Genomic DNA, 57,501 nt, shown 5'->3' on the forward strand with positions numbered 1-57,501 from the left:
TGCTGGCTGTTCAGGATGCGCGGCGAGGTGAAGTGTTTGCCGCGCTTTATGCGGCTGATGGCAGTTTGCGGGCCACGCCCACCGCCATCGCACCTGACCAGCTTGAAAGTTTTTGCCAGAGCGTGCAGGGGCAGTCCATCTACGTGACCGGCACGGGTGGTTTTCTGGCACAGGCTGCCATGCCCAATGCGGTGCTCAATCTTGTTAACGCGCAGGGTCATATCGAGCTGCGGGTCATGGGGCAGATGGCAACCGGCAGAACAGCGGTCGAGGCTGTGCGTCCGCTTTATCTTCGGGGCGCAGATGCCAAGCCGCAACAGGCCATTTCCGGCATTGTCGTTGATGGATCCTTGACCAATAACCACGAGTGAATCAGTTTTGGCCAATCGCGGCACGGTTTTGCTGGACTTGCCCTAATTTCCGACAGAATAAGAGTTAGGGCCGCTATCGCTGGATAGGGCGTTGCATGTGGTCTTCTGAACACCCGTGACGCTTCAACTCTTTGTTCGGGCGCGAAACTGGTGGGGAATGAGGGACGCATATGTATTGGTGGTTTTGGCCCTGGAACAAGACTCTGGCCTTCTGGGAAACGATGCTAGGGCAGGAACCTGCCTATGTGGTCACCCCTCTGGCGGACGAAGAAGACCTGGAAAAGGTCGCTGCCATCCACGGTGATTCCTTCGCTCATGCCTGGGACGAAAACGAGTTTACCTCGCTGATCTCACAAAATGGCTGCTTCGGATTTGTTGCGCGTCGCCCGGGCAGCGTCCGGCCCGAGGGGCTTGTGCTGGCGCGGCTTACGGTTGACGAGGCAGAAATACTGACCATTGCAGTGGACAGGCACAGCCGCAGCCGTGGCATCGGACGCCTGCTCATGGACCATGTGTTGCAGCATCTGCATTCCGAGCGGGCACTGGCCCTGTTTCTGGAAGTGGACGAAACGAATGTGCCCGCAGTCGCGCTCTATCGAAAACTGCGTTTCAGCGAAGTTGGTCGCCGCCCGGCCTATTACCCCGGGCCGGACGGACAGCGCACCAGTGCCCTGATCATGAAACGCACGTTGCGGGATTAGTGCCCGCCATGGCCGGACTGCGCGTCTTTTTCGTTACGGTGACCCTGACGGGAATGACAATGGTGCTGGCGCCATTGCAATTGCTGGCCATGCGGTTCGGGTGGCCTGTTGCACGGTATCTGCCATGGCTTTGGCACCGGGTTGCGGCGCGTGTCAGTGGCATCAGGGTTTCCGTCAGCGGCACTCCCTTCAGCAGCAAGTCCTTGCTGATAGCTGCCAACCATCAGTCATGGGCAGATATTGTGGCGCTGGGCAGCGTTCTGCCCCTCAGCTTCATCGCAAAATCCGAGGTTGGCTCATGGCCGGTGTTTTCAACACTGGCGAAGTTGCAGCGCACGGTCTTCGTCAGCCGACAGGAGCGGCGGAAGGTCGGGCAGCAGGCGGACACAATTGCTGAAAGGCTGAATGCGGGCGATGTGATGGTACTGTTTGCGGAAGGAACAACATCAGATGGCAACAGGGTTTTGCCGTTCAAAACCGCTTTGTTCGGCGCAGCGCAGGCTTCTCTGCGCAAATCAGACCAGTCGCGGCTGATTGTGCAGCCGGTGGCGATTGCCTACACGCATGGCCACGGCATTCCGCTGGGTTTTCACGGGCGGCCGCTGGCGGCATGGCCGGGTGATGTGGAACTGATGCCGCATCTTCTGGCGTTTCTGCGCTGTGGCGCGGTGGATGTGCGAATCAGTTTTGGAGAGCCGGTGGAATTTGATCTGGATTCTGACCGCAAGGCTGTGGCGCGGATATGCGAGGCCCGTGTTGCGGCAATGCTGGAACACAGCCTTTACCGGGAAAGCATTTCCCGTTGAAACAGAATCGCTTCAACGCCAGCACAATCCGGCCAGCCATAAAGCTGGGGCGCATCATGTGATCGAATGATCGTCTGAAGCGCACAGGTTCAATATTTTGATAATTAAATCAACCAACAGTCATCATGTCTTTGCGCGGTGGGTGTTTAATGCGCTAGAGGTGCGCACGGGTACTGGTACAAGCCGCAAAAACCGTTCATGCTCTGATGAACTGTTGATAAATCACCGTCGCAATCGACGGCCGGATTTTTGGCAATGCCGGGTGATTTTACTGACAGGCGAGATGCTTTAGAATGAAGACACCGGTCACAGGACCGGCGTTCTGGAAGGATAGATGAGCGAAAGATCCAACGCAGGCAGACCCGGTGGCAATAGCCGTAAGGTTTTCATCAAGACCTACGGCTGTCAGATGAACGTCTATGACAGCCAGCGGATGGGCGATGCCTTGGCAAAGGATGGCTATGAGCCAACCGAGGCCATCGAAAATGCTGATCTTGTGCTGATCAACACCTGTCATATCCGGGAAAAAGCGGCCGAAAAAATCTATTCCGAACTGGGGCGCATTCGTGTGCTCAAAGCCGAGCGCGCTGCGCGCGGCGAATCCATGCAGGTCGGCATTACCGGATGCGTCGCCCAGGCCGAGGGTGCTGAAATCATTCAGCGTGCGCCGGTGGTTGATCTTGTGGTCGGACCACAGACCTATCATCGCCTGCCCGAGGCTTTGTCCCGGGTTGCCCTGGGCGAAAAGGTGGTGGACACCGAATATGCGGTCGAGGACAAGTTCACCCATCTGCCAAAGCAGGAAGCGCGCCAGATCGCGCGGCGTGGCGTAACCGCATTTTTGACGGTGCAGGAAGGATGCGACAAATTCTGCACCTTCTGCGTGGTGCCCTACACACGCGGCGCGGAAGTTTCGCGCCCGCGCGCCGATATTGTGCTGGAAGCGCGGCGACTGGCAGATGCCGGAGTGCGGGAGCTGACATTGCTCGGCCAGAATGTGAACGCCTGGCTTGGTGAAGACGCAGGTGGTGCGGAAACCGGGCTGGCGGGTCTGCTGTATGAGCTGGCAGAAATTCCAGGCATTGCGCGGCTGCGCTACACCACGTCGCATCCGCGCGATATGGATGAGGCGTTGATTGAAGCGCATCGGGACCTGCCATCGCTCATGCCCTATCTGCATCTGCCGGTGCAATCTGGTTCAGATCGAATTCTCAAGGCCATGAATCGGCGGCATCGCGCTGCAGACTACCTGTTTCTTCTGGACAAAATCCGCGATGCGCGGCCGGATATGGCACTTTCCGGCGACTTTATCGTTGGGTTTCCGGGTGAAACAGACGCGGACTTTGAAGCCACGATGCAACTGGTCAGGCAGGTCGGCTATGCGCAGGCCTATTCCTTCAAATATTCGCCGCGCCCCGGCACACCGGGTGCCACGATGGAAGACCATGTGCGGGAAGAGGTGAAGACGGAACGTCTGGAACGGCTGCAAAAACTGCTGCGTGAGCAGCAGGAGGCATTTCAGAAAAGCTTTGTCGGCAAAGTGACCGATGTGCTGATCGAAAAGCCGGGCCGCCATGCTGGACAAGCCGTCGGTCGCTCACCATTTCTGTTGCCGGTGGTTGTTCCTGTTGATGCCGGCCAGATAGGCGACATTGTTTCAGTCACCATCAGCCAGTCTTTGGCAAATTCGCTGATGGCGGAAGGCGCAGAAGCGCAGCCGGTTGCTTCACAGGACAGGTCGGACCCACTGACCCGTCCGGAAATAAGGAGTTTCGCATGAGAGCAGAACGCGGCATGTCTCCAGGTTCCGGTGCATCGGACATGGCGCATATTGTGCTGACCTTTGATGACAATCGACTTGCGGCGGCTCTGTTTGGAAAATTTGATGAGCATCTGGCTCTGATCGAACAAAAGCTCTCGGTTGACGCCAGGGCGCGCGGAAATCTGGTGGAATTGCGTGGCGATGCGCTGGCGTGCGAACAGGCGCGCCGCACACTGGATATGCTGTATGCGCGGCTGCAGGGCGGCGCAGAAATTCAGACATCTGACGTGGAAGGGGCCATACGCATGGCCATTGCGCAGGACGACCAGCTTGTTCTGCCGACGCTTGAGAAAAAGGGTCGGCTGGCACTGGCGCAAATTTCCACACGCAAGCGCACAATTCATGCACGGACCCCCACGCAGGACGCCTATATGCGGGCGATGGATCGCTCGGAACTTGTGTTTGGCGTTGGTCCGGCAGGTACCGGCAAGACCTATCTTGCGGTGGCGCATGCCGCGCAGCTTCTGGAGCGCGGACAGGTGGAACGCATCATCCTGTCACGGCCTGCCGTTGAAGCGGGCGAAAGACTGGGATTTCTTCCAGGCGACATGAAAGAAAAAGTCGATCCCTACCTGCGCCCGCTCTATGACGCGCTTTATGACATGATGCCGGCCGAAAAGGTCGAGCGTGCTCTGGCCGCGGGAGCGATTGAAATTGCACCACTGGCTTTCATGCGCGGACGCACATTGACCAATGCGGCGGTGATTCTGGATGAGGCGCAGAACACCACGACCATGCAGATGAAAATGTTTCTGACCCGCCTGGGCGAAAATGCAAGAATGGTGGTGACGGGTGATCCGTCACAGATCGACCTTCCGCCGGGACAAAAATCCGGCCTTGTCGAGGCACTGCGCATTCTGGAAGGTGTTTCCGGCATTGTCAGTGTGCGGTTCAATGCCAAGGATGTTGTTCGTCACCGCATGGTGCAGGCAATTGTCGAGGCGTATGAGGCCGACGCGACACTTCAACGGCCAGTGACGCCTTCCTGATGGAAAGTGAAGAATTTTCGCCGCCGGGCTTCCCGCACTGTCATCTTGTGCTCACGGTGGAAGATGTGGCCTGGCATGAGGTTCTGGGCGGAAACGGTGCTCAACTGGTTGCAGAGGCTGTGGCTGCCGCGGCCCGAGGCGCTGGTCTGGACGCCAGCACCGAGACCGAGCTTGGGGTGACGCTGAGCTCTGATGCTGCGGTGCGTGAGTTGAATGCAGAGTGGCGGGGCAAGGACAAGGCAACCAATATTCTGTCTTTTCCAATGGTGCAGCTTGAGCCGGGCGATAGCCCCGGGCCGATGCTCGGAGACTTGATCCTGGCGCTGGAAACCGTGAAAATGGAAGCCCTGATGGAGCAAAAGGCCGTCAAGGATCATTTCCGGCACCTTGTGGTTCATGGCCTTTTGCATCTGTTGGGTTATGATCATGAAGAGGCCGAAGCTGCCGAGATAATGGAAGCATTGGAAATATCTGTGCTTTCCACTCTTGCAATTGCCAACCCTTACGATGATTCTGATGCAGTTGCCGGCGCGGAGCCGGCAGAGAAAAATGTTTAACGGGCGACGAGAGAGATGATGAACAAGAACGCGAACGGCAGCTATTCTGCCGGCAGCGGGCATGAGGCAGCGGGAGAGCTGACCTTTGCCGAAGGCGAATCTACAACCGACGACCGAAGTTCGCGCCCCGACGAGCGCAAATCGTCGGACCCGGGTTTTTTCGAGCAAGTCTGGTCGATGCTGAAACCCAAAGTGCCCGTGATGCTTCGTGAGAAGATCATGGAGGCGCTGGCCAATGCTGAAGAGAGCACAGGTTTTACTGCCGAAGAACAGGTCATGTTGACCAATCTTCTAAGCTTCCAGCGCATTCGCGTGGAAGACGCCATGGTGCCCCGCTCTGAAATTCAGGCGATCGAAATTTCCGCTGCGCTGGGCGAGCTGTTGAAACGCTTCCGTGACACTGGCCATTCCCGCTTGCCGGTTTATGGCGACGGGCTGGATGATCTGCGGGGTATGGTCCATATCCGCGATGTGATCGAACATATTACGGAATGCGCGATGGGCCCTGAGGGGGCTATGGCGATCAGCCCCGCGATTGCCACGGTGGACTTGACACGCCCGATCAGCGATCTGGGTCTTGTGCGCAAAGTTCTGTTTGTGCCGCCGTCCATGCCGGCATCAGAATTGATGACGCGCATGAAAAGCAGCCATATCCAGATTGCTCTGGTTATTGACGAATATGGCGGTACCGACGGTCTGGTATCATTGGAAGACCTTCTGGAAATGGTCGTCGGCAATATTGAAGACGAGCATGACGATACAGAAGATCTGATCGTCTCTCAAAGCGACGGCAGCTTCATGATTGATGCCAAAGCTGATCTGGAAGAGGTGCGCGACAAAATCGGCACAGATTTTGACGTCAGCCCCTACACGGATGAGGCGGACACGATTGGCGGTTTGATCGTGCTGGAGTTCGGCGATATTCCGCCGGAGGGCACAATTATCGATGCGGTTTTTGGCTATCGGTTAAGGGTTGTCGAAGCAGATAGCCGCCGGGTGCGCCGCGTGCATTTGTCCAAACTGGCACGAGAAGAGCAGCCGCCAATCTCGGTGTCCGCGTGAACGAATCAGGCTGTCTGCATTGGTGACAATCAACAGCGGTCAATTGCCGGTGTGGTTCATCGGGCTTGGGCGATGGCAGGCCATTATGGCTGCGTGGCTTGCCGGAATTGTCGCCAGTCTGGGCCTTGCACCTTACGATTTTTTGCCAGCCGGGTTTGTGGCATTCCCAATGCTCGTCTGGTTGCTGGATGGCGTTTGGGCGCGCAACGGCTCAACTGAACGTGCGGTTTTTCCCCCATTCTGTCTTTTGCGATCTGCCTTCGTCATGGGCTGGGCTTTCGGCTTCGGCTATTTTGTCGGTGGGCTGTGGTGGCTGGGCGCCGCGCTGCTGGTGGATGGAGATGCATTTCTGTGGGCACTGCCCTTCGCGGTGCTCGGTTTGCCCGCTGTTCTGGCTGTTTATCATGGATTGGCAGCAGCGCTGGCCCTGTGCTTCTGGTCCACCCACCTGGTGCGCATCATTGCGCTGGCCCTTGCCTTCACGCTGGCCGAATATGCGCGGGCGCGGTTGCTGACCGGCTTCTCATGGAATGAGATTGGCCTGCTTCTCACTCCCAATCTTCTGCTTCAGCAATCAGCGGCGTGGCTTGGTTTGCACGGCCTGACACTATGGGCAGTCGTAATGTTCAGTTGCCCTGTGCTCATGTTTGGCAAAGGAGAAAGTAAAACCGGCGCATTTGCTTTCAGCCATCGTGCAGCAGGTGTTCTGCTTGTCACGGTGCTTTTAGCCGGTCATGCCGGATATGGGGCTTATCGGCTGGCACAGAACCCGACAGTGCTGGATGATGATGTTGATGTAAGGGTGGTGCAGCCCAATATCGACCAGTCCCAGAAATGGGATCCGCAGGAAGCTTCGCGAATCTTTGGCCTGCTGCTTGAAATGACCGGGCAGCGCGAGCCGGGCAGGGCCGATACACAGATTATCGTCTGGCCGGAATCATCCTTCCCCTTTCTGATCGAGGAAAACTCGGGCGGAATATCCGCGCTGTCTGAACGTCTGTTGCCGGGCGAAACAGTGCTGGCGGGTGCGGCCAGGGTGGTTGATGATTCGCAGAGCGGTGAGCCGGCCTATTTCAATTCCATTTTGGCTGTTGGCCAGAATGGTCTGGTTGATGGTCCGTTCGACAAGGTTCACCTCGTCCCGTTTGGCGAGTATCTGCCTTTCCAATCAGTGTTGGAAAGTCTTGGTCTGGTGCAACTGGTACAGATGCCGGGTGGCTTCACCGCGGCATCCGAACGGTCAAGAGGGCAGGTGGCAGATCTGCCGGAATTTTTGCCGTTGATTTGCTACGAGGTGATTTTTCAGGACGAGATTCAACGAACAGGCAGCGAAAAATTCATACTAAATGTTACGAATGATGCTTGGTACGGCAATACACCCGGGCCGTATCAACATGCACGCCAAGCAACAGTAACGGCAGTTACACTTGGACTTCCCCTTGTAAGAGCTGCAAATTCAGGAATTTCACTGGTGAATGACGCTGTTGGTAGGAAACTAATCGGTTTAAATCTGGAAAAAAGAGGCGTCATAACCTCAAAATTGCCGCTTCCCGTAGCAAAAACGCCGTTTGTTTTGTTTGGCAACCTTATTGTTATAGTGCAGTTTGTGGCGCTATTACTCATTTTGTTGGTGGCAAACTACAAAATATTGCGTTTTCACCATTGACGGTTGCGCCCGACTGCGCGATAGAAAGTCCTATAAATGATGTTTAATATTGTGGGATGGATATCGTGTCTAGAAAATTATCAGAAGCAGAAGTTTCAGTTACGTCAGAATTTGAAATCAGGGAGTCGGGTGGCGAGCCGCGGGTTAATAAAAAGAAGCCGGACGAAGCCGACGTTATTGTAGGTCGCCAAATTCAAGCAATTCGTATGCGGGCCCGTGTCAGCCGTGAGTGGCTGGGGGACCGCCTTGGAATTACATTTCAGCAGATTCAGAAATATGAAAACGCCACCAACCGCATTACGGTCGGGCGTCTTTGCGATATTGCCCGTGTGCTGGATGTGCCGTTGATGCGCTTTTTCGAAGGGGTTCCTTCGGTCAGCCCGTCCCGTGGCGGCTTCAGTGAAGGCGAAGGCAAGAGCTGGATTGGCGGAGAAACTCTCTCGGCCGAAGAAAACCGGCTCTTGGAGCGGTTCCGTGATATTGCGGATCCGAACGTGCGCAGAATGGTGTTTGAACTGGCCGATACGCTGGCTGCATCAGAGCGCAAGCCTCGTCGTGGCTTTCGCCAGTAAGTCCCGCTGAATGAGCAATCAACGCCGGCGTGCAAGTTTCTTCTTGACGCCGGTCTTGACCCTCGCCTAACCCGTGGCACGTTCTGCGCTTTATTTTTGAAGCATGGCGCGTGTCACGATCGGTAAAATGCCGATCTGGCCAGATCTTTTTCAGAACGGCTGGTTTGTTCGCAAGCTGGCAGTCATCTGTTTCCGGCGACAGGGTTCGGCGAATATGCAACGCAACGAGTATTACTTCACATCTGAAAGCGTATCCGAAGGACATCCGGACAAGATCTGTGATCGGATTTCTGACGAGGTCGTAGACCTTTTCTATCGTGAAGTCCGCAAGAACGGCATGGACCCTGCGCAATTGCGCGTTGCATGCGAAACGCTGGCCACCACAAACCGCGTTGTTATTGCAGGTGAGGTGCGTTGTCCGCTGGACGAACGGCAAATTCGCAGCAAGGTCCGGTCTGCGGCACGAAAGGCAATCCGCGCAATCGGTTATGAGCAGGAAGGTTTTCACTGGAAGAAGGTGAAGATTGACGTGCTGCTTCATGCGCAGTCGGCCGACATTGCCCAGGGTGTGGATGCTGGCAACAAGGATAGCGAAGGCGCGGGCGACCAGGGCATCATGTTTGGTTACGCCTGCCGTGAAACGGCGGATCTGATGCCAGCTCCGATCTATTATTCGCACAAGATTCTTGAACGGTTGACGCAAGCGCGCAAGGCGGGCGAAGGCGAGGCAGGCAAGCTGGGGCCGGATGCCAAGACGCAGGTCACGGTTCGCTACAAAAATGGCAAACCGTCAGAGATCACGTCGATTGTTCTTTCAACTCAGCATTATGACGAAGATCTGACATCGGAAGATGTTCGGCGAATTGTCGAGCCCTTTGTTCGCGAAGCAACTGCGGAATTGCCCATCGCGGCGGATTGCGTCTGGCACGTAAATCCTACGGGCAAATTCGTCATAGGCGGTCCGGATGGTGATGCGGGTCTGACCGGGCGCAAGATCATCGTTGACACATATGGCGGGGCTGCGCCGCATGGTGGCGGGGCTTTCTCTGGCAAGGACCCGACCAAGGTGGACCGCTCGGCGGCTTATGTTGCGCGTTATCTGGCCAAAAATGTTGTTGCTGCCAAATTGGCAGATCGCTGCACAATCCAGCTTTCCTACGCTATTGGTGTTGCTGATCCGGTATCGCTTTATGTGGATTTGCATGGAACCGGCAAAGTTGATGAAACGGCGGTTGAGACGGCAATCCGCGAGGTGATCAAGCTGACACCGCGCGGCATCCGCGAGCATCTGCAATTGGCCCGGCCGATCTATGCCAAGACCTCGGCCTATGGCCATTTCGGCAGAAAGCCCGGAAAGGACGGTTCGTTCTCCTGGGAAAAGACGGATCTGGTGCCGAAGCTCAAGGCCGCATTGGGTCAGTAATTGCCATGTCTACGCATCCTGTTCGTTCCCGCGAGGCATTTTTTGGCCGGCACAAGGGCAAAACTCTCAGCCCCAATCAACAGGCGCTGATTTCGGAGAGATTGCCGGAAGTTGCGGTGGATCTTTCGCAGAAGGCCCCGGGCGAGCTGACATGTCTTTTTGATGCACAGGTGCGGGATGTTCGCCTTGAGATCGGCTTTGGCGGGGGCGAGCATCTGCATCTGGAGGCAGGGCGCAATCCGTCAACCGGGTTCATCGGCGTGGAACCCTTTGTCAACAGCATGGCCAAAATGCTGGTGGCGCTGGAGGAAGACCCGCGTCCAAATTTGCGGCTCTATGCAGATGATGCAACATTTCTGCTGGACTGGCTGCCAGATGCGAGTCTGGCGGGCATTGACCTGTTCTATCCGGATCCGTGGCCCAAGAAACGGCATTTCAAGCGGCGCTTTGTCAATGTCCGCAATCTCGACAGATTTGCCCGGGTGCTGAAGCCGGGCGGGCATTTTCGCTTTGCCTCGGACATCGACACCTATGTCGACTGGACACTGGATCATATTGCAGACCATGCGGCGTTTGATGCACCTGCAGGAACGCCGGAGGCCTGGGCGCAGCCTTATGACGGCTGGCCGGGAACACGTTACGAAGCCAAGGCTCTGCGCGAAGGGCGCGAGCCTGTCTATCTGTCATTCGTGCGCAGGCCTTGAAACTTGCATGCATTGAGGGTATATCAAGGCGGAAATTCTCTGCGATGTGTTCGTGAGAGTGGGTCCCCCCGGTCCCGCTCTTTTTTGTTACTGGACCTCGCATGAACGGGCGTTAAGCCCACCGAACGTCAAACGCGGTCAGCCGGAGCAAACGTGAACGAAACATTGCGCATTGTTGTTGAAGAAGGTCTTGAGGGGCGCATTGCCGCAATCGTTGAGCCTGTTATCGAACAATTGGGATACCGCCTCGTAAGGGTGCGGCTTTCCGGCGCAAATGGTGCCACGCTGCAAGTCATGGCCGAGCGACCGGATGGCACAATGACGGTGGCCGATTGCGAAATTGTCAGCCGTGGTATTTCGCCGGTTCTGGACGTGGAAGACATTTTGTCTGACGCCTATCATCTGGAATTGTCTTCTCCTGGTATTGACCGGCCTTTGGTTCGCAAGCAGGACTTTGAAACATGGGCCGGCCACTTGATGAAGCTGGAAACCAGCCGGTTGCTGGATGGTCGCAAGCGCTTCCGCGGAAAAATTACGCAGGTTGATGCGGAGTCTTTTACCCTGGAGCGGGATCAACCCGCTTACGGCGAAGAGGTTCGTGTTGAAATTCCTTTTGATGCTGTGGGCGACGCTCGGCTGATTCTGACTGATGAATTGATTGAGGCGTCCTTACGGGCGGATAAGCTGGCCCGCAAAGGTCGCGGCCCGGTGGATGACGATTTGGATGGCGAAGCTGAGGAAGGTTCGCCGCTTCAGCATTGAGCAACAGCGCCAATCTGGCGCTGGAGCGATTTCGCTGAAACGGTGATGTTTCAGCGGCAGGACAATGCGATAAACCAAAGAGTTAGAGCGGTTCAGGTGGTTTAATGATCACGCGAAACGTTCTGAATGGAAATTTGAGCGCGCGGACGGCATAAGCCGCAGCCATGCGAACAGGAGATGACGTCAATGGCAGTCAGTGCGAACAGGCTGGAGCTTCTGCAGATTGCAGATGCCGTCGCGCGGGAAAAGTCGATCGATCGTGAGATCGTTATCGAAGCTATGGCGGACGCTATTCAAAAGGCCGCCCGCGCCCGCTATGGCCAGGAAACCAATATTCGCGTCGATATCAATTCCAGAACCGGTGAAATGAAGCTGCAACGGCTTCTGGAAGTGGTTGAGGAAGTTGAGGATCCTGCCACGCAGATCTATCTGGACCTGGCGCGTGACAAGAATCCGGATGCGATTCCGGGTGACTTCATCGCAGAACAGTTGCCGCCGATGGAATTTGGCCGGATTGCCGCGCAATCTGCCAAGCAGGTGATTGTTCAGAAGGTGCGTGAGGCCGAGCGCGACAAGCAGTATGATGAGTACAAGGATCGCGTTGGTGAGATCATCAACGGGGTGGTCAAGCGGGTTGAATATGGCAATGTCATTGTCGACCTTGGCAAGGGCGAGGCGATCATTCGCCGCGATGAGCAGATCCCCCGTGAATTGTTTGCCTATGGCGACCGGGTCCGTGCCTTTGTTTATGACGTCCGCCGTGAACAGCGCGGCCCTCAGATTTTTCTGTCGCGCACGCATCCGCAGTTCATGGCAAAGCTTTTCACCATGGAAGTGCCGGAAATTTATGATGGCATTATCGAAATCAAGGCGGTTGCTCGTGATCCGGGTTCCCGTGCCAAGATTGCCGTGATTTCCCGTGATTCGTCGATTGACCCTGTCGGCGCCTGCGTTGGTATGCGCGGCTCACGCGTTCAGGCGGTTGTCGGCGAGCTTCAGGGCGAAAAGATCGACATCATCCCATGGTCGCCGGATGCTGCCTCTTTCCTGGTCAACGCCTTGCAGCCGGCTGAAGTGGCCAAGGTTGTTCTGGATGAGGATGCCGAGCGAATCGAAGTCGTTGTGCCGGATGACCAGCTTTCGCTGGCCATCGGCCGCCGCGGACAGAATGTTCGTCTGGCATCGCAATTGACCGGCTGGGACATCGACATTCTGACCGAGCAGGAAGAATCAGAGCGTCGGCAGAAAGAATTTGTCGAACGTTCTGGCCTGTTCATGGAAACCCTGAACGTTGATGAGGTTGTCGGGCAGCTTCTGGCTTCTGAAGGCTTTTCCTCGGTTGAGGAAGTGGCGTATGTTGATTCATCGGAAGTCAGCGCCATTGAAGGCTTTGACGACGACACCGCAGCGGAAATCCAGACCCGTGCGCGGGAGTACCTGGAGCAGCGGGAAGCGGAGCTTGATTCGCGCCGCAAGGAACTGGGCGTTTCAGACGAGTTGCGTGAAATTGAAGGTCTGACAAGCCCGATGCTGGTTGCACTGGGTGAAGACGGCATCAAAACCATGGAAGACTTTGCAGGTTGCGCTGCGGATGATCTGATTGGCTGGACAGAGCGCAAGGACGGTGAAACCAAGAAATTCACCGGCACCCTGTCGGCCTTTGAGCTGAGCCGGGTCGATGCTGAGGCAATGATCATGTATGCGCGGGTCAAGGCGGGCTGGATTGAAGCCCCGACCGAGCCGGTATTGGACGATGAAGAGGGAGCAGGCGAAGTGGCCTGATCGCAGCTTCGCAAGAGAAGGTGCATGACGTTGGATGAGGATCAGGAATTCGAGGAGGCGGTGGTGAACGGACGCATGTGCATCCTTTCACGGCAGAGCCTGCCCGCTGAAAGCCTGATCCGGTTTGTGGCAGGGCCGGACGGGGCAGTTGTGCCGGACTTGAAACGGCATCTGCCCGGGCGCGGTGTCCATGTGGAAGCGCGGCATTCTGCCGTGGCGGAGGCGGCCCGCAAGGGGCTGTTTCGCCGCGGATTGAAGCGGGATGTGAAGACGGGCCCGGAGCTTGCTGATCTGGTGGATATGCTGCTGGCGCGGTCTTGCCTTGGTGCAATGGGGCTTTGCCGCAAGGCAGGACAACTGGTAACAGGTGCCGCCAAGGTAGATGCCACCGTGCGGGGCGGCCATGCGGCGGGTTTGTTGCACGCAGTGGATGGTGCAGCAGATGGTGTGCGAAAACTGGAAAGTGCGGTTCGTGCGGCAGAAATGACGGGCCGGGCTGCAAGAGTGCCGAGTTTCCGATTATTCACATCGGAAGAAATGGATTTGGCACTTGGTGGCATGAATGTGATACATGCAGCCATTCTATCCGGTAATGCGGGAACGGCATTGTTGAAGCGCCTTGATGCGCTGGCGAAATTTCGGGGCGTCAGCCCCAACTGTGACGAAGGAACCGGAGCGCAGGATTCTGGCTCCAACGGCACAGCACACGAACAGACGGGGCATGTAAAACATGCTCGCGGCACGGACGATAGGCGTGGGACGAACCCCGCGCAGGAAGCGGAAGCGTAAATGAACGATACGAAATCCGGCGACGACAAGACGTTGAGCGTCAACCCGAAGAAGACTCTTTCCCTGAAACCGGGCGGCGTTCAGCAGGCTACGGTGCGGCAGAACTTCTCGCATGGGCGTAGCAAGAATGTCGTTGTGGAGACGAAAAAGCGCAAATTCTCCAAGCCGGAGGATGCTCGCCCTGCAGATGATGCGGGAGCGGGGCAGCGTGGCCTGACTCCAGCGCAGGCGCAGGCTTTGGCCAACGCCCAGGTGGAAGATCAGGCAAGAGCGCGCCAGGCAGCCGAGGCGGTGGCCAAAGAGGCGAAGGCGCAGGAAGAGGTTCTGGCCAAGGCGCAGGAACAGGCTGCACTGGAAGCGGAAAAGGCTGTGGCTGAAAAGCCAGCCGAACCTGCTCCGGCACCCGCTCCGGTGGCAGAAGCAGCGCCAGCACCGGCTCAGGCCAGTGTTGCGCCGGATGCCGCGCCAGCGAAAGCCGAGGCACCGCAGCCAGCCGTCAAGGCTCCCGCAGCGCCAGCACCGGTTCAGCCGGCCGCTCCGGTTGCATCGCAGCAGCCCCGCCCGGCAACTCCGCCGCAGCGTCCCGGTGCGCCGAATCAGGGCAACAACAATCGCGGTGGCCAGTTTAATCGGCCGGGTGGCAATCGTGGTCCAAATAACCGCGACAACAATCGGGACAACGGGCGCAATACGCCAGCCCCGGGTGCTCGCCAGCCACGTGGTGCCGTTCTTTCGGACCTGTCGTCCAAGGAAATGGATGCGCGCCGCCGTGCATTGGAGCTGGCAAAGCAGCGCGAAGTTGAAGATCGTCGACTGTTCCAGGAAGCCGAAGCGCGTCGCGTAGCGGAAGATGAGCGTCGTCGTTCCGAAATGGAAGAGAGCGAGCGTCGGCAGGCTGAAGAAGCTGCCCGGCTTGAGCTTGAGGCTGTGGCCCGCAAAAAGGCCGAAGAGGATGCGGCTCGCCGCGTTCAGGCCCGGGCACAAAATCGCAATCGCAGCACTCCAGCGGCAGCCGAGCCGGTTATTCCTGGCCCACCGCCAGTGGATGACGGTCTTGGCCTTCGTCCGGCAACGCGCACAGATTTGTCGCGTGGCAGCCGCCGCGCAACCGATGAAGAAGAAAGTGCCCGCGGTCCGGCAGGAGCCCGCCGCCCAACTCGTGGCGGCGCGGGTGCTGCCGAAGCTGCCAAGCCGGCAAGGTCACGAACCGCTGGCGATGACCGCCGTGGCGGCCGCGTCAACCTTGATCGTGCCTTGTCTGATGACGATTCGCGCGGTCGCTCCCTTTCGGCGATGCGCCGGCGCCAGGAAAAGTTCAAACGGTCGCAGCAGACCCAGACACGAGAGAAGATTTCTCGCGAGGTTACCATTCCTGAGACCATTACCATTCAGGAACTGGCCAACCGTATGTCGGAGCGCTCGGTTGACGTTATCAAGTTCCTGATGGCGCAGAATCAGATGATGAAGCCCAGCGACGTCATCGACGCTGATCTGGCAGAACTGATCTCCGGCGAATTTGGCCATACGGTCAAACGCGTTGCCGAGTCGGACGTTGAAGAAGGCTTCTTCAATGTCGCCAATGATGAAAGCAAAATGCTTCCAAGGCCGCCGGTTGTGACCATCATGGGTCACGTTGACCACGGCAAGACATCGCTGTTGGACGCCATTCGCAAGACCAGTGTGGTTTCCGGCGAAGCGGGTGGCATCACCCAGCACATCGGTGCCTATCAGGTTGATCATCACGGGCAGAAGATCTCGTTCATCGACACGCCGGGCCATGAGGCATTCTCTGCCATGCGTGCACGCGGTGCTCAGGCCACTGACATTGCCATTCTGGTAGTGGCGGCGGATGACAGCGTGATGCCGCAGACAATCGAGTCCATCAAACACGCCAGAGCGGCTAAAGTGCCGATCATTGTTGCGGTGAACAAGATTGACAAGCCGGCCGCAGACCCGACCAAGGTTCGCACGGCTCTGTTGCAGCATGACGTGTTCGTGGAATCCATGGGCGGTGAAGTGCTGGACGTCGAGGTCTCGGCCAAAGCGCGGACCAATCTGGACAAACTTCTGGATGCGGTTCTGCTTCAGGCGGAAATTCTGGAATTGCGCGCCGATCCGACACGCACGGCTGAAGGTGTGGTTATCGAGGCGCAGCTGGACCGTGGTCGCGGCCCGGTCGCAACAGTTCTGGTTCAGGCCGGTACCCTCAAAACCGGCGACATTCTGGTTGCCGGCAATGAATGGGGCAAGGTGCGCGCGCTGGTTGATGATCAGTCGCGTCAGGTCAAGGAAGCTGGACCTTCCATGCCGGTAGAAGTGCTGGGCATGCAGGGCACGCCAGGTGCGGGCGACAGATTTGCTGTTGTGCAGAGCGAAGCTCAGGCACGGCAGATCGCAGAATATCGTCAGCGTCTTGCGCGTGAGAAGGCGGTTGCCAAGTCGGTTGGCCAGCGCGGTTCTCTGGAACAGATGATGAGCCAGCTTCAGGCCACCGGCCTGAAAGAGTTTCCGCTGGTCATCAAGGGCGACGTTCAGGGCTCCATCGAGGCAATTACGGCTTCTCTGGAAAAGCTCGGGACAGAAGAAGTTGCGGCCCGCATCGTTCATTCGGGCGCCGGCGCTATCACCGAGTCGGATATTGCACTGGCAGCGGCCTCGAATGCGGCCATCATCGGCTTCAATGTTCGTGCCAACACTCAGGCACGGCAGGCGGCAGACCGCGAAGGCATCGAGCTGCGCTATTACAACATCATCTACGATCTGGTGGATGATGTTAAGCAAGCCATGTCGGGGCTGCTCTCGCCGGAACGGCGCGAGACATTCCTTGGCAATGCGGAGATTCTCGAAGTCTTCCACATCACCAAGGTGGGCAAGGTTGCAGGTTGCCGCGTTACCGAGGGCAAGGTCGAGCGCGGGGCAGGTGTTCGCCTCATCCGCGACGGTGTTGTCATCCACGAAGGCAAGCTTTCAACCCTCAAGCGGTTCAAGGACGAAGTGTCCGAAGTTCCGGGCGGTCAGGAATGCGGTATGGCCTTTGAGCGTTATGACGATTTGCGTCAGGGCGACGTCATTGAATGCTTCCGCGTAGAGCATGTGGCCCGCACGCTGTAAGGCGCTGTCAGGCACAGACTCACACTGCGACCCGGCGCCGGGCATTGCAAAGTGCTGGATCAATCCCGCTATTCCATGAAAAGCGGGATTGATCCACAGCGCGCGCCGTTGTTCATCGTGCAATTGAGATCCTATGGTTCGTAAATCAAACATATCCAAAGAGCCCTCGCAGCGTCAGTTAAGCGTTGGCGAAAAGGTCAGGCATGCTTTGACTGAAATTCTCCAGCGGGGTGAAATTCGTGATCCGTTGTTGGAGAACGCGGTTGTTTCGGTCAATCAGGTTAAAATGTCGCCGGATTTGAAGCTGGGAACGGCATTTGTAACGGTGCTTGGCCAGAATGATGTTGCGCCCTTTGTCGATGCACTGAACCGCAATCAGCGGTTTCTGCGTGGCCGTATGGCGCCTGCATTGCGCCAGATGAAATATATGCCGGAAATCCGTTTCCGCGCAGACGACAGTTTTGACAACTATGCCCGTATCGACGCTTTGCTGCGCTCCCCCGAGGTGGTGCGTGATCTCGACCGCGATGACGAGGACAATGAAGGAGATGCCAGCTAATGGCGCGCCGCGGTAAGGTGAAAGGTCGTCCGGTTTCCGGCTGGGTTATTCTGGACAAGCCCAGAGGAATGGGCTCCACAGACGCAGTTTCCAAACTGAAATGGCTTTATTTTGCGCAGAAGGCGGGGCACGCTGGCACGCTGGACCCGCTGGCCTCGGGCATGCTGCCCATCGCGTTGGGAGATGCGACCAAAACCGTTCCCTATGTTATGGACGGGCGCAAGGTCTACCGTTTTACGGTTCGCTGGGGTGCCCAGACATCAACCGATGATACGGAGGGGCCGGTCACCGAATCCAGTGATCTGCGCCCTTCTGCGGAACAGGTGGAAGCTGTTCTTGGCAACTATACCGGCGAAATCAGTCAGGTTCCGCCCCAATATTCTGCCATCAAGATAGAGGGTGAGCGCGCCTATGATCTGGCGCGCAGCGGTGAACTTGTGGAAATTGCAGCCCGTACCGTGATGATCTTCCGGTTGGAAATTGTTGCGACACCGGACCATGAAACCACGGTGTTCGAAGCGGAATGCGGCAAGGGAACTTATGTCCGGTCACTGGCCCGCGACATGGGCCGCGAACTGGGCTGTTTTGGCCACGTGATCGACCTGCGCCGCTTGTCGGTCGGCTGTTTCGGCGAAGATGACCTCGTAACTCTTGAAGAGTTGGAGCAGGCTGCCGAGGACGGCCGCGAGATCCTTGACGAAAGCTCGCGAGATGCGGGAGCCAAGGCGCGCGTTATCGACTTTGTGCCGCTGGACGATTATCTGCTGGCACCGGCAGCCGCATTGGCCGACCTTTATGAGGTTAATCTGTCCGAAGACCAGTCGGCCAGAGTTCTTGCAGGAAATCCCGTTTTGCTGCGTGGACGCGATGCACCGGCCTTTTGCGAAGAAGCCTTTGCCACCGGCCATGGGCGCCTGGTGGCCATCGGATCCATTGAGCAGGGCTCGTTTCACCCTCGTCGGGTTTTCAACGGCAAAAGCTCATGAAATTGCGGCGTTTTGGCAAGCCAACAACTGCCAAAATGCTTCAGGGTGGTATTTGCGAGTCAATTGCCGTATATGCCGCCCATCATCGCACGCAGATTTTCGGTGCGGTGCAGCCGACCCACGCTGGACGACATCCCGGCGGCGGGTGTCCTTACCCTCTGACGTGAAGAAAGGGATATACGATGTCGATTACGCCTGAACGTAAGGCCGAAATTCTGAAGGACTATGCAACCAAGGAAGGCGACACTGGTTCGCCGGAAGTGCAGGTTGCCCTGTTGTCTGAACGGATTTCCAACCTGACCGGACATTTCAAGGACCACAAGAAAGACAACCACTCCCGTCGTGGCCTTTTGAAAATGGTTTCGCAGCGTCGCCGCCTTCTCGACTATTTGAAGGACCGCGAAACAGAGCGCTATCAGGCGCTTATTTCGCGTCTCGGCCTACGCCGCTAACACTGATTTGCGCTGCTGGAGTGATCTTGCAGCGCAAATTTTTATGGGGGGAGAGCCGGCCTGCGTGCCGCTGTTCCCTGACATTCAGACGCTTCAGACAAAAGCGTCATCCCCCGGCTGAACCAACGATGGACAGCCGATGAGCCGACGCTCATGGGGCAGGATTGCCGGATGCTTCTGTTTGGCGGAAGCCTCCTGTCGTCTTGCCCGTGTGCGTTTTATCTGACGAAACGTCGCAGCGTGCACAGCACGCGCGGCAGACAAGAGAGAAACCTATGTTCAACACCCATAAAGTGGAGATTGAATGGGCGGGTCGCCCGCTGACGCTGGAAACCGGTAAGGTTGCCCGTCAGGCGGATGCCGCTATCGTCGCAACTTATGGCGAAACTGTCGTTCTGGCGACGGTTGTGTCGGCCAAGGCCCCTAAGGCGGGCTTCGACTTTTTCCCCCTGACAGTGAACTATCAGGAAAAGGCTTTCGCAGCCGGTCGCATTCCAGGCGGCTATTTCAAGCGCGAAGGTCGCCCTTCTGAAAAGGAAACGCTGGTATCGCGGTTGATCGACCGTCCGATCCGGCCGCTCTTTGCTGAAGGCTACAAGAACGACACGCAGGTTGTTGTCACCGTTCTTCAGCACGATCTGGAAAATGATCCGGACGTCCTGGCAATGGTTGCCGTTTCTGCCGCGCTGACACTTTCCGGTGTGCCTTTCATGGGTCCAATCGGCGGTGCGCGCGTTGGCTACATCAATGGTGAGTTCAAGCTGAACCCACATATTGACGAGATGGTTGAGTCCAAGCTTGACCTGGTGGTTGCCGGCACTCAGGACGCGGTGCTGATGGTTGAGTCCGAAGCGCAGGAACTGGACGAAGCCACAATGCTGGGCGCGGTGATGTTTGGCCACAAGGGCTTCCAGCCGGTGATTGACGCTATCATCAAGCTGGCCGAACACGCCGCCAAGGAGCCGCGTGAGCACAATGCTCCCGATTTCAGCGCGCTGGAAGGCGAAATGCTGAAGCTGGTCGAGGGCGAACTGCGCGATGCCTACAAGAACACTGACAAGCAGGCCCGTTACGCCGCTGTTGATGCGGTCAAGGCAAAGGTTCTGGCGCATTTCCTTCCAGAAGGCGTAGAAGCTCCTGCGCATTCGAAAGAAGATGTCGGCTCGGTCTTCAAGGAATTGCAGGCCAAGATTGTTCGCTGGAACATTCTGGACACGCAAAGCCGCATCGATGGCCGCAACCTTTCAACTGTGCGTGCAATTGTTTCGGAAGCGGGCGTTCTGCCACGCACTCACGGCTCGGCGCTGTTCACCCGCGGTGAAACACAGGCGCTGGTCGTCGCTACGCTGGGCACCGGTGAAGATGAGCAGTATGTTGACTCGCTCACCGGCACCTACAAGGAAACCTTCCTGCTGCACTACAACTTCCCGCCATATTCGGTGGGTGAAACCGGGCGCATGGGTTCGCCAGGTCGCCGCGAAATCGGCCATGGCAAACTGGCATGGCGCGCTATTCGCCCGATGCTGCCAGCCAAGGAAGCCTTCCCTTATACATTGCGGGTTGTTTCCGAAATCACGGAATCCAACGGTTCATCTTCCATGGCAACGGTTTGCGGTGCGTCGCTGGCCTTGATGGATGCGGGCGTTCCTCTGGGCCGTCCGGTTGCCGGTATCGCCATGGGTCTGATCAAGGAAGGCGAGCGCTACGCGGTTCTTTCCGACATTCTGGGTGACGAAGATCACCTCGGCGATATGGATTTCAAGGTTGCCGGTACGGATCAGGGCATCACATCCCTGCAGATGGACATCAAGATCCAGGGCATCACCGAAGAAATCATGCAGATTGCTTTGGATCAGGCCAAGGATGGTCGTATCTACATTCTGGGTGAAATGTCCAAGGCGCTTTCCGAAAGCCGTTCCGAGCTGGGTGAGTTTGCGCCGCGCATTGAAGTCATGCAGATCCCGACCGACAAGATCCGTGATGTTATCGGTTCGGGCGGCAAGGTCATTCGCGAGATTGTCGAGAAGACCGGCGCCAAGATCAATATTGAAGACGATGGCACAGTGAAGATTGCTTCTTCTTCCGGCAAGGAAATCGAAGCTGCCCGCAAGTGGATTCACTCCATCGTTGCCGAGCCTGAAGTTGGCGAAATCTACGAAGGCACCGTGGTCAAGACTGTTGAGTTTGGCGCATTCGTCAACTTCTTCGGTTCACGCGATGGTCTGGTGCATATCAGCCAGCTTGGAGCCGAGCGTGTTGCCAAGACCACTGATGTCGTCAAGGAAGGCGACAAGGTGTGGGTCAAGCTCATGGGCTTTGATGAGCGCGGCAAGGTTCGTCTGTCGATGAAGGTTGTTGATCAGGCCACTGGTCAGGAAGTTAAGGCATCGGCAGAAGACGCTGCCTGATCAGGTTGTCGACGATTAAAAAGGCCGGGATCGCACCCGGCCTTGCAAACTGTAAAACCTCTGGCGCAATCCGGAGGTTTTTTTTGATTCATCAGGTGTTCGGTCTGATCACAGCATAAACGCATTGATCAGCGACTTGGCGTCAGGGCTGGCCCATTCTGCTGGCCCATTCATGGCTGCGCGCGCGCAGCCTTCCTCATCCACCAGAAATGTGACCGGCATGCCAAAAGCAATGCCGTTGCTTTTCAAGGTGTTGAACAGCTCCAGAGTCTCATCGCGATACAGCGGCATATGGGTCAGATCATATTCACGATAAAATTCAGCCGGCTTATCGGTTTTGCCAAGATCGATATTGATTGGCACTACGGCAAAGCGGTCGCTGCCCTCTTCCGCCTCCAACTGGTCAAGAACCGGCATTTCGGCGCGGCACGGTGCGCACCATGTGGCCCAGATATTGACGAGCAGCGTTTTGCCGCGCAAATCGCCCAAGGTCATGGGCTCGCCTTCAGCGGATTGAAAGGCCAGAGCCGTTGCGTCAAATGGCCGATCCAGCGCCAGCATGGCGGCAACCTCGCCACGCGCCGAAGCGTTGACCCGTTCATTTAAATTGTTGTTGAGCGGGCAGCTGTCAGCAACTTCGTTGCCAGACCGGCTCTCTATCACGTATACGCCGAGTGCACCGGCCGCAATGCCGCCAAGCAACGCCAACAGGCCAAAACGCAGCATGGAGCGGCTTTTGGGTTTAGCTGGGGTTGACGGCGGGGTTTGCGGATCGGACATAGCGAACAACCTTTTGACAGCATTGGCCGGAGGCCGGAATGACCAGGAAGCCTGGCAATGAAATGTGGGGCGGCCGGTTCGCTCAGGGACCGGACGCGATTATGGAAGGCATCAACGCTTCCATAGATTTTGACAAGAGGCTTTATCGTGAAGATATCGCCGGGTCATTGGCTCACGCTGCCATGCTGGCAGAAAATGGCATAATTTCGAAAGAGGATGAGGTTTCGATCCGTGAGGGGTTGGAAACCATCCGCTCTGAAATTGATAGTGGTGCGTTCAGTTTCTCGCGTGAACGTGAAGACATTCACATGAATATTGAGGCGAGGCTGGCCGAGTTGATTGGTCCGGCAGCGGGCCGTCTGCATACGGCGCGCTCACGCAATGATCAGGTTGCTGTCGATTTCCGGCTTTATGTGAAATCCGCCCTGGTGGATGTTGATGCCGCGCTGACGGACCTGATCGAAGCGCTGCTGACTCGGGCGCAAGAGCATGCAGGCACGGTTATGCCGGGCTTTACGCATTTGCAGGCAGCCCAACCGGTAACATTTGGACATCACTGCCTGGCCTATGTGGAAATGGCTGCTCGCGACCGCTCCCGTGCGCGGGATGCGTTGCGCCGCATGGATGAGTCGCCTTTGGGCGCCGCGGCGCTGGCTGGCACCGGCTTTCCGATTGATCGCCACCGCACGGCAACGGAACTGGGGTTTCGCGAGCCGACCCGCAATTCGCTGGATTCGGTTTCCGATCGGGATTTTGCCATTGAGTTTCTGGCGGTGGCAGCGATGACAGCAATGCATCTTTCCCGTCTGGCGGAAGAAATCGTCATCTGGTCGACGCCGCAGTTCAGTTTTGTGCAGCTCTCCGATGCGTTTTCAACCGGCTCGTCCATCATGCCGCAGAAGAAAAATCCTGACGCAGCGGAACTGGTGCGCGCCAAAACCGGGCGCATCAATGGCTCGCTTGTGTCGCTTTTGACGGTGATGAAGGGGCTGCCGCTGTCTTATTCCAAAGACATGCAGGAAGACAAAGAGCAGGTGTTCGATACGGTTGATTCGTTAAGCCTGGCCCTGGCGGCCATGACCGGCATGGTCAAGGATATGGCAATCAATGCGGACAAGATGCGCGCCGCGGCAGGCGCCGGCTTTTCCACCGCCACCGATCTGGCAGATTTTCTGGTGCGACAGGCTGGATTGCCGTTCCGGGAGGCGCACCATGTGACGGGGCGTGTGGTGGCTTTGGCCGAATCGCGCAAAGTGGCTCTGGAAGATTTGCCACTGGCAGACTTGCAGGCCATTGACGTAAGGCTGACGGATGAAGTGTACAGTGTGCTATCTGTCGACGCATCGGTAGCCAGCCGCAAAAGTTTTGGCGGCACGGCACCGGAAAATGTTGTGAGGCAGATTGCATATTGGCGGAATAGGCTGGCTGAGTAGATAGCCGCGCAATTCCAGTAAAGAAAAGGCGGAGTTGATGTCGTTTCGAGCGATGGGTGTTGTCGGTCTGGTGCTGCTGGTCACACTGGCGGGCTGCGGGCGCAAAAACCTGCCGGTGCCACCGGTGGCGGAAGGGCAGCCAGCCAAGCCTTATGTGATTGCGCCCGACGGGGCGGGGTTGGCACGTGCGCCGGTCATCACCAACCGCACGTCTGAAACATCGGTTGTCCCGTCAGAGGTCACGCGCAATCCGGGTGCAGAGAACAAGCCGTTTCTGCTGGATAGGCTGTTGAACTGACATTATTTTTACAAACACCAGATCGTTGCACCCGCCGGCATTGTGCCGGTGGCCCACTGTCCCGGGCGTATCATGAATCATTTTGACTATATCAATGGCGTGCTGCATGCCGAGAATGTCGATCTTCGCGAGATTGCCGGGCAGACAGGAACACCGTTCTATTGCTATTCAACGGCAACACTGACGCGGCACTATCAGGTTTTCGCCAAAGCCTTCGCGGATATTGATTCCCTCGTCTGCTATGCTGTGAAAGCCAATTCCAACCAGGCTGTGCTGAAAACCCTGGCAGATTTGGGCGCGGGCGCGGATGTGGTCTCCGGCGGTGAGCTGCTACGGGCTTTGCGGGCGGGCATTCCTGCGGAAAAGATCATGTTTTCCGGGGTCGGCAAAACGGATGAGGAAATTGATCTGGCCCTGAAGGCCGGGATTTTCTGCTTCAACATCGAGTCTGAACCGGAGCTGCACGCGATTTCACGCCGAGCATCGGCGCTTTCCCGGGTGGCGCATGTTTCGTTCCGCATCAATCCTGATATTGATGCCAAAACCCATGCCAAAATTTCCACTGGCAAAAAAGCGGACAAGTTCGGCATCGCGTTTGACCGGGCCGAAGCGATCTATGAACTGGCGGCAACTCTGCCAGGCATCGCCGTTTCGGGCATCGACATGCATATCGGCAGCCAGATTATTGACATGGAGCCATTTGATCTGGCGTTCGGCCGCCTTGCTGAGCTGGTCGGGCGTTTGCGGGCGCGGGGACACGCTATCACGCATGTTGATGTGGGCGGCGGACTGGGCATTCCCTATCGCACCGACAACGCGCCGCCTCCAGAGCCCACCGCCTATGCGCAGATTGTCAAACGGCATGTGCAGGATCTTGGAGCGAAGGTCATTTTTGAACCGGGGCGGCTGATTGCTGGCAATGCCGGAATTCTGGTCACCAAGGTCATTTATGTGAAGGAAGAAGCGGGGCGAACCTTCATCATTGTCGATGCGGCAATGAATGATCTGATCCGGCCAACTTTGTATGAAGCGTGGCACGATATTTCGCCGGTGGTCAGGCAGGAATCTGACGCTGACTGGATAGTGGCCGATATTGTCGGGCCGGTGTGCGAGAGCGGCGACTATTTTGCCAAAGACCGGTCGATTGCTCCGGTGGCCGTGGGTGACCTCGTATCCATTTCGACTGCCGGTGCCTATGGGGCGGTGCAGTCTGGCACGTACAACACGCGGCCACTGATTGCCGAAGTGATGGTCAATGGGGATCAGTTCTTTGCAGTTCGCCCGCGCCAGACACTGGACGAACTGATCGGGCTGGACAAATTGCCGACCTGGCTTTGATGGAAAATGCTGTTCCGCCTCGTCTTTGCCGCAAATTCCGCTAAGGTTTGGTTTAAACAGCAGTCCAGCCAAAGATAGAGCACAGTTCAAGGATGCAGGGAAAACCCGCCCGGCCTGAAACGCCTGCAAATGGCGTCCGCACTGGTATGGTGCGGCTGGCGGCGGGGCTGTGGATTTTTCTGGAGCGGGTCTGGCCGCTTGTGCTGGCTCTGGGTGGTCTGATCGGCCTTTTCCTCATCCTGTCATGGGCCGGCATCTTTGCCATGCTGCCGGGGTTGGCGCGAATTGGCATTGTGGTGGCGTTGGTGCTGGCCGTTCTGGTGGCATTGTGGCGAAACCGCTCTGTTCGCATGCCGACCCAGCGCGATATCGAAACGCGCATTGAGGCTGAAACCCGGCTTGCTCACCAGCCATTGCAGACACAAAGCGATGTTGCGCTGGGGGATGATCCCGTATCGCTGGCGCTGTGGCAGTTGCATCAGAAGCGGATGGCGGAGCGGCTGTCGCATCTGGCAGCAGGCTTGCCGATCATGCGCACCGAGCGGCTGGACCCCCACGGGTTGCGGGCGGTTGTCGCGCTTTTGCTGGTGGTCAGCTTTGCTTATTCCTACGGTCCTGCGGGGGGGCGTGTGGCTGATGCGTTCATGCCGCTGGAGCAGTCTCTGCTGGCGCAGGTGCGGGTGGATGCGTGGGTGCAGCCACCGGCCTATACCGGCCGAGCGCCGGTTTTTCTCGGCGAAACACAATCGGGACAGAGACTGGAAGTTCCAACAGGCAGTGTGCTGTCTGTGAGGGTATCGGACGGGTCGGGCGTTGGCCTTTCGTTTCAAGAGGTTGACAGTGAAGAGGTGTCGCAGGCGCCGGTGAAGGCCGGTGAAACTTCCGGTCTGCCGCTGGAATTTGAACTGCCCGTAACCCGGTCGGGGCGGGCATTGCTTGCCACCCGGTTCAGAACGCTGGGTGAATGGGACTTCGCAGTTATTGCCGATACGCCGCCATCAGTGCGCGTGGAAGGACAGCCAAAGGTTGCGCGCAATGGCGCGCTGGAAGCTGCTTTTGTGGTGGAGGATGATTATGGCGTGGCACGCGGAAAGGCAAATTTCCTGCCGCTGGCCGAGCCTGCCCCCAATGCACGCCCGCTGGTCCAGCCACCGGAGCTGAACCTTGCGGTGCCTCACCGCACAAAGGGCGAGGCACGCGGGCGACTCTCCACCAACCAGACCGAAAATCCCTATGCCGGAACACAGATGAATTTGGTTTTGAAGGTGGAGGATGATGCGGGGCAATCCGCCACCTCGCAGCCTTTTGCCCTGGTTCTGCCGGAGCGCAGTTTTACCAACCCGCTGGCACGCGCAGTGGTTGAACAGCGACGTATTCTGGCGCTGGATGCCAATATGGCGGGCCGTGTGGTGGAAATGCTGGATGCGCTGACCATACATGGTGACAGTTTCATCAACCGCGCCACAGACTATCTGGCTCTCCGGGCAGTGCGGGAGCGCATTGCCAATGCCCCGGATGATGCTGTGCTGCTTTCGGCTGTGGATTTTCTCTGGGACATTGCCCTTGGTATTGAAAGCGGCAACCTGTCCTTTGCCGAACGCCGCTTGCAGGAAGCGCAGGAAGCGCTGTCGCAGGCGTTGCAGGATGGTGCCTCGGAAGAGGAAATTGCCCAACTTATGCAGGAACTGCGGGACGCCATGCAGGAGTTCATGCAGGCCATGGCAGAGGCTATGCAGAACCAGCCACCGCAAAGCCAGCAGCAACTGGGTGAAGGGCGGGAAATTCGCCAGCAGGATTTGCAGCAAATGCTGGATCGCATTGAAGATCTGGCACGCACCGGCTCCAATGAGGCCGCGCAGCAATTGCTGTCAGAACTGCAGGAGATGATGAACAACCTGCAAATGGCGCAGCCGGGTGGCCAGCAGAATGAAGGTTCACCGCAACCGCTGGATGATCTGAGCAAATTGTTGCAGCAGCAACAGCAATTGATGGACCAGACCTATGATCTGGGTCGGGAGACTGCGCGTCAGCAGATGCAGGGCATGTGGGGCGAGGAGCAGCAGCCTGAGTCCGGGCAAAACAGCCAGGAGAACCAGCAAGGGCAGCAACAGCAACGCTTTGACGACTTGCGCTCGGGGCAGGCAGATTTGCAGCAGCAGCTTGAGGCTTTGAAACAGGCGCTGGAAGAACTGGGTCTTGGTGAAATTGGCGATCTGGACCGCGCGGGCGAGGCCATGGGCGAAGCCGAGGGCGCGCTGGGCCAGGGCAATGACGGCGAGGCGGTGAACCGTCAAAGCGAGGCATTGCAAGCGATGCGGCAGGCAGGGCGCGAAATGATGCGTCAGATGCAGGAGGCCATGCAGGGCCAGCAAGGCCAGGGCATGGGGCAGGGCATGGGCAGCGCGGGTCAAAATGGTCGCGATCCGCTGGGACGGGATCGTGGCGGCATTGGGCGGGAAAGCGGCCAGAACACGGATATTCCGGAAGAAATTGACGTTCAACGCGCGCGCCGGGTGCTGGAACAGATCCGGCAGAGGTTACAGGATCGGCTGTTGCCCCAGTTGGAGCGCAGCTACCTGGAGCGCTTGCTGCAAATGCAATAGAGCATTCCCTGTTAAAGCTGGTTTGCTTCAACAGCAGGACAAAGTGGCAGAGCATTGCAGATGATCATAGGAAGCGTTGCATCGCACCGATGGCGGCCATCAGAATGACCACGAGCCAAGGCGGTGCCTTGGCTACGACCAGAAGCAGAAAACCACCCAGCGCCAGTGCAAAATCCAGCGGCTGCAGAATGGCGCTTGTCCAGACTGGATTGTAGAAAGCCGCTGCCAGTATGCCGACCACCGCGGCGTTGGCACCGCGTATTCCGGCCTGCACCATGGCGAAGTCTGTCAGCCGGTTCCAGAAGGGCAAAGCGCCGTACAGCAGCAGCATGCCGGGCAGAAAAATTGCAATCAAAGCCAGACTGGCGGTGGCGAGGCTATGGTCTGGCTGCCCGATCAAGGCACCCAGATATGCGGCGAAAGTGAATAGCGGCCCGGGAACTGCCTGCGCCAGCCCGTAGCCGGCCAGAAAGCTGCTTTCATCCAGCAAACCGGGAGTGACAATCTGGGTTTGCAGCAGTGGGAGAACAACATGCCCGCCGCCGAACACCAACGCACCGGATTGGTAAAATGCGCTGAAAAGCTGCGCACCTTGTATCCAACCTATCGGAGCCAGCAGCAGCCCGGCAAACAGGACCAAGGCAGCAATTCCTGCAGATCGCGAAACTGGCAGATGCAGATTGGCTGAACGATATGCCCCGGAATTGCGGCAGAACAAAAGGCCTGCCACAGCACCAACGGCAATTGCCGCGACTTGCCGGGGCCAGCCGGGAAGCAGCAAAAGGGTGGCCACCGCAGACGCGGCAATGACCAGCCGGGTTATGTCCGGTGTCAGGCTGCGCCCCATGCCCAGAACCGCTTGTGCAACCACGGCCACGGCTACCAGTTTAAGCCCATGGACCAGCCCCGTGGTCCCTGGGCTGGAAAACGCTGTCAAGCCGAGCGCCAGAGCAAAGAGAAGCATGGCGGAGGGCAAGGTGAATGCCACCCATGCGGCGATGCCGCCCGCCAGACCGCCGCCACGCAGAACGCCAATTGCAAAACCAACCTGGCTGGAAGCTGGCCCCGGCAGCAACTGGCACAGCGTCACCAGTTCGCCATAGGCTTTGTCATCCAGCCATTGCCGCCGCGTTACAAACTCGTCCCGGAAGTAACCCAAATGCGCGACCGGTCCGCCGAAGGATGTCAGGCCCAGTTTCAGAAAGGCTGCGAAAACCTGCAGAATCGAGCCAATTTGAAGGCCGTTCACCAACATATTCCCAAGATTCTCTGGTTCCGGGTGTCGTCACATTGTCTTGCCGTTGAAATGCAACTGTTCCAGCGGCAATGCTCTACGCCATGCGACGCACGGGTTCTTCGCTGGTATAATCCGGCAATATCTCGCGCATGTGACGGCGAATGTCGGCCAGCGTAAAAGGCTTGTCCACCACGCCTCGAATGATGCGGGTCAGATCATCAGCGGCTTCCCGTTGCTCGGCATAGCCCGTCATGAGCAGTACCGGCAGTTCCGGAAAACCGGCATGAATGGCATGCGCCAGCTCAATGCCGCTCATCACCGGCATGCGGATGTCAGAAAGCACGGCATCAATGGTGCCCGCCGCTGCAACAAGCACTTCCAGCGCGGTTTCGCCATCATCGGCAGTCAGAACCTCATGGCCTTCAAGCCTCAGCGCGCGTGCCACCAGCAGTCGAATTCCTGCCTCATCATCAACAATCAGAATTTTGGCCATGGATGCCTCCCGGCCAATGGTTTTCTTTCTGGTTGAGCAAGTATCATTATCCGCTTTTCCACAATGTCCTGACCCGTTGGTCGCTGGGGCCATTATGGCGATAATGTCTTTAATAGAGCTTTCCGCTGTTGTTCAAATGCCGGATGTTTCCTCAATCACCCGGCCAACAAATGGCAACTCGCGAAATGCATGGCCAACATCCATTCCATAACCGACAACGAAATGGTCGGGGCAGTCGAAACCCACATGCTCTGCGTTGATATCGGTTTTGCGGCGCATGGGCTTGTCCAGCAGCACGGCAAGCTCCACACTGTCGGCGCCTCGGCTCAACATAAGATCGCGGGCATATTTCAGCGTCCGGCCGGATTCCAGAATGTCATCAACCAGCAGAACCTGCCGGCCTTGCACATTGCTATCAATATCTCTCAGCACTTTGACCTCGGTTGACACCGTGCCAGAGCCGTAACTTGAAAGAGTAATAAACTCAACTTCCGGTGCAACTCCGGCATGGTGCAACGCGCGAATAAGATCGGCGGCGAAAACGAAAGAACCTTTCAAAACAGACACAACAAGCATATCAGGCCGGGCGTTGGCGGCAATTTCACTGGCCATACGCTCAACTTCATGGGCAATCGCCTCACTGGAGTAAAGCGTTTCAATCTGTTTGCCGCGTACTTCAATCATTGCGCATGCCAATCGCTGGAGAACTTGTTAATCAAATCCTCTACATGGCTTTTCGAGCTATTGCGAACGATTCTCTGTGGGAAAATGCGGCGGGATCGGCTTCGCAATTTGGCTGCAATCTGCCGGGCAATAACTGAATGCGCATTTGCAAATGTGGCTTTAGCAAATGAGTAAGGTCTCATGGTTAATGAATATTAAAGCTGCTTTTGAGCATGGACGCAGACAGATTTTGAAGAGGCGGTCTTGATCAGGTTTGAAAATGTCGGGCTACGCTATGATACCGGGCCAGAGGTGCTGCGTGATCTGAATTTTCAGATTGAACAGCAATCCTTCCAGTTTCTCAGCGGTCCTTCTGGTGCGGGTAAAACCAGCCTGATGCGAATGATGTTTCTGGCCGTCCGGCCAACGCGCGGCGTGGTCACCATCATGGACAGGGATGTTTCAACCCTGTCGCGAACCGAATTGCCGGGTCTTCGCCGGCGCATTGGTGTTGTGTTCCAGGATTTCCGGTTGCTTGACCATATGAGCGTTTATGAAAATGTGGCGCTGCCGCTGCGGGTGCGTGGCAGGGAAGAGGCTAGCTACCGGCAGGATGTGGTGGATCTTTTGCGCTGGGTGGGGTTGGGAGAGCGCATGCAGGCGCTGCCCATGGTTTTGTCAGGCGGTGAAAAGCAGCGCGCTGCCATTGCCCGCGCATTGATAGACCAGCCCGATCTGCTGCTGGCCGACGAACCAACAGGAAATGTGGACCCGCCACTGGCGCGCAGGCTTTTGCGGCTGTTTCTGGAACTGCACAAGCTTGGCACAGCAGTTGTCATCGCCACGCATGATCTGTCGCTGATGGATCAGGTGTCGGCGCGGCGCATGGTGCTGGCAGATGGGCGGCTGACAATTCATGCGTGAGCGGCTGGCCCTTACATTCGAAAGGTTGGGGCTTGGATGGAAGTCCGCTGGTCGCGCAGCCATTGTGCCACCGGGCAATATAGCCAACCATGCCTTGATGGCAGTTATCGCCATCATGACCTTTCTGGCCAGCCTGACGCTGGGCAGTGTGCTGCTGGTGGCAGATACATCGGCATCCTGGCAACGCGACATCGCGCGGGAGCTGACGGTGCAGATACGCCCGGAACCGGGAATGGACATGGATGCGGCAACAACCGCGGTGCAGGTGGTCCTGCTTGCCACCCCCGGCGTTGTATCGGCCACGCCGCTGGATGATGCGGCCGCCAACATGCTTCTATCACCCTGGCTGGGTGATCTGGACCTGACGGCATTGCCAGTGCCGAGGCTGATTGCGGTGGAAATTGACTTGGGCAGCGCGCTGGACTTCGCCGCTTTGGAGGAGGCTGTGGAACGGGCGGTGCCACAGGCCAGTCTGGATGACCATAGGGCATGGATTTCCCGCCTGGCGGTTATGGCCGGGGCCATGGTGACTGCCGGGGTTGCAATATTGGCTCTGGTACTGGCCGCAACGGTTTTAACCGTGGTTTTTGCCACACGCGGTGCCATGACTGGCAACCGCCATATCATCGAGGTGCTGCATTTTGTCGGTGCCAGCGGGTCGTTTATCGCTGGTCAGTTTCAGCGGCATTTCCTGCGGCTTGGGCTCATTGGTGCCGCCATTGGCGGGGCAATTGCGCTTGTGCTTTTCCTTCTGGTCGGGTGGTCCCTGCGACCGGATCAGGTTGGCGCAGAGGCGGATCAGTTCCGGGTTATGTTCGGCACATTTAATCTTGGGATCTGGGGCTACTCATTAATCGTTATGCTGGCGCTGGCGGTTGCGGTGTTGACGGCTTTAACCTCGCGCTTCACCGTATTGCGCCAGCTTGCAGCTATCGATCTTTTGGCTCCGGTGGATGGGTGAACAGGTTTGGCAAGGCTCAAGCACAGTTTCACCCGCATAGGATACAGGCGGCAGGAACGGCATTTGGCAGAAGGGCAGATGAGCGCGAAGCGTAGGCAGGCGTCAAAGCAGGGCAGGCACACATCACGGCTTCGGCCGATGCTTTGGCTTATGCTGATTGTGCTGGCCGCGCTGACTTATTTCGCAGGTGGTTTCCTGCGCTTTGCCAGTGATGTCGCCAATCTTTCCGCGCCGCAATCCATTGCCAATGTGGATGGCATTGTTGTGTTGACAGGCGGTGAGGCACGCCTGCAACAAGCGGTCAATCTGTTGCGTCAGGGCACGGATGTCAGCCCCGGCAAACGGTTGTTGATCAGCGGGGTCAATCGCGGCACCAGCCTGGCGACGCTGGCCAAAATCACCGGTGGCGACCGTGCCTTGTTCGAATGCTGCGTTGATCTGGACTATGCTGCGCTGGATACAATCGGAAATGCGAAAATGACGGTCGAGTGGGCGCGCGAACACCACATGGCGCGTATTGCGCTTGTGACAAGTGATTACCACATTCCCCGTGCGCTGGTGGAGCTTTCGGCAGTGCCGGATGCGCCCGAAATCGTGCCATATCCGGTTTCGCCGCAAAAATTATGGCGTGCAGACGGGCTGCCGACTCGGCTTGGCTTAAGGTTGCTGGTGCAGGAATATGCCAAGGTGCTTGCGGCCAAAGCACGCTTTGCAACCGGCTTCGATATTATCGAGCGGCTGGGGCAGCGGGCAGGCTCGTAAATCTCTGGCGCAATTGCTCTTGCGAAAAAATGCGCTACAAACCAATGCCTTTCCCGGAGTGCTCCTACTGACATAAGGTGCCAATGACCGCCCTTCGCTCTTTTGCCTTTCAGGTGCTGTTCTACGCAAATCTGGTGGCGCACCTCATTGTGTTTTCGCCGGTTTTCTTTTTTCTGCCGGAAGCCTCCTGCTGGAAAATCGTCAAGAACTGGGCGCGTTCCTCTCTCTGGCTGCTGCGCTGTGTGGCGGGCACGCGGTCGGTGATCCGGGGCCAGGAAAACCTGCCTTCCGGCGCATTCATTGTGGCTGCCAAACATCAGTCGTTCTGGGAAACATTTGCTCTGGTTCCGCAATTGCCCCGGCCGACTTTCATCCTGAAAAAGGAATTGATGCGCATTCCATTGTTCGGAGCCTACTGCCGCCGAATGGGGATGATACCCATCGACAGACAGCGTCGCGGGGCAGTCATGTCAGCCATGCTGGATCGTGCATCCGAAGCTATGGCTCAGGGACGTCAGATTATCATTTTTCCGGAAGGCACTCGCACCACACCGGGAGCCGAGCCGAACTACCGCCCCGGCATCCACTTTCTTTACGCCGGGCTTAATGTGCCCGTTGTGCCCGTTGCATTGAACGCTGGTCTGTTCTGGCCAAGGCAGGCCTTTCTGCGCAGGCCGGGCACAATCACGGCAGAGTTTCTGCCAGCCATAGCGCCCGGCATGGAGCGGGAACAATTTCTGGCGCTGCTGCGTGATGTGGTGGAAGAGAAAAGCTGGCAACTCATCCGCGAGGCCTATGCTACCCAACCAGACTTGCCGGCCAATGAGTTTGTGGCACGACATCTGCAAAATGAGATGACGCGAGATGCAAAGGAGTGCTGTTGAAAAACAGACTCCAAACAGTTATAATTTAACAGATTGATGATATATGAATTCAACGCACTCTCTTTTCAGAGCATTTTTGCATGAACAGTCCGATCTCGTCTCCGCTTTCGGTTCAGGGTGAGCTTCCGCTTTTCTACACGGATGCAAGAGTTTTGCGTTTCGCAGATCATGCCGGTCTGGGCATTCGGCGCAGCAACAATTTGCGGTTTGCAGCAGCCGCAACCACTGTTCCTGTCATGCTCAGCGAATTTGCGGCCGCAATCCGGTTTTACCCGCTGGTTTTCATCGGCAGGGAACAGCCCGTGCCAATGCTGGCACTGGGGTTTGATGGCGGGCGCAACCTGTTTGTGGATGGGGTGGGGTCCTGGCGCAAGGACCATTATGTTCCAGCCTATGTTCGCCGCTACCCGTTTCTTGCCAGCAAAGACGTCTCTGGCAATCATCAATTGCAGGCAGATTTCAGCAGCGGGCGAATTGTTTCGCTAACGGGCAGCACCGGTGTGGAGCCGCTGTTTGAGGCGGATGGCGCGGCAGCCCCTTATGCGCGCACCATCATGCTGCTGTGTCAGGCTATCGAAAAAGGCGGTCAACAGGCGGCCGAGTTTTCCAGTGCACTGCTGGAAGCCGGTCTGCTTTCCGAGCGGAAAGTCGAGTTCGAGTCGGATATCGGGGAGGCTGTACGCTTTGCCGGCTTTTACTCGGTGGATGAGCGAGCCTTTCGCGCCTTGCCTGCCGCAAAACTTGCCGATTTTTCCGCCCGTGGCTGGTTGGAGCTTATCGTGATGCACATTGTGTCTCAGCAGAACTGGCGGCCGATGATGCAGGCTGTGACGCGCAGCAGGGTGCAGCCCGTAGCAGCAAAAATGTGATGCCCTTTGGGCCATTCTGGCGCCCACCCAGAGTTGAACTCCAGTTCTTTGTTTTGTCGCAATTTTCTTGCCGTTGAAACGATTCCGTTTCAATCAGAAATGCTCTATGGAGTGGTTTCCATTCCGTAAGGGTTCCTTGCTATGTTGTTGGATATTCCCGCTGCCGAGGCGGCTTGGCTCATTGCTGCCTTGCTTGCCGGCGGGGCGCTGACTGGCGTTCTGGCTGGTGTGTTTGGTGTCGGCGGTGGCGCGGTTGCCGTGCCCATTCTTTACGAGCTGTTCCGCATTCTTGGCGTTCCCGATGAAGCGCGCATGCCGCTCTGTATCGGAACGTCGCTGGCAATTATCATTCCCACCTCGCTGCGGTCATTTTCTACCCACTACAAGCGGGGTGCGGTGGACATGTCGATCCTGAAAGTCTGGGCCGTGCCGGTTGTGCTCGGCGTCATCGCGGGCAGCTTCATCGCGCGATACGCGCCGGCAGATCTGTTCAAACTGGTGTTCATCGGCGTGGCGGGCATTTCCGCTATCAAGCTTCTTTTCGGGCGCGATAGCTGGCGACTGGGACTGGATATGCCAAGGCGCGGGCTGATGCGCCTTTATGGCGGTTTGATAGGCGTTCTATCCTCATTGATGGGCATTGGCGGCGGGCAGTTGTCTTCTTTGTTCATGACCTTCTACAATCGGCCTATTCACCAGGCGGTTGCCACATCTTCGGGGCTGGGCGTCATTATCTCCATTCCCGGCGCGCTCGGCTATATTTATGCAGGCTGGCCGGTGGCAGCGCAGTTTCCCAATGTTGCTGCACTCCAGCACCCGCTGGCGCTCGGCTATGTCTCGCTCATCGGTTTTGTGCTCTTTTCCATCACCAGCGTCATCACGGCGCCAATGGGTGCCAATCTGGCGCATCGCCTGAACAAAAAGCGGTTGGAAACGGCATTTGGTGTTTTCCTGCTGTTGATCTGTCTTCGTTTCGCTGTTTCCCTCGTCCTCAGTTAAAATCGCTGGAGCGCCATTATGGTCGCCATCGACATTGCCACACGCGTCTGGAACCACACGTTCAAGCTGGACCCGATTATCCGCAGCCTTCTGGACACAGATTTTTACAAACTTCTGATGCTGCAACTGATCTGGGGGCGGTATCGCGATGTCGATGTGACGTTTGAGCTGATCAACCGCAGCCACACAGTGCGCATTTCCGATGAAATTGACGAGGCTGAGCTGCGGGCTCAGCTTGATCATGCCCGCACGGTGCGGTTTTCCAAGCAGGAAATGATCTGGCTGGCGGGCAACACGTTCTATGGCAAAAAACAGATTTTCCGGCCGGAATTTCTGCAGTGGCTGGCAACGTTTGAACTGCCGCCATACGATCTGAAGCGCGCAGATGGCCAGTACGAGTTGTTGTTCCACGGACCGTGGATGTACACGATGATGTGGGAAATTCCTGCACTGGCCATTATCAATGAACTGCGGTCCCGCTCGGCCATGCGGGGTCTGAAGCGGTTTGAACTCGATGTTCTTTACGCGCGTGCCAAAACCAAGATGTGGGAGAAAGTCGAGCGCCTTTCCAGCCTGTCGGACATTCGCATATCCGATTTCGGCACGCGGCGGCGGCATTCGTTTCTGTGGCAGCGTTGGTGCGTGGAAGCGCTGAAGGAAAAGCTTGGCAGCCGGTTTTCTGGCTCGAGCAACGTGTTGCTGGCCATGCAGACCGATCTGGAAGCTATTGGCACGAATGCCCATGAACTGCCTATGGTGGCCGCAGCGCTGGCTGAAACTGATGAAGCGCTGAGCACTGCCCCTTACCGCATGATGCAGGATTGGCAGGAGTGGTATGACGGCAATCTGCTGGTGGTTCTGGCAGATACGTTCGGCACGCGCTCTTTCCTGGAAGGTGCTCCTGACTGGGTTGCGCAATGGACCGGATTTCGGCCGGATTCCGCTCCGCCCATTCAAGGGGGAGAGGAGATTATTGACTGGTGGCAGGAACGGGGCGTTGACCCGCGGGAGCGTCTTCTGGTGTTTTCCGATGGCATGGATATTGATTCGATTGAGGAAACCTATCACCACTTCAAAGGGCGGGTGCGGATGAGCTTTGGTTGGGGCACCAACCTGACCAATGATTTTCGCGGTGTGGCACCAGAGCCGATGCCCGGGCTGAAGCCGATCTCTCTGGTGTGCAAGGTGAAGGAGGCTAACGGCCGTCCGGCGGTGAAACTTTCCGACAATCCGGCAAAGGCTACGGGGCGACCGGAAGAAATTGCCCGCTACCAGCGCGTGTTCGGCACCGAAGGCGCCATTCTGCGAACTGTTGAAGTTTGAGAATATTCTTTCTCGCAATTGCCGAAATTTTGGGCCAAGACACTGCCAGACATTATATAACACTGGATATGCTGGAGGTAGCTGGCAGGCGGTTCCATCCGCTGCTGGCTGCATCAAATGCGAGGCCGCTTTTATGAATGCTATCGTCAAGCCGGATGTTTCTGAAACAACGCAGTTCCCGATTCCGGCCAATGTGTTTGCCGAAACGGTGACAGAGGTGCGTCATTACACTGACAGCCTGTTCAAATTCCGGATGACACGGCCAGCCAGTTTTCGGTTCCGCACGGGCGAGTTTGCCATGATTGGTTTGCCCAATGCAGAAAAGCCGGTATTCCGGGCTTATTCGATTGCCAGCCCGTCATGGGATGAGGAACTGGAATTTTTTTCAATCAAGGTGCCCGACGGCCCGCTGACCGAGCATCTGCAAAAAATACGGCCTGGCGACACGGTGTTGATGCGCAAAAAGCCGACTGGGACTCTGGTGCTGGATGCCTTGATTCCGGGGCGGCGGCTCTATCTGTTTTCCACCGGAACGGGCATCGCGCCCTTTGCCGGCACCATCCGGGACCCTGAAACATACGAAAAGTTTGAGCAGGTTGTGCTGGTGCAGACAACGCGCGAGATTGCCGAACTTGCTTATGGCCGGGAGCTGGTTGAAACAATTCGCAACGACGAAATTCTCTCGGAACTGGTGGGCGACAAACTGCTTTACCACGGCGGCGCAACGCGTGAGGGTGAGCCGCGCGGCCAGCGAATTACAGAACTGTTGCAAAGCGGAAAACTGTTCACCGATCTTGGCCTGCCGCCTTTGGACCCTGCCATAGACAGGGCGATGATTTGTGGTTCGATGGCCATGCTGAAGGACACGGCTGCCCTGCTGGAGGCTGCCGGTCTGGAAGAAGGGGCCAACAACAAGCCTGCAACCTATGTGGTTGAACGGGCATTTGTGGACTGACCACAAGCCGGAGAGAGTTTCAGTGCGCGCAATTTTTGTTCAGTTCAAATGCCAGCCTGGCAAAGCTTATCAGGTTGCGGAAAATCTGGTGGAAACGGTGGAGGAATTGTCGGAAGTTTTTTCCACATCCGGCCAGTTTGACCTGATTGCCAAATTCTATCTGGAGCCGGAGCGTGACACTGGTCATTTTGTTACCGAGCGTCTTCAGACACTGGACGGCGTGGCGGATACGTTTACGACGGTCGCATTCAAAGCTTTTCGCTAAAGCATTTCTCGTTGAAGCGGAATCGCTTCAACGTAAGACAATGCAGCAGGCAAAAGAGCCCAGTGAGGGCTGATAGCATCGCCTGAAATGGTCCATTCATTTTCAGGTGCAATCGCCCCCTTCCTAAATCGGCGATGAGGCTTTAACCTGTGGTTGGGCATCGATAGAGGGAGGGCTGCCGTGCGTTATCGGCTCCAATCTATCCTTTTGGCATTGGTTCTTTTGCCCGGCATTGCCCTGGCACAGGAAGCGTCAAGCCAAAGGTCCACCATTTCCAGTCATGATTACCCGACAGAAGCGGTTGCAGATTATGTGTTTGCCTGCATGCAGACCAATGGGCAAACGCAAACGGCGTTGCGCCAATGCTCCTGCTCATTTGACATCGTGGCATCGTTGATACCCTATGATGATTACGTCGAAGCCAGCACCTATCTGTCCATTGGTCAGCTAACTGGCGAAAAGGGCGTAATCTTCCGCACGTCGGAAGCTTCAAGAGCAGCAGTCAGCAATCTGCGTCGTGCGCAGGCCGAAGCCGAGGTCCGGTGCTTCTGAAGCGTTTCCTGCGATATGCCTTGATGCCGTATCAGGTTTGATCGGGTGCAAAAACCTGCGAGAAGCTGCGCCCGTCAGTATCGCGAGCATAGACCTTGAACTCGCCGGCAGGCCCGTCATAAGTGAAGCGGAAATTGGGGTCTTCGGAAATTGATATGCCGCCTTCCATGGACAGGAACGGGTGGTTTTCGAACTCAATGTTCAGCTCGGATACAAAGTGCGCGGGTATATAGAGATGTGAAATCTGGTCGCGCTGCAGGCCCGAATTGTTTGGATGTCGGATCATCAATTGTGCAACGTGGCGATCCGTCATGCCAGTTTCCAGAAATCGCCGCAGCCTCATCTGCCCAAGCTGCGCCGTAGATTCAGCCGGGTTGCGGGCGGCCGGAGCAGCGCAACCGCCGGATGCTTTCACATAGTGACTGGCCATGTAGAGCTGGCCGTTTTCATCTTCGCCCACAACGCGGATATTGCTGTAAGCATTGACGCGCAATCGCGTTTCAATGGTGGTTATCCGTGCGTTGTTATCCAGCGTAAATGTGGCCGCAACCGGGGCCGGATTTTCATCAACAATCAGTGTCAGAGTGCGAAAACGGGTGTCTGCATCCAGAGAAATCCTGACAGGTACCATGGCTGGGTCTGGAGCACGGTCGGGCGCTTCCAAGGTCAGGATGTTCGTTTCTTCCCGCACGGACTTTTCGCCGAAAAGATCACTTTTCAACTGCATCCATGACTCAGTGGAAGGAGCCTGCGCCAGTGCAGGGCCGGCAAATGCCATGGCGCACGCGCAGAAAATCAGGGTCAGCTTGAGCGGAACACGCATTGTCATTGTCCCAATCCGGGGTGCCCGCTGCGCAGTCTGCGCCAATTTTCAATGATAGGGAAGACTATTCCCATTCCAGTTCACTATAGGCGGCAGATGCATTCTGTCCCTGATAATCGTCAAACAACAGCCATTTGCTACGCTCGGATGCCGCTGCCTCCGTTTGCGCCAGACCCAGCGATTGCCCTTGCGAGATGAAGGCGCGTGTATCATCTGCCAACTGGTTGAGGAATTGCTTCTGCGCATCAAGGCTGGTGTGCCAGTCTTCGGAAACCTGGCCATGGCCGGGTACGACGCGGTCTGCGGCAATGCCGGCAAGCTCCGGCATGATGGCAAGCCAGCCCTTCAGGCTGCCGTCCAGCGTCGGGACATGGCGAACAAACAGGAGATCACCGGCAAACAAGGTCCGGGTCCGGGTATCCAGCACCGTCAGGTCATTGTCGGTATGAGCGGTCGGCCATGCCTGAAGAACCAGCGTTCGATCTCCGAGGTCGATTTCCATTCGGTCATCAACACCAATATCGGGCAAGGCGAATTCAAATTCTGCCACCGGCTTTGCTTGTCTGCGCGCTTCCAACTCTGCGTAAAACTGTTTTCGTGCTTCCATGGACGCGGCAAAATTGTGATGCGCCACAAGCTCAGCGCCCTCCGCGGTCAGGCTGGCAGCCCCCGCACTGTGATCGGGGTGCATGTGGGTTAGAATAACATGGCTGATCGGCAGGTCCGTAACACTGGCCACCGCCGCGCGAATCTTCAAGCCAAATTCCGGCGAGCCGCCGCTGTCGATCACTGCAACCGAAGAGTTGCCGATCACAAATCCGCTATTGGATGTGTTGCCATCGGTTTCAGGCGTGGGCAGTGCAATATCACCGATATGTGCATAGACCCCCGGTGCGATGAGAGCAAAGGCCGGTTCGCCCGAACCTGCAAGGGCTGGCACATGCAGCACGAGTGCAAATGCGACAAGGACAAAGCCCGACGCTGCTTGAATTCGGGAAAAAATCCTCGTCGCAAATTTGAACGTTTTTAAAATAGAATCACTCCATCTAAACGTGTGGTTGAGGAACAAACATCGGTTGAATCAGCACGTCACAATGACGGTCGAGCCAAAATCAGCAAGATTGCATTTCACGGCAAAAGAAAATTCAAAACCAAATTTCAATAAATACATAATTGTTTGGCGAATTGCCCGCCATGAAGCTTTCACATCACTGGGAATTTATATTTGAATGCTGAAGAATTACAAAACAATACCATTACACGCACATCGTAAGTGATATTTTGTGCAGCGCAATACATAACTATATGGCAATGCAACATTAAACTTTGCTTTTTGATACTTGCACAATCAGAAAACTAAGCCTAGCTTAATCCTTGGTTTCCGGCTTCAAGTCTGCCGATGTTGGGAGCGTCGGCGGTTCTCGAAGGCCTCGGTAGGGCGAAATTTAACGGTGCCCACCAGGACCCCTATTGGCGGTCGTGACACGCTGCCGGAAACCGTCCCCATCAGGAATAGCGATTAACGTGCGGTTGTTCGACCGCGCGCAGCCTGCTTACGCTTGTTTTGGGAGGAAACCGTGCTGAAATCAACAACGAAGGCGGTCATCGCCTCGGCGATGCTGCTTGGTCTGGGTCAGGCCGCCAATGCCAATGATGCCTTGGCAGAATTGGGCAAAGATACGGCAAACTGGGTGATGCAGACCGGCGACTACGCCAATACCCGATATTCGCCGCTCAAGAACATCAATAAGGAAAATGTCGGAGATATGCAGGTTGCGTGGTCATTCTCGACTGGCGTTCTGCGTGGTCATGAAGGCGGACCACTGATTATTGGCGACACAATGTACGTCCATACGCCTTTCCCCAATATCGTTTATGCGCTGGATTTGAAGGAAGATGGCGCAATCAAATGGAAATATGAGCCACGGCAGGATGCCAGTGTCATCCCCGTCATGTGCTGTGACACGGTCAACCGTGGCGTGGCCTATGCACCGGCAGACGGCGACCAGCCGGCAAAAATAATCCTGCATCAAGCTGATACAACTGTTGTGGCATTGAATGCCGAAACGGGTGAGCAGATCTGGTCAGTCAAGAATGGCGATGCCGCAAAAGGGGAAACGGGCACAGCCGCACCGGTGGTCATCAATGACAAGGTTTTCATCGGCATTTCCGGTGGTGAATTTGGCGTTCGTGGCTCTTTGACAGCCTATAATCTGAGCGATGGTTCACAGGCATGGCGGGCTTACTCCACAGGGCCAGACGCTGAAATGCTGTTTGACCCTGAAAAGACCATGGAGTTGGGCAAGCCGGTTGGAGCCGACTCTTCGCTGAATTCCTGGGAAGGGGATCAGTGGCAGATCGGTGGCGGCACCACTTGGGGTTGGTTTGCCTATGATCCGGAATTGAACCTGATCTATTACGGGTCCGGCAACCCATCGACCTGGAATCCATCTCAGCGCCCTGGCGACAACAAATGGTCGATGGCCATTTTTGCTCGCGATGCGGACACTGGCATGGCCAAATGGGTCTATCAGATGACGCCCCATGATGAATGGGATTTTGACGGCGTCAACGAGATGATCCTGGCGGATATTCCGGTGGATGGTCAGGAAAGAAAGGCACTCGTGCACTTTGACCGCAACGGTTTTGCCTACACGATGGATCGTGAAACCGGCGAATTGCTTGTGGCCAAGAAGTATGACCCGGTTGTAAACTGGGCTACGGAAGTGGTGATGGACAAGAATTCTGATCAGTATGGCCGCCCGCAAGTGGTGGATCAGTACTCAACGGAATTCAACGGCGAGGATGTCAACACAACCGGCATCTGCCCTGCAGCTCTTGGAACAAAAGACCAGCAGCCAGCGGCTTTCTCGCCGGATACCGGACTGTTCTACGTGCCGACAAACCACGTCTGCATGGATTATGAACCATTCCGTGTGGCTTACACCGCGGGGCAGCCTTATGTGGGCGCAACCTTGTCGATGTATCCTGCACCCAACAGCCATGGCGGCATGGGCAATTTCATTGCCTGGGATGCTGGCACCGGCGAAATCAAATGGTCTCTGCCAGAAAAATTCTCTGTCTGGTCAGGCGCCTTGGCCACAGCCGGCAATGTGGTGTTCTACGGAACGCTGGAAGGCTACCTCAAGGCGGTTGATGCCAACACGGGTGAAGAGCTTTACAAGTTCAAGACTCCGTCAGGCATTATCGGCAACGTCACCACATACGAGCATGATGGTCAGCAATATATCGCTGTTCTGTCTGGTATCGGTGGCTGGGCCGGTATCGGACTTGCGGCTGGCCTGACAGACGCCAATGACGGTCTGGGTGCTGTGGGTGGTTACGCTGCACTGTCACGCTACACCGCCCTGGGCGGACAGCTGACTGTGTTCACCGTTCCGGACCAGACAGCCGCTAACAATTGAGTTGAATGACTCTGACAACAAGGCCCGTTTTGTCGAACGGGCCTTGTTTCGCTGATTTTCGCGGCTCAGGTCTGGACCGTTTCATGCGATCTCATGATCGGCAAAAGCTCCAGCTCCTTGGTTCGTCGCATTGTCCCGACGTTGAAGCGACACCGCTGCAACCGGAACTGCTCCAGAAAAGCAACGCATTCACTCAGGGAATACGCAATGATAAAGCAAATGACGGCCCTGACTTCTGTTCTGTTTGTCATGACCGGACTGGCATGGGCACAGGCACCTGCAACCCCACCGGAAAACAGCGCTGCACCTGCAACGGATCAGCCGAAAGTTTCCGCCAACCCTTCGAAAGATACTGCCACGAACGGCAATGAGGGCACACAGGGGGAGGCCGCCAAATGGGTCGATTCCGCCGATGTGCCGACTTATCATATTGAGCCGGATGGCACGGCGGACTTCTATTCCTGGCGCGGCTATAAAAAATACACCGCCAATTGTTTCCAGTGCCACGGGCCGGATGGAATGGGGTCTTCCTTTGCCCCCAATCTGCTCGATTCACTCAAGCGGATGGACTATTATGAGTTCACCGGAATTGTGGTGGGTGGCCAGCAGAATGTCTGGAACACCAGCGGCAATTCCGTCATGCCCGCATGGGGCGAAGACAAGAATGTCATGTGTTATCTGGACGCCATCTATGTTTACCTCAGAGGACGCGCTGATGGGGTTTACGGCCATGGGGAGCCCAAGCGTCCGCAGCCAAATGACGAAGCGCGCGCGGTGGAAAACCAATGTCTCGGCTTCTGATGTTGACAGCCTGTGTTGCCTTGCTGGCTGTGGTGCCGGCAAGGGCTCAGGATCGCGAATTCGGTGGGGCCATTGAGCTGGTCGATCCAGACGTGCTGCGGGTTTGCGCAGATCCCAACAGCTTGCCTTATTCAAACGAGGCAGGTGAGGGCTTTGAAAACGAACTGGCGAATTTTCTGGCGGAAAAACTTGGCCGCAAGTCGGTAAGTTACACCTACTTTCCACAGGCGACCGGCTTTGTGCGGATGACGTTGGGCCTGCACCGCTGCGACATTATCATGAGTTACCCGCAGGGCGATGAGCTGGTGCAGAACACCAATGCCTATTATCGCACGGCCTATTCGCTGGTTTACCCCAAGGGATCGGACCTTGATGGTGTGGAAACGCTGGAAGATCCGCGCCTGAAGGACAAGGTCGTGGGCGTGGTAGCGGGCACACCGCCGGCCACATATCTGGCCAAGGCCGGCTTGATCGGCAAGGCCAAGGGCTATCAGCTGATGGTAGACACGCGGCTGGAAAATTCTGCCAAAAACATGATCACCGATCTGAACGAAGGGGAAATTGACGCGGCTGTTCTGTGGGGCCCTCTTGCGGGCTATTATGCCAGAGAGTCCGGTCGTGATTATGCGGTGGTGCCGCTTTTGAAAGAGCCGCGTGGCCCTGCAACTGTTTTCCGTATCACCATGGGGGTTCGCCCGTCTGATCAGGAATGGAAACGCACACTGAACCGCACGATTGCGGAAAATCAGGATGCTATCAACGACATCCTGTTAAAATATGGGGTGCCGCTGCTGGATGAGCAGAACCGCCTGATTTCCAGCAAGGAAAACTAGCGATGTGCTGGCGCTGGGTCGGGCTGCTCCTGTTGCTCAGCACACCGGCTTTGGCGCAGACCATTCCAGAGCCGCAGAGCTATCGCGTAGAAGAGTATCGAGCGCCGACGCCCGCGACTTTACAAGGAGCCAAGGTGCTGGATACGGCAGAGGCCGCCGCCTTGTGGAAAGCCGGCTCAGCTAAATTTGTTGATGTCATGCCGCGCGCGCCAAAACCTGCTAACCTGCCGAAGGGCACGATCTGGCGGCCTGCCGAACGGCGTGGTATCCCCGGTTCAATCTGGCTGGTGGATACCGGCTATGGCGACCTTGCCCAATCGGTAGAGAGCTATTTTCAGCACGGGTTGCAGACGGCTACGAGTTCGAACCTTGCGCAGCCTGTTGTGTTTTACTGCCAGCGAAATTGCTGGATGAGCTGGAACGCCGCCCGACGTGCTGTGCACTTGGGTTATACGCAGGTGAAATGGTATCCCGAGGGCACAGATGGGTGGGCTGAGGCGGGCTTTCCGCTGGAGGTGCATGAGCCGTCAACGCTATAGGGAATCCCTGAGCGTGCGGCCAAATGCGAACATTCGCTGCTCGATCAATATCGGCACTTCGCAGACATAGGTCAGCGAAAGCCGCCTTTCATCAAAGACCCGGGTCTGCCACAACAGAGCTTCCTGCTGGGCTTCCAGTTCTTTCAGGTCTGGTTGCGGCTGGCTCATCAATTGATCCAGTTTGCCGGTTTCTTCTCTTATGCGTGACGCCAGACCTTTTTGCTTGCTGGCATAGCGCACAATGCCCTGCACCACATCGGCCCGCTCGCGGTTGAACGTCGAAAGCAGCTCCGAAAACAGGGTTTGTGCACTGCTCTCTCTCTGGCTTTCCGGCAGGCTGGCAATGTAATCCCGCAATTGTTTTTCGCCCTCGGCCAGCGGCACACGGCGCTGTGCAACCTGCTGCACCAGGGCGCGTGTCTGTGCCGAGCGTTCCTGCTGGCCTCCATCCGCAGGAAAATCTGGCCAGATCTGCCCGGCGTCTATGCGCTCTACACGGCGCTGCACACATGGCCAGTCTGTACTGCCATGATGGGCGGGTGCGGCAATGGCCGGGTTGGCAGGCGCAGCTCGGGTCGGCTGACCCGTTGGGGCAGGGCCGGGAACCACGAAGCCATCGGGTACTGCACGTGGGGCAGGAGCACCCGTGGGTGCGGGGCCTGGGACAACAAAGCCATCAGGTACTTCCCGCGGGGCAGGAGCTTGCGCCATCGCCGATGTGGTGAACATGGCCAAAGCCAGAACCGAAGAACTGAAATGCAACATCATTGGCGAGCTTCTCCTTTGCGGGCAATTGTGCCGCGCATGGGGTCATAGGCCAGAATTGCCAGCCCCAGAAAAAGGACCGTGCAACCGGCAACAACGCTGAAAGCCACCAGATTGAACTGACCATACAGGGCAAACCGGATCAATTCCACCCCGTGAGTGAAGGGGTTGTACTGGCAGATATAATACAGAAGCGGAGAAGACTCGCGAATTCGCCACAAGGGGTAAAGGGCGGAAGAAGCAAAATACATCGGAAAAATGACAAAGTTCATCACCCCGGCAAAATTTTCGAGCTGGCGGACAAGCGAGGACAGCAACATGCCCAGGGAGCCCAGCATAAGACCAACGAGAACAATGGCGGGGAGAACAGTCACGTAACCGATTTCCGGTGGTTTCACGCGCCAGAAATAGGCAATAAGCAGAAACACATAGGCTTGCAGCACTGCAACAAGCACTCCGGCAAACAATTTGGAAACCAACAGAAACCAGCGCGGCAACGGGCTGACAAGCAAGGTCTTCATCGACCCGGTTTCCCGGTCATACACCATGGATAGAGACGATTGCATTCCGTTGAACAGCAGGATCATGCCAATGAGGCCGGGCGTTATGAAAACCTCATACAGAATATAGGTCTTGTAAGGTGCGATAATGGAAACGCCCAGCACCTGACGAAACCCGGCGGCAAAGATGAAAAGCCACAGCAATGGCCGCACCAGAGCCGATATGAACCTTTCCCGCTGATGCAGAAACCGCAGAATTTCACGGCTGGCAATACCGTAGAAGCACCGCCAGTAATGAATGGCGCCAAGCTTTTGGGGGTTGGGTGCAACGGGCGCGTTCATGCGATGGTGCCTCGCGCTGGGGCCATTGTTGTCAACCGCGTGTACGCTTCGCCAATATTGCCGGCGTCTTCAGCTTCCACAATATCGCGGCTGGCACCTTCTGCCAGCACCTGGCCATGATGCAAAATCACAACACGGTCCGTGGCATCAATTTCGTCGATCAGGTGAGTTGCCCAAAGAACGCTGACCCCTTCCCTGGCCACAAGTTCACGGACAGTGCGAATGATTTCGGCCCTTGCCGCTATATCCAGCCCGACGGTTGGCTCGTCCAGAAGGATCAGCCGGGGGCGGTGCATGAAGGCACGGACAATTTCGACCCGGCGCAATTGTCCGCCGGATAATGTGCGCGCTTTATCGCCCATGCGGTCTGCCAGAACGGTACCCGCCAGAATTTCAACCGCTCTTTGGCGGGCCTGACTTCGGGACATGCCGTGCAGTGCTGCGTGGTATTGCAGATTCTGCCGGATCGAGAGGTCGAGATCCAGCGTGCGGCCCTGAAACACGACGCCCATTGCAGCCAATGCCTGGCTGGGGCGGGTTGAAACATCATGGCCCATAACTCGCACAGCACCATGACGAGGTGTGAACAGACGGGTGATGAGCGAGAACAACGTGCTTTTTCCGGCACCATTCGGGCCGAGCAGGGCGGTAAAGCTGCCTTGTGGAACGATGAAGGACACATCATCCAAAGCCCGGCGCGCGCCGTAGGAGTGGCTGACCCCTTCGACTTCCAGAGCCGGTGATACTCTACGCGTTTTCGGGTCCATTAAAGCATTTCTGGTTCAAACGGAATCGTTCTAACGGCTGGACAATGCGACAAAACAGAAAGTTGGAGCGTTTCAGATGACCGTTTGATCACCCGAAACGCTTTATTATAGTCGCGCAGGTGGGTTCAGGGAACAACCGTGATTGTGCCTTTCATGCCCTGCGAACCATCCAGACCTTCGATCCACCAGTCAAAATTGCCGGGGCGCACAGTGTTGAACTGCACCTGGATGGTGCCTTTCGCGTCATATTCCAGCCAGGCGGGTGGCCCTGCCATGTGCAGTTCCAGATCGCTGATAACGATCTGGTTGAACCAGATGTTGCGGAAGAAATTCGGCGCATGGAATTTATACTCCAATGCCCCATCCGAGGTGATGCGCCAGCGATAAGCCTGACCGACCCGCATGACGAAATCTGTTTCATTCACCGCAAAATCATTGTCGGCCGAACCCAGGACCAGTTCCGGCACATCCTGACTTGAGCGGGAAAGCGGTGCCAGCCCAAGCGCATCAGCGGACATGGCGCTGGCAGGCATTTGTGCGTTGCCTGCCCCCGTTGCGGCAGGGGCCGCAGCCTCGCCGTCATCATCGTCATCGTCGTCGTCATCCGCCTGCGTTTCACCTGCGGGTGCAGTTGTGCCCTGCGCATAAGCAACCCCGGCCGGGGATAGCGCCAGGAAGGCGGCCAGCAACAGGCGCGTTGCCACAGGGTCAAGCTGGTTCAATCTCATACTGTTTCCTCCAGTTACTGCTTTGCCGCCACGGTTACGCCCCATGGCTGCTGGCCCACCTGTACAGACTTGATGACTTCGTCAGTTTTCGTGTCGATGATCGATATGTCGTTCGATATGCCATTGGTGGAAAACAGGTGCGCGCCGTCCGGTGAAAACGCCAATTGCCAGACGCGCTGCCCGACCAGCAGATAGTCGAGCACCTCATAAGTGTTGCCATCCACCACGGCCACGCGGTTTGCCGGTCCCAGCGCCACATAGGCTTTGGAGCCATCTTCCGTCAGCCGCACACCAACCGGCTGGATCAGTTCCGGGCTGATGCCGGGAATTTCGAATGTGACCTTGTGTTTGATGTCACGGGTGGCAGCATCAATAACACTGACTGTGCCGCCGATTTCTGCTGATACCCACACTTCCGAATTGTCTTTCTTGAATTCGGCAAAGCGTGGGCGGGAGTCCACCAGAACATTGGCGATGATCTGCTCGCTATCCCGGTCGATGAAATGCGCCATATTGGTGGTTTCGGAGGTGTTGACGATGATTTTGCCATCGGGAGAGATGCCCATCCCCTCTGGCTCAACACCCACCGGAATTTCCACAATCCGGCTGCCGGTCTGCAAATCAATCACAGTTACAAGATTATCGTCCTCATTGGCCACATACATGAGCGTGCCGTCGGGAGAAACGACCATAAGCTCCGGGTCGGGGCCAGAAGGCAGAGTGCCGATAATCTGGTGCGTGGCAGTGTCAATGATTTCAATCGTGTCATCATCGCTGGCGCAAACATATATTTTTGTGCCATCGGGTGAGACCGCAATGCCACGTGGTCGCTGGCCAACCTTGATGGTCTCCACCACCTCGAAATTTTCCGAATCCAGCACGGTCACATCATTGCCGCGTTCGTTGGAAACATAAATGCGGTAGGCAAACGCCGGGTTGGCCGTCAGGCACAGAGCGGAAATGAGCGCCATTCCGGCAATTATGCGAACAGGTTTTGGCATAGGACCTCCATTCCAAAAATGCCTTGAGCGTTCACATGATCTCTGGATCGCCTTAAACACTCTCATTCTTTGTATTGTCGTTGAAACGTCGCCGGCTCAACGGGAAGCGCTTCTGAAATGGATGCTATTTTGAGTTGTGGATTTAACCTATGGGAATAGTTCCCGGTCTTTGGTCCTTTTCGCGCCGACTATATTTCGCCGCCCAACAATCTGCCGCCTCGTGTTTCAACAGCAAAGCGTATCAGGTCTGAGGTCCGCTCCAATCCGAGCTTTTCCTTGATGCGGGTGGAGGTGTTGGCAATGGTTTTGTATGCAACGCCCAGCCCGTTTGCGATGTCCGTCAGGCTTTGACCTTCGCCCAGCATATGCAGAATTTCCAGCTCACGAGTGGACAGGCGTGATGCCACATTCAGCCCTGCCATTTCCTGCGCACTGGCGGTTACACTGTCCACATAGGCTTCACCCCGGGCAGCCTTGCGAATGGCGGTCAGCAGTTCGTCGGAAGGCGCGCTTTTGGAAACATAAGCCAGCGCACCTTCTCGCTGGGCCGAGGTGGCATAGACAAGATCAGAATACATTGAAAACACGATAATGGCGGCCTTGGCATCGTTGGAATGCAGACGGCGGAGAACCTCCAGACCGCTGCCGCCACGCAGGTTGATATCCAGAATAATGATGTCGGGGCGCATTCGGCGGAAGGAAACAAGCGCTTCAAGCGGTGTTTCCGCCTCGGCGATCTCTTCAGGTTCAAGACTGGAAACCAGCCGCCTGACGCCATCGCGCACCACCATATGGTCATCGACAATCAGAATTTTCATGCGGCCTCCTTGCGATACGCTGTGTTGCCGCCCGTCTGGTCATGCAGGGGAACGCAGCCCGCAACACGCAGCCCGGCCGGCATGAGAACAGGTTCAATAGCAAGTCTGCCACCCGCTGCTTCCAGGCGTTCACGCATGCCGGAAATGCCGAATCCATGTTGAAACTGTGCACTGCCGCCACCATTGTCCTTCACTTCAAACTCTATCTCATTGCCCTGGCGCATTAGGGAAACGTCGATGCGCGTAGGGGTGCCGTGGCGCAGCGCGTTCAGCACGGCCTCTCGCAGAACCCGCAGCAGCAGCGCTTCTGTTTCCGGATCGAGGGAACCGATCTGCATCGTCAACCCGAATCTGGTGGCCGGGTGCTGTGCCTCAAAACTGCTGATCATGTGGGTCAAAGTTTCCTGCAAACCCAGCCCAGGCAGAAGGCCAGGCCGAAGATTGCCTAATATGCGGCGCACAGCCTTGCGTGCATGGTCTGCCGCGGCGCGAATGGATGCGGCTTTGCTTTGCAGCGGTTCCGGTGCACTGGCCTGCAATGCTGTGGCATCCACATCGATGCTGAAGAGAAACGGGCCGATTTCGTCATGCAGATCACGGGCAAGTTCGGCACGTTCTTCTTCCTGCAGGCGATAGACCAGTTCACCAAGGCGGCGGTTTTCGTTTGTCATGGCCTGCAGCCGAACGGCCATGTCGTTGCAGCTTGCCGCGAGCGCCTGCACCTCCGGCGGCCCCTTGCCATCCACGCGCACGTCATATTGGCCGTCACCTATCCGCCCCATTGCGATGCGCAGCGCTTTCAGTGGTTTCAGCGATGTTCTGGCAATCACATAGACCAGCAGCAGGGAAAGGCAGACAAACAGGCTGATAATGGTCAATCCAAGGCCCAGATCGGTCCAGACATCCCGGGTGTGACTGGCCGGGTCCAGCACCAGTTCCAATGCGGAAACCGAGCCACCGGTTGTCAGCGGTACGACACTGACAATTGCGCGCGGGGCGAAGAGGGCGGAAAACCATTCCGGCGCAGGTTGGCGCGGCAATTGCAGGTGGGAGCGGGCAATAGGCTTGCCATCGCGACCCAGAAGCGAAAGCCGCGCATGACGGTCGCTGTCGAAGGTGCGCAGGAGCGCGCGGAATTTGCCCTCGTGATCCATGGTGGCAGGCAATTCGGCAATTTGCCGTGCGATGCGGTGCTCGGCAACGATATGGGCAGAGCGCATTTCATTTTCGATGCGCTCACGCACATGCAGGCTGCTGGCAAGCCCGCCCAAAAGCAGCATTGCCGCCAGCGCGCCCAGTATTGCAACAATCAACCTTGCCTGCAAAGACACGTCCGGGCTGCCTCCCTGCATCCGGTAACCGGTGGTAGATTGGACTGATTACGCCGGATTGTCACGACTTCCGAGCATTTCTGAAAGATTCACAGTTTGCAGGTGCTTTCGGGTCGGTCCACACCCAGTGTGTCCAGCTCTGTTGCCTGATGCAAGAACCCTTCCTGCGGAGAAGCGGAAACTACCGACAATTCATCTCCCAGCAGCACTGGCTGGCGCAACTGCCAGTTCCAGTCCCGGAAAGTCAGCCGCTGGCCTTTGAAAGCGGCGATGGAAAAATCCGCTCCTTTGATGAAGTCGATGATGACCTCGGGATCGGCGGAATTGGTGCGTGAGGCGGCCTCGCCGACAATGCGCACAGCGGTCCATGCCTGCATGTCACGCGGCTGCATGCGCCGGCCGGCAGCCTTTTCGAACCGGTTTTGAATCTGCGCACCGCCCCATTGCTCGCTGGCCGGGTGCCATGATGCCGGAACAAGCCCGGATGTTCCGGCAACCGGGCGCGGTATCCATGTGTGCCATGGAATATAGGTGCCAAAAACTTCGCTCTCATCGGCCACCAGCACAACATCATGATCTGGCAGGCCCTGCATGAACACGGGTATCTGCCGCTGCACCTGCGCTTGCCCGGAATCGGTTGCACGGGCGCCGCCTGCATCCTCAAAGATTCGCTCTTCCAGTATATTGCCACCAAACTTTGTGGCGGAGTTCTTCATTGCCTCGGCGAACTGCTGGTCAGGCTCGTGCTCTCCGGCCACCAGAACCCAGTTGCGCCATTGCTTCCACATCAGATACTGCGCCAGCGCATCCGTCAGCATGGAACGGGACGGCGCGGTGTGCAGCATATTGGCCCGGCAATTTTCGTCGCGCAGTGAATCGTCGGTGGCGCCGGCGTTCAGAATTGTTGCGCCGGCTCCCTTGGCCATATCGGCAACTTTCAGCGTATCGGCGGCTGAAAGGTCGGTGAGAATGAAGTTGTTGCCGGCATCCAGCAATTCCTGCATGGCGGGGCCGACATCCTCACCAGGCTTGTGGGTGGAAACCGACAGCTCGAACGTCTGTCCCATGAACTGCCCGGTGGTGTTGTTGTCAGCTATGGCAAGATCGGCTCCATCAACCCCGATGGATTCCGGCGGAATGTTCAGCGCTGAAAGTGCCAGCACCGGCTCATAGCTGCGCAAGAAGCCAATCTTGATTGTTTGTGGCTCTGGGGTTTGCGCCTGTGCTGAAAATGCTGCCAGACCCGCTATGAGAGTTACGGCAAATTTTGCGCTGGTTTTCATTCCAAAAGCCTCCATCTGCGCTTAGACAGTTTCAGGCGATTTCATGATCGCTCAAAACAGTGCAACTCTTTGCTTCGCCGCATTGTCTTGTCGCTGACGCTGTTGCGCTTCAATGAGAAATGCCCAAGCCCCCAGCAAGTCGGAAATACTGGCGGGTGACAAGGCGATTTTTTCCCGTTTTGCGTTTGGGGGGCATCTTGCCGCTGGCACTGGTGGCATGGGCAGGGCAAGATGGCGACAACTGCCGAAATGTGAAGAGACCGCCCGTGGCAAAAATGCTGGTAAGTGTGCGCAATGTGGATGAAGCGGTGCTGGCGCTCCACAATGGCGCGGATATTATAGACCTGAAAGAGCCTGGGCAGGGCGCTTTGGGGGCTGTTGGCGCGGAAATGCTGGCGGCTGTGCAAGCAGAAATTGCGGGGCGCAGGCCAGTTTCCGCCGTGGCTGGAGATCTCCCGATGGACCCGGCGGTCATAACGCCTGCAGTGCAGGCAAGGGCGGCGGCAGATTTTGTCAAAATCGGCTTTTTCCCGGCAGAGCGTGAAGCCTGGGAGGCAGTTTGTGCCGATCTGGCCGCAAAGACGCCTGGCATTGCCAAAGTGGCAGTGTTTTTTGGTGAGGATGGGGTGGACCCCGACTTCATGCCGATATTGCATCAGGCAGGCTTCACGGGAGCCATGCTGGACACCCGTACAAAAGATGGCCGTCGTCTGCTGGACCACATGTCGCTGGCAGCGTTGCGGCATTTTGTTGATGCTGCCAGCGCTGCGGGTTTGCAAACCGGGCTTGCCGGCTCGCTGGAAGCACCAGATGTCGCGCGGTTGCTGCCACTTGCGCCAGACTATTTGGGGTTCCGCGGTGCCTTGACGGCGGGTGAGCGCGCGGGTGAGCTCGCTGCGGAAAAGGTCAAAGCCATGTCAGCGCTGTTCAAGCCGATTATGGTCAACGAGGCCAGCCAGACAGACCGCGTGTTCATCCGCGATTTTGTGCAGAATATGGAAATTGGTGCCTATGGCTTTGAGCGCGGGCGCAAGCAGCAGGTGCGGTTCACTATCGAGGCGGATGTTCTGCGCGTATCCCGCCAGCCGGAAAGCATGGGCGATGTCTATTCTTATGATGTGATGATGGACGCAGTTGCGCAGATCGCAGAGCGCGGCCACACCGATCTGGTTGAAACTTTGGCCGAAGAACTGGCAGCAACCATTCTGGCAGACTCGCGTGTGGTTGAAGTCACGGTGCGGGTGGAAAAGCTGGACCTTGGTCCTGCTTCCGCAGGCATCGAGATTCGCCGCAAATGCGAAAGACTATGATGCACTGCAGCATAGAAGTGATCGGCTAAGTTATTGCAGTTCGGTGGAAAAAGGCGAAAGAGTGGCAGCTAATCGGTTATCCAAAACCGTGGGTTAACTTTTCCGGGTCGAGCCAGCCTGCTTTGCATGCTTTGCTTCCCGAGCATTTGTGCTGAAGGAGTAGCCGATTTGAAAGAGCTGCTGATTATCAAGGTAGGTGGTAGCTCGATTTCTTCTCCCGACCTGAAGGTGTGGATTGAAAGTATCGAGCAAACGATTCGACCGGTGGTGCTTGTGCCCGGTGGGGGGCCGTTTGCAGACACTGTGCGACGATATCAGAAAGTTATCGGCTTTGATGATGATGCAGCGCACCATATGGCAATTCTGGCGATGGAACAGTTTGGCCGTGCAATTGTGAGCCTAGGCAACCGACTGGTGGCAGTTGCCACCAAGGAAGCAATTCGCAAGGCATTGTCTGAAAACAAGATACCGGTGTGGATGCCGGCCAAGCTGGCGCTGCGTGCGGGAGAAATTGGCCGAAACTGGAGTGTTACCTCAGACAGCCTTGCCGCCTGGCTGGCTGGCCAGTTTTCCGGTTGCTCGCTGTGCCTGATCAAACAGCTTGATCTGCCTGAAGGTTCAACCTTGCATGCGATTTCCAGAGCCGGGGTGGTGGATCAGGCGTTTGCACGGCTGCTGCATGAAGAAACCGCGGTTTACATTGCCGGGCCGGGTGATTTGCGGCTGGCCGGACGCAGGCTGGCCATCGGCAATGTGCCGGGGCACGCAATTGTGCGCGATGACAAATCGGGCAATGGCGGATCGGTGGCCGAAGCGGCGGAGTAGGCGGTCAGGTGCAGATGCAGGGGCCGTTTTCGGGGCAGAAACTGCTTTTTCTGACTGGGCATCTTGCCTTGCAGCGTTTGCACAAGGTGCTTGCCGAATTGCCGGAGCCGGATTTCACCCACACAGTGGTGGATATTGGCGTTAAAGTTGCAGCGCTGATGACCGGCGAAATCATTGAACGGCGGCTGCCTCGACCGGTAGACGCCACGCTGGTTGTTGTGCCGGGTCGTTGCCGCGCCGATCTCGACCGTTTGGCCAGGCATTTCGGCCTGCCTTTTGTGCGCGGGCCGGACGAGATTGCTGACTTGCCGGAATTTCTGGGCCGCAAAGGGGGCAAGCCGGATCTGTCGCAGCACGATATGCGCATTTTTTCCGAAATTGTGGATGCCTCTGCGTTGACACCGGGCGAAATCTTGCGGCGCGCGCTGGCCATGCGGGCTGCAGGCGCGGATGTTATCGACCTTGGCTGCCTGCCGGATACGCCATTTCCGCATCTCGAAAAGTCAATCGCCCTTTTGAAACAGGCGGGGCTGACTGTCAGTGTGGACAGTGCCGACCGCAATGAGCTGCTGCGTGCCAACCGCGCCGGGGCGGATTATCTTCTGAGCCTGCATGAGAACAGCCTGGACGTGGCGTTGGAGGGAAATGCGGTTCCAGTGCTGATACCGGAAGAGCCGCGCGACCTGGACTCTCTGCTGCGGGCGATGGACAAAGCGGAGGCAATGGGGCTGAATTTCATTGCAGACCCGGTTCTTGACCCGATACATTTTGGTTTTTCCGCATCGCTGGCACGCTATCACCGCTTGCATGAACTGCGTCCGGGCGTCGATGTGATGATGGGGACGGGCAATCTGACAGAGCTGACGCAGGCCGACACGTCCGGCATTACGGCAATGTTGCTGGGTATTGCCTCGGAACTGTCGATTAACAATCTTCTGGTTGTCCATGTCAGCGCGCACACAAGAGCAACTTTGCAGGAACATGACCTCGCGCGGCGCATCATGTTTGCTGCAAAGGCGGATGGCGCATTGCCAAAGGGCTATAGTGCGGGCCTTTCACAGGTTCACGATATCAAACCCTTTGCCAACACCTCTGCCGAAATTGCCGAACAGGCCGCCATGGTTCGTGATCGCAATTACCGGATCGAAACTGCGGAAGACGGCATTCACCTCTACACGCGGGGCATGCATGTGGTTGAGCAGAACGCGTTTGCAGCTTTCCCGCATCTTGAAGTCAAGGATGATCCTGCACATGCCTTTTACCTTGGAGCAGAATTGCAGCGGGCTGAAATTGCCTGGCGGCTTGGCAAAAGATTTGCACAGGACGAGCCGTTGAATTTTGGCGTGGCAACACCGGAGGATGCGCAGGAAGATCGCACGAGGCTGGCAGAAGCGGGGCACACCTTGAAGGCCGGAAAAGACAAGTCCGGGAAGGATGAGGCATGATCCGCGAAGTGATTTTGACCACGGTTAGCAGCGCGGGCGAGGCACATATCGCACCTTTGGGATTGGTGCAGGCGCACGAGAGTGACAACCGCCATTGGATCATAGCGCCGTTTGCGCCATCCCGAACACTCGACAATATTGCAGTCAGCCGCATTGCCATTGCCAATTATACCGATGATCCGTTGATCTTTGCCGGATGCCTGACCGGGCGCAAGGACTGGCCACTAACGTCCGTGCCGGGTGTGGCAGTGCCGAGGCTGAGTGCGGCGCTGGCGCATGATGTGTTGCAAGTGGAGGCGGTGGAAGACCACGCACAAAGGCCGCGCTTCACCTGCGTCATTGTTCAATCCGCCACGCATGCACCGTTTACGGGCATGAACCGGGCGCGCTCGGCGATATTGGAACTGGCAATTCTGGTTTCACGGCTGCACATCCTGCCAAAGCAAAAGGTGCAGGCGGAAATTGCCTATCTATCAATCGGGCTGGAGAAAACCGCCGGCCCGAACGAGCAACTGGCGTGGCAATGGCTGATGGAGCGGGTGAACGCATTTTACGGCACAGATGGCCTGAAGTGATCTTTCAATCAGGTCAGGCAATCCGACCCTTTGATCTGACGTCTCGTCTTGCCGTTGAGATGATCATGTTTCAACAAGAAATGCTTCAGGTCTGGATCGCTGCCAGCGCTACAGCCGGCGCGGCGCGACTGGCCGCTTCCCGCAATGTGGCCCGGCAGTCTGCAAGATCCGCAAAATCGACGACGCCCCTGTCCAGCCGCGCTGCCAGACGGCGCAGCAATGGTCTGCCGGAGCCCGCCAGGATCAATGGTGCATCTGCTGCAATGTCCCCGCGCGACAGAACCTGCAACGCCGCATCGTGAATTCGGCGAAGCTGCGCTTCGGCAAAGGCTCCGGCAACAGCGGTCCATTCTTCCGACGTGGCATCATCCGCGTCATGGCCCAGCATTCGCGCCAGCCTTGCACGGCTTGCTGCCTGTGATTTGTCCCGCCCGTCGGCGCTGGGCATCTGGTCGTCTGTCTCGTCAAAATTGCCGATCAGCCTCTGTGCATCGGCCATGGTGGCAAAATGTTCTGCCATAACCGGGGC

General features: G+C 56.9%; 55 protein-coding genes and 2 pseudogenes (2 of these 57 only partly in view). 42 read left to right on the forward strand and 15 right to left on the reverse strand.

Going from position 1 to position 57,501, the window contains the following annotated elements:
* From tsaB to pnp, 20 genes and pseudogenes are all read left to right on the forward strand, one after another.
* On the forward strand, nt 1–371 hold the 3' portion of the coding sequence (gene tsaB / locus FPY71_RS16950) for a tRNA (adenosine(37)-N6)-threonylcarbamoyltransferase complex dimerization subunit type 1 TsaB (RefSeq protein ID WP_149301515.1). Its footprint begins 364 nt before the window's first position; 371 of the gene's 735 nt are visible here — the last part of the coding sequence; its start codon lies beyond the left edge, outside the window; the stop codon is at nt 369–371.
* 221 nt (nt 372–592) lie between these two features.
* Complete coding sequence (locus FPY71_RS16955) at nt 593–1,072, forward strand: GNAT family N-acetyltransferase (RefSeq protein WP_425457910.1); 480 nt, start codon at nt 593–595, stop codon at nt 1,070–1,072.
* A gap of 8 nt (nt 1,073–1,080) precedes the next feature.
* Nucleotides 1,081–1,878: a lyso-ornithine lipid O-acyltransferase gene (gene olsA / locus FPY71_RS16960; protein WP_149301517.1), complete on the forward strand. Its 798-nt coding sequence runs from the start codon at nt 1,081–1,083 to the stop codon at nt 1,876–1,878.
* A gap of 334 nt (nt 1,879–2,212) precedes the next feature.
* A complete protein-coding gene (gene miaB / locus FPY71_RS16965) occupies nt 2,213–3,658 on the forward strand; it encodes a tRNA (N6-isopentenyl adenosine(37)-C2)-methylthiotransferase MiaB (RefSeq protein WP_149301518.1) in 1,446 nt (481 codons plus the stop codon).
* On the forward strand, nt 3,655–4,689 hold the full coding sequence (locus FPY71_RS16970) for a PhoH family protein (protein ID WP_149301519.1): 1,035 nt from the start codon (nt 3,655–3,657) through the stop codon (nt 4,687–4,689). The genes miaB and FPY71_RS16970 overlap by 4 nt, the downstream gene beginning before the upstream one ends.
* Nucleotides 4,689–5,246, forward strand: coding sequence for an rRNA maturation RNase YbeY (gene ybeY / locus FPY71_RS16975; RefSeq protein WP_149301520.1), 558 nt, complete (start codon nt 4,689–4,691; stop codon nt 5,244–5,246). The genes FPY71_RS16970 and ybeY overlap by 1 nt, the downstream gene beginning before the upstream one ends.
* Before the next feature lie 15 nt (nt 5,247–5,261).
* Nucleotides 5,262–6,308, forward strand: a complete 1,047-nt coding sequence (locus FPY71_RS16980; protein ID WP_246160675.1) for a hemolysin family protein — start codon at nt 5,262–5,264, stop codon at nt 6,306–6,308.
* 22 nt (nt 6,309–6,330) lie between these two features.
* Nucleotides 6,331–7,974, forward strand: coding sequence for an apolipoprotein N-acyltransferase (lnt, locus tag FPY71_RS16985; RefSeq protein WP_149301521.1), 1,644 nt, complete (start codon nt 6,331–6,333; stop codon nt 7,972–7,974).
* 65 nt (nt 7,975–8,039) lie between these two features.
* The gene (locus tag FPY71_RS16990) at nt 8,040–8,546 is read left to right on the forward strand and encodes a helix-turn-helix domain-containing protein (RefSeq protein ID WP_188052400.1); all 507 of its coding nucleotides are present in this window, start codon (nt 8,040–8,042) and stop codon (nt 8,544–8,546) included.
* A 226-nt stretch (nt 8,547–8,772) separates the two neighbouring features.
* Nucleotides 8,773–9,969, forward strand: a pseudogene (gene metK, locus FPY71_RS16995) (methionine adenosyltransferase); the annotation flags it as partial.
* Nucleotides 9,969–10,673 carry a tRNA (guanine(46)-N(7))-methyltransferase TrmB gene (gene trmB / locus FPY71_RS17000; RefSeq protein ID WP_425457911.1) on the forward strand — a complete coding sequence of 235 codons (705 nt, stop codon included), beginning with the start codon at nt 9,969–9,971 and terminating at the stop codon, nt 10,671–10,673. The pseudogene metK and the gene trmB, both read left to right, overlap by 1 nt.
* A gap of 153 nt (nt 10,674–10,826) precedes the next feature.
* Complete coding sequence (rimP, locus tag FPY71_RS17005; protein WP_149301524.1) at nt 10,827–11,435, forward strand: ribosome maturation factor RimP; 609 nt, start codon at nt 10,827–10,829, stop codon at nt 11,433–11,435.
* A gap of 186 nt (nt 11,436–11,621) precedes the next feature.
* Nucleotides 11,622–13,217, forward strand: coding sequence for a transcription termination factor NusA (gene nusA / locus FPY71_RS17010; protein ID WP_149301525.1), 1,596 nt, complete (start codon nt 11,622–11,624; stop codon nt 13,215–13,217).
* Between the two features lie 24 nt (nt 13,218–13,241).
* Nucleotides 13,242–14,006, forward strand: coding sequence for an RNA-binding protein (locus tag FPY71_RS17015; protein ID WP_149301526.1), 765 nt, complete (start codon nt 13,242–13,244; stop codon nt 14,004–14,006).
* A pseudogene (locus tag FPY71_RS18860) lies at nt 14,007–14,189 on the forward strand (translation initiation factor IF-2 associated domain-containing protein); the annotation flags it as partial.
* Nucleotides 14,190–14,243: 54 nt separating this feature from the next.
* Nucleotides 14,244–17,117 carry a translation initiation factor IF-2 gene (gene infB, locus FPY71_RS17020; protein WP_425457912.1) on the forward strand — a complete coding sequence of 958 codons (2,874 nt, stop codon included), beginning with the start codon at nt 14,244–14,246 and terminating at the stop codon, nt 17,115–17,117.
* Between the two features lie 133 nt (nt 17,118–17,250).
* On the forward strand, nt 17,251–17,676 hold the full coding sequence (gene rbfA, locus FPY71_RS17025; RefSeq protein WP_149301528.1) for a 30S ribosome-binding factor RbfA: 426 nt from the start codon (nt 17,251–17,253) through the stop codon (nt 17,674–17,676).
* Complete coding sequence (truB, locus tag FPY71_RS17030) at nt 17,676–18,662, forward strand: tRNA pseudouridine(55) synthase TruB (protein WP_149301529.1); 987 nt, start codon at nt 17,676–17,678, stop codon at nt 18,660–18,662. Before rbfA ends, truB begins: the two co-directional genes overlap by 1 nt.
* 182 nt (nt 18,663–18,844) lie before the next feature.
* Nucleotides 18,845–19,114 carry a 30S ribosomal protein S15 gene (gene rpsO / locus FPY71_RS17035; RefSeq protein WP_149301530.1) on the forward strand — a complete coding sequence of 90 codons (270 nt, stop codon included), beginning with the start codon at nt 18,845–18,847 and terminating at the stop codon, nt 19,112–19,114.
* A gap of 275 nt (nt 19,115–19,389) precedes the next feature.
* Nucleotides 19,390–21,522: a polyribonucleotide nucleotidyltransferase gene (gene pnp / locus FPY71_RS17040; protein WP_149301531.1), complete on the forward strand. Its 2,133-nt coding sequence runs from the start codon at nt 19,390–19,392 to the stop codon at nt 21,520–21,522.
* 108 nt (nt 21,523–21,630) lie between these two features.
* Here pnp and tlpA read toward each other — a convergent pair whose 3' ends face one another.
* The gene (gene tlpA / locus FPY71_RS17045) at nt 21,631–22,302 is read right to left on the reverse strand and encodes a thiol:disulfide interchange protein TlpA (RefSeq protein WP_149301532.1); all 672 of its coding nucleotides are present in this window, start codon (nt 22,300–22,302) and stop codon (nt 21,631–21,633) included.
* A gap of 38 nt (nt 22,303–22,340) precedes the next feature.
* Here tlpA and argH point away from each other — a divergent pair, with 38 nt between their 5' ends.
* From argH to FPY71_RS17065, 4 genes are all read left to right on the forward strand, one after another.
* The gene (gene argH / locus FPY71_RS17050) at nt 22,341–23,735 is read left to right on the forward strand and encodes an argininosuccinate lyase (protein WP_149301533.1); all 1,395 of its coding nucleotides are present in this window, start codon (nt 22,341–22,343) and stop codon (nt 23,733–23,735) included.
* 37 nt (nt 23,736–23,772) lie between these two features.
* The gene (locus tag FPY71_RS17055; RefSeq protein WP_149301534.1) at nt 23,773–24,033 is read left to right on the forward strand and encodes a hypothetical protein; all 261 of its coding nucleotides are present in this window, start codon (nt 23,773–23,775) and stop codon (nt 24,031–24,033) included.
* Between the two features lie 72 nt (nt 24,034–24,105).
* Nucleotides 24,106–25,371: a diaminopimelate decarboxylase gene (gene lysA / locus FPY71_RS17060; protein WP_149301535.1), complete on the forward strand. Its 1,266-nt coding sequence runs from the start codon at nt 24,106–24,108 to the stop codon at nt 25,369–25,371.
* Between the two features lie 92 nt (nt 25,372–25,463).
* Nucleotides 25,464–27,974 (forward strand): TIGR02302 family protein, encoded by a 2,511-nt coding sequence (locus FPY71_RS17065; RefSeq protein ID WP_149301536.1) that lies wholly within the window; start codon nt 25,464–25,466, stop codon nt 27,972–27,974.
* A 64-nt stretch (nt 27,975–28,038) separates the two neighbouring features.
* Here FPY71_RS17065 and chrA read toward each other — a convergent pair whose 3' ends face one another.
* The 3 genes from chrA to hpt form a co-directional block, all read right to left on the reverse strand.
* Nucleotides 28,039–29,229 carry a chromate efflux transporter gene (gene chrA / locus FPY71_RS17070; protein WP_149301537.1) on the reverse strand — a complete coding sequence of 397 codons (1,191 nt, stop codon included), beginning with the start codon at nt 29,227–29,229 and terminating at the stop codon, nt 28,039–28,041.
* A gap of 76 nt (nt 29,230–29,305) precedes the next feature.
* Entirely contained in the window at nt 29,306–29,704 is a 399-nt protein-coding gene (locus tag FPY71_RS17075; RefSeq protein WP_149301538.1) for a response regulator, read from the reverse strand.
* A 132-nt stretch (nt 29,705–29,836) separates the two neighbouring features.
* Complete coding sequence (gene hpt, locus FPY71_RS17080) at nt 29,837–30,388, reverse strand: hypoxanthine phosphoribosyltransferase (RefSeq protein ID WP_149301539.1); 552 nt, start codon at nt 30,386–30,388, stop codon at nt 29,837–29,839.
* Nucleotides 30,389–30,631: 243 nt separating this feature from the next.
* Between hpt and ftsE the strand changes: the two genes are divergently transcribed.
* The 10 genes from ftsE (at nt 30,632) to FPY71_RS17130 (ending at nt 38,861) form a co-directional block, all read left to right on the forward strand.
* On the forward strand, nt 30,632–31,291 hold the full coding sequence (gene ftsE / locus FPY71_RS17085) for a cell division ATP-binding protein FtsE (protein WP_149301540.1): 660 nt from the start codon (nt 30,632–30,634) through the stop codon (nt 31,289–31,291).
* Nucleotides 31,284–32,252: a cell division protein FtsX gene (locus FPY71_RS17090; protein ID WP_188052402.1), complete on the forward strand. Its 969-nt coding sequence runs from the start codon at nt 31,284–31,286 to the stop codon at nt 32,250–32,252. Before ftsE ends, FPY71_RS17090 begins: the two co-directional genes overlap by 8 nt.
* A gap of 78 nt (nt 32,253–32,330) precedes the next feature.
* Nucleotides 32,331–33,014, forward strand: a complete 684-nt coding sequence (locus FPY71_RS17095; RefSeq protein WP_246160676.1) for a YdcF family protein — start codon at nt 32,331–32,333, stop codon at nt 33,012–33,014.
* 83 nt (nt 33,015–33,097) lie between these two features.
* Entirely contained in the window at nt 33,098–33,898 is an 801-nt protein-coding gene (locus FPY71_RS17100) for a lysophospholipid acyltransferase family protein (RefSeq protein WP_149301541.1), read from the forward strand.
* An 80-nt stretch (nt 33,899–33,978) separates the two neighbouring features.
* Nucleotides 33,979–34,767 carry a SapC family protein gene (locus FPY71_RS17105; RefSeq protein ID WP_149301542.1) on the forward strand — a complete coding sequence of 263 codons (789 nt, stop codon included), beginning with the start codon at nt 33,979–33,981 and terminating at the stop codon, nt 34,765–34,767.
* A 141-nt stretch (nt 34,768–34,908) separates the two neighbouring features.
* On the forward strand, nt 34,909–35,766 hold the full coding sequence (locus FPY71_RS17110; protein ID WP_149301543.1) for a sulfite exporter TauE/SafE family protein: 858 nt from the start codon (nt 34,909–34,911) through the stop codon (nt 35,764–35,766).
* Nucleotides 35,767–35,784: 18 nt separating this feature from the next.
* Entirely contained in the window at nt 35,785–37,089 is a 1,305-nt protein-coding gene (pncB, locus tag FPY71_RS17115) for a nicotinate phosphoribosyltransferase (protein ID WP_149301544.1), read from the forward strand.
* A gap of 133 nt (nt 37,090–37,222) precedes the next feature.
* Complete coding sequence (locus FPY71_RS17120; RefSeq protein ID WP_149301545.1) at nt 37,223–38,044, forward strand: ferredoxin--NADP reductase; 822 nt, start codon at nt 37,223–37,225, stop codon at nt 38,042–38,044.
* 22 nt (nt 38,045–38,066) lie between these two features.
* Nucleotides 38,067–38,309: an Lrp/AsnC ligand binding domain-containing protein gene (locus tag FPY71_RS17125; RefSeq protein ID WP_149301546.1), complete on the forward strand. Its 243-nt coding sequence runs from the start codon at nt 38,067–38,069 to the stop codon at nt 38,307–38,309.
* Nucleotides 38,310–38,489: 180 nt separating this feature from the next.
* Nucleotides 38,490–38,861, forward strand: coding sequence for a hypothetical protein (locus tag FPY71_RS17130; RefSeq protein WP_149301547.1), 372 nt, complete (start codon nt 38,490–38,492; stop codon nt 38,859–38,861).
* Between the two features lie 31 nt (nt 38,862–38,892).
* On the opposite strand, the gene FPY71_RS17135 is transcribed toward FPY71_RS17130, so the two are convergent.
* Both FPY71_RS17135 and FPY71_RS17140 read right to left on the reverse strand, forming a co-directional pair.
* Complete coding sequence (locus tag FPY71_RS17135) at nt 38,893–39,690, reverse strand: quinoprotein dehydrogenase-associated SoxYZ-like carrier (protein ID WP_246160678.1); 798 nt, start codon at nt 39,688–39,690, stop codon at nt 38,893–38,895.
* 58 nt (nt 39,691–39,748) lie between these two features.
* Entirely contained in the window at nt 39,749–40,633 is an 885-nt protein-coding gene (locus FPY71_RS17140; protein ID WP_188052403.1) for a quinoprotein relay system zinc metallohydrolase 2, read from the reverse strand.
* Nucleotides 40,634–41,300: 667 nt separating this feature from the next.
* Here FPY71_RS17140 and FPY71_RS17145 point away from each other — a divergent pair.
* From FPY71_RS17145 to FPY71_RS17160, 4 genes are all read left to right on the forward strand, one after another.
* Nucleotides 41,301–43,109, forward strand: a complete 1,809-nt coding sequence (locus FPY71_RS17145) for a methanol/ethanol family PQQ-dependent dehydrogenase (protein WP_149301609.1) — start codon at nt 41,301–41,303, stop codon at nt 43,107–43,109.
* Between the two features lie 219 nt (nt 43,110–43,328).
* Nucleotides 43,329–43,910, forward strand: coding sequence for a c-type cytochrome, methanol metabolism-related (locus tag FPY71_RS17150; protein WP_246160680.1), 582 nt, complete (start codon nt 43,329–43,331; stop codon nt 43,908–43,910).
* A complete protein-coding gene (locus FPY71_RS17155; RefSeq protein ID WP_149301549.1) occupies nt 43,895–44,743 on the forward strand; it encodes a substrate-binding domain-containing protein in 849 nt (282 codons plus the stop codon). Before FPY71_RS17150 ends, FPY71_RS17155 begins: the two co-directional genes overlap by 16 nt.
* Nucleotides 44,744–44,745: 2 nt before the next feature.
* Nucleotides 44,746–45,282 (forward strand): PQQ-dependent catabolism-associated CXXCW motif protein, encoded by a 537-nt coding sequence (locus tag FPY71_RS17160; RefSeq protein ID WP_149301550.1) that lies wholly within the window; start codon nt 44,746–44,748, stop codon nt 45,280–45,282.
* Here FPY71_RS17160 and FPY71_RS17165 read toward each other — a convergent pair.
* The 8 genes from FPY71_RS17165 to FPY71_RS17200 all read right to left on the reverse strand — a co-directional run bounded on the left by FPY71_RS17165 (nt 45,277) and on the right by FPY71_RS17200 (nt 52,817).
* Nucleotides 45,277–46,050 carry a hypothetical protein gene (locus tag FPY71_RS17165; RefSeq protein WP_149301551.1) on the reverse strand — a complete coding sequence of 258 codons (774 nt, stop codon included), beginning with the start codon at nt 46,048–46,050 and terminating at the stop codon, nt 45,277–45,279. The genes FPY71_RS17160 and FPY71_RS17165 overlap by 6 nt on opposite strands.
* Nucleotides 46,047–46,889 (reverse strand): ABC transporter permease, encoded by an 843-nt coding sequence (locus FPY71_RS17170; RefSeq protein ID WP_149301552.1) that lies wholly within the window; start codon nt 46,887–46,889, stop codon nt 46,047–46,049. Before FPY71_RS17170 ends, FPY71_RS17165 begins: the two co-directional genes overlap by 4 nt.
* Complete coding sequence (locus FPY71_RS17175; protein WP_149301553.1) at nt 46,886–47,656, reverse strand: ABC transporter ATP-binding protein; 771 nt, start codon at nt 47,654–47,656, stop codon at nt 46,886–46,888. Before FPY71_RS17175 ends, FPY71_RS17170 begins: the two co-directional genes overlap by 4 nt.
* A 125-nt stretch (nt 47,657–47,781) precedes the next feature.
* Nucleotides 47,782–48,384 carry a hypothetical protein gene (locus FPY71_RS17180; RefSeq protein ID WP_246160682.1) on the reverse strand — a complete coding sequence of 201 codons (603 nt, stop codon included), beginning with the start codon at nt 48,382–48,384 and terminating at the stop codon, nt 47,782–47,784.
* A gap of 14 nt (nt 48,385–48,398) precedes the next feature.
* Entirely contained in the window at nt 48,399–49,385 is a 987-nt protein-coding gene (locus FPY71_RS17185; protein ID WP_149301554.1) for a PQQ-dependent catabolism-associated beta-propeller protein, read from the reverse strand.
* A 188-nt stretch (nt 49,386–49,573) separates the two neighbouring features.
* Entirely contained in the window at nt 49,574–50,203 is a 630-nt protein-coding gene (locus FPY71_RS17190; protein WP_149301555.1) for a response regulator transcription factor, read from the reverse strand.
* Nucleotides 50,200–51,555, reverse strand: a complete 1,356-nt coding sequence (locus FPY71_RS17195) for a histidine kinase (RefSeq protein WP_149301556.1) — start codon at nt 51,553–51,555, stop codon at nt 50,200–50,202. Before FPY71_RS17195 ends, FPY71_RS17190 begins: the two co-directional genes overlap by 4 nt.
* A 68-nt stretch (nt 51,556–51,623) precedes the next feature.
* Nucleotides 51,624–52,817, reverse strand: coding sequence for an ABC transporter substrate-binding protein (locus FPY71_RS17200; protein ID WP_149301557.1), 1,194 nt, complete (start codon nt 52,815–52,817; stop codon nt 51,624–51,626).
* A gap of 275 nt (nt 52,818–53,092) precedes the next feature.
* Here FPY71_RS17200 and FPY71_RS17205 point away from each other — a divergent pair, with 275 nt between their 5' ends.
* The 4 genes from FPY71_RS17205 (at nt 53,093) to FPY71_RS17220 (ending at nt 56,972) form a co-directional block, all read left to right on the forward strand.
* On the forward strand, nt 53,093–54,127 hold the full coding sequence (locus tag FPY71_RS17205; protein ID WP_246160698.1) for a (5-formylfuran-3-yl)methyl phosphate synthase: 1,035 nt from the start codon (nt 53,093–53,095) through the stop codon (nt 54,125–54,127).
* Between the two features lie 168 nt (nt 54,128–54,295).
* Nucleotides 54,296–54,952 (forward strand): amino acid kinase family protein, encoded by a 657-nt coding sequence (locus FPY71_RS17210; protein ID WP_246160684.1) that lies wholly within the window; start codon nt 54,296–54,298, stop codon nt 54,950–54,952.
* A gap of 14 nt (nt 54,953–54,966) precedes the next feature.
* Nucleotides 54,967–56,397, forward strand: a complete 1,431-nt coding sequence (locus FPY71_RS17215; RefSeq protein ID WP_149301612.1) for a DUF6513 domain-containing protein — start codon at nt 54,967–54,969, stop codon at nt 56,395–56,397.
* Nucleotides 56,394–56,972 (forward strand): DUF447 domain-containing protein, encoded by a 579-nt coding sequence (locus FPY71_RS17220; RefSeq protein WP_149301560.1) that lies wholly within the window; start codon nt 56,394–56,396, stop codon nt 56,970–56,972. Before FPY71_RS17215 ends, FPY71_RS17220 begins: the two co-directional genes overlap by 4 nt.
* A gap of 85 nt (nt 56,973–57,057) precedes the next feature.
* On the opposite strand, the gene FPY71_RS17225 is transcribed toward FPY71_RS17220, so the two are convergent.
* Nucleotides 57,058–57,501 carry the 3' end of a hydantoinase/oxoprolinase family protein gene (locus tag FPY71_RS17225; RefSeq protein ID WP_246160686.1) on the reverse strand. 576 nt of this gene lie beyond the right edge of the window, so only the last 444 of its 1,020 coding nucleotides appear in the window; its start codon lies beyond the right edge, outside the window; the stop codon is at nt 57,058–57,060.

It is taken from the genome of Aureimonas fodinaquatilis (assembly GCF_008369445.1).
GTDB lineage: Bacteria > Pseudomonadota > Alphaproteobacteria > Rhizobiales > Rhizobiaceae > Aureimonas > Aureimonas fodinaquatilis.

Bases quoted from the DNA above. Each gene is read 5' to 3' on its own strand.
- FPY71_RS16955 (WP_425457910.1), top strand. From the start codon at position 593: ATGCTAGGGCAGGAACCTGCCTATGTGGTCACCCCTCTGGCGGACGAA.
- olsA (WP_149301517.1), top strand. From the start codon at position 1,081: ATGGCCGGACTGCGCGTCTTTTTCGTTACGGTGACCCTGACGGGAATG.
- miaB (WP_149301518.1), top strand. From the start codon at position 2,213: ATGAGCGAAAGATCCAACGCAGGCAGACCCGGTGGCAATAGCCGTAAG.
- FPY71_RS16970 (WP_149301519.1), top strand. From the start codon at position 3,655: ATGAGAGCAGAACGCGGCATGTCTCCAGGTTCCGGTGCATCGGACATG.
- ybeY (WP_149301520.1), top strand. From the start codon at position 4,689: ATGGAAAGTGAAGAATTTTCGCCGCCGGGCTTCCCGCACTGTCATCTT.
- FPY71_RS16980 (WP_246160675.1), top strand. From the start codon at position 5,262: ATGATGAACAAGAACGCGAACGGCAGCTATTCTGCCGGCAGCGGGCAT.
- nusA (WP_149301525.1), top strand. From the start codon at position 11,622: ATGGCAGTCAGTGCGAACAGGCTGGAGCTTCTGCAGATTGCAGATGCC.
- FPY71_RS17015 (WP_149301526.1), top strand. From the start codon at position 13,242: ATGACGTTGGATGAGGATCAGGAATTCGAGGAGGCGGTGGTGAACGGA.
- rbfA (WP_149301528.1), top strand. From the start codon at position 17,251: ATGGTTCGTAAATCAAACATATCCAAAGAGCCCTCGCAGCGTCAGTTA.
- truB (WP_149301529.1), top strand. From the start codon at position 17,676: ATGGCGCGCCGCGGTAAGGTGAAAGGTCGTCCGGTTTCCGGCTGGGTT.
- rpsO (WP_149301530.1), top strand. From the start codon at position 18,845: ATGTCGATTACGCCTGAACGTAAGGCCGAAATTCTGAAGGACTATGCA.
- pnp (WP_149301531.1), top strand. From the start codon at position 19,390: ATGTTCAACACCCATAAAGTGGAGATTGAATGGGCGGGTCGCCCGCTG.
- tlpA (WP_149301532.1), bottom strand. From the start codon at position 22,302: ATGTCCGATCCGCAAACCCCGCCGTCAACCCCAGCTAAACCCAAAAGC.
- argH (WP_149301533.1), top strand. From the start codon at position 22,341: ATGACCAGGAAGCCTGGCAATGAAATGTGGGGCGGCCGGTTCGCTCAG.
- FPY71_RS17055 (WP_149301534.1), top strand. From the start codon at position 23,773: ATGTCGTTTCGAGCGATGGGTGTTGTCGGTCTGGTGCTGCTGGTCACA.
- lysA (WP_149301535.1), top strand. From the start codon at position 24,106: ATGAATCATTTTGACTATATCAATGGCGTGCTGCATGCCGAGAATGTC.
- FPY71_RS17065 (WP_149301536.1), top strand. From the start codon at position 25,464: ATGCAGGGAAAACCCGCCCGGCCTGAAACGCCTGCAAATGGCGTCCGC.
- chrA (WP_149301537.1), bottom strand. From the start codon at position 29,229: ATGTTGGTGAACGGCCTTCAAATTGGCTCGATTCTGCAGGTTTTCGCA.
- FPY71_RS17075 (WP_149301538.1), bottom strand. From the start codon at position 29,704: ATGGCCAAAATTCTGATTGTTGATGATGAGGCAGGAATTCGACTGCTG.
- hpt (WP_149301539.1), bottom strand. From the start codon at position 30,388: ATGATTGAAGTACGCGGCAAACAGATTGAAACGCTTTACTCCAGTGAG.
- FPY71_RS17090 (WP_188052402.1), top strand. From the start codon at position 31,284: ATGCGTGAGCGGCTGGCCCTTACATTCGAAAGGTTGGGGCTTGGATGG.
- FPY71_RS17095 (WP_246160676.1), top strand. From the start codon at position 32,331: ATGAGCGCGAAGCGTAGGCAGGCGTCAAAGCAGGGCAGGCACACATCA.
- FPY71_RS17100 (WP_149301541.1), top strand. From the start codon at position 33,098: ATGACCGCCCTTCGCTCTTTTGCCTTTCAGGTGCTGTTCTACGCAAAT.
- FPY71_RS17105 (WP_149301542.1), top strand. From the start codon at position 33,979: ATGAACAGTCCGATCTCGTCTCCGCTTTCGGTTCAGGGTGAGCTTCCG.
- FPY71_RS17110 (WP_149301543.1), top strand. From the start codon at position 34,909: ATGTTGTTGGATATTCCCGCTGCCGAGGCGGCTTGGCTCATTGCTGCC.
- pncB (WP_149301544.1), top strand. From the start codon at position 35,785: ATGGTCGCCATCGACATTGCCACACGCGTCTGGAACCACACGTTCAAG.
- FPY71_RS17120 (WP_149301545.1), top strand. From the start codon at position 37,223: ATGAATGCTATCGTCAAGCCGGATGTTTCTGAAACAACGCAGTTCCCG.
- FPY71_RS17135 (WP_246160678.1), bottom strand. From the start codon at position 39,690: ATGACAATGCGTGTTCCGCTCAAGCTGACCCTGATTTTCTGCGCGTGC.
- FPY71_RS17145 (WP_149301609.1), top strand. From the start codon at position 41,301: ATGCTGCTTGGTCTGGGTCAGGCCGCCAATGCCAATGATGCCTTGGCA.
- FPY71_RS17150 (WP_246160680.1), top strand. From the start codon at position 43,329: ATGACGGCCCTGACTTCTGTTCTGTTTGTCATGACCGGACTGGCATGG.
- FPY71_RS17155 (WP_149301549.1), top strand. From the start codon at position 43,895: ATGTCTCGGCTTCTGATGTTGACAGCCTGTGTTGCCTTGCTGGCTGTG.
- FPY71_RS17160 (WP_149301550.1), top strand. From the start codon at position 44,746: ATGTGCTGGCGCTGGGTCGGGCTGCTCCTGTTGCTCAGCACACCGGCT.
- FPY71_RS17165 (WP_149301551.1), bottom strand. From the start codon at position 46,050: ATGATGTTGCATTTCAGTTCTTCGGTTCTGGCTTTGGCCATGTTCACC.
- FPY71_RS17170 (WP_149301552.1), bottom strand. From the start codon at position 46,889: ATGAACGCGCCCGTTGCACCCAACCCCCAAAAGCTTGGCGCCATTCAT.
- FPY71_RS17175 (WP_149301553.1), bottom strand. From the start codon at position 47,656: ATGGACCCGAAAACGCGTAGAGTATCACCGGCTCTGGAAGTCGAAGGG.
- FPY71_RS17180 (WP_246160682.1), bottom strand. From the start codon at position 48,384: ATGAGATTGAACCAGCTTGACCCTGTGGCAACGCGCCTGTTGCTGGCC.
- FPY71_RS17185 (WP_149301554.1), bottom strand. From the start codon at position 49,385: ATGCCAAAACCTGTTCGCATAATTGCCGGAATGGCGCTCATTTCCGCT.
- FPY71_RS17190 (WP_149301555.1), bottom strand. From the start codon at position 50,203: ATGAAAATTCTGATTGTCGATGACCATATGGTGGTGCGCGATGGCGTC.
- FPY71_RS17195 (WP_149301556.1), bottom strand. From the start codon at position 51,555: ATGCAGGGAGGCAGCCCGGACGTGTCTTTGCAGGCAAGGTTGATTGTT.
- FPY71_RS17200 (WP_149301557.1), bottom strand. From the start codon at position 52,817: ATGAAAACCAGCGCAAAATTTGCCGTAACTCTCATAGCGGGTCTGGCA.
- FPY71_RS17205 (WP_246160698.1), top strand. From the start codon at position 53,093: ATGCTGGTAAGTGTGCGCAATGTGGATGAAGCGGTGCTGGCGCTCCAC.
- FPY71_RS17215 (WP_149301612.1), top strand. From the start codon at position 54,967: ATGCAGGGGCCGTTTTCGGGGCAGAAACTGCTTTTTCTGACTGGGCAT.
- FPY71_RS17220 (WP_149301560.1), top strand. From the start codon at position 56,394: ATGATCCGCGAAGTGATTTTGACCACGGTTAGCAGCGCGGGCGAGGCA.